The sequence below is a fragment of the Streptomyces sp. NPDC104313 genome, assembly GCF_055583985.1.
In genome coordinates, this window is sequence record NZ_JBVJMW010000002.1 from 57,339 (window position 1) to 115,009 (window position 57,671).

Consider the following 57,671-nt stretch of genomic DNA (forward strand, 5'->3'; position numbering starts at 1 on the left):
GGAGCGCGCCCGGCACCGTGCCCCCCGGGGGGCCGGCCCCCCCCCCCCCCACCCGCGCGGCGCCCCCGCCGACGCCATGGTCCGGCCCCTGCCGATATATCGTGGCCAACGCTTGTGTCCGGGAGCGCGAGAGGGCCGGTATGGACGAGGGTCAGGACCAGTGGCTACGGGTGCCGGTCGGGGTCGGCGCGGCGCGCTGGGCCACGCGGGTGCGATGCCGCCGCGTGCTGCTCGTCGTGCACAACGTCACCTCGGCGACCCGGCTGCTCGACGTCCTGCCGCTGTTCCACGACGACCTCGGTGTACAGCTCCTCGCCACCTGCACGGGGTCCTCGGCCTTCCGGTCGGGTGTCGCGGATCTGCTCGCGGACACGGGGGTGCCGGTGCTCCCGTGGGAACAGGCCCTCGCGACACCGGTGGACCTTGCGATCTCGGCCAGTTTCGGGGGCGAACTCAGCTCGATCCAGGGGCCGTTGGTAATACTTTCACACGGTATCGGCTATACTAAGAGATTGGCCGCACCGACCACCGACCACCGACCACCGACCACCGACCACCGACCACCGAGTCCGGATACGGATACGGATACGGCGGCGGATGCGGCGGCGGATGCGGATGCGGATGCGGCGACCCTGCCCCGGAGCACGCCTCCCCCGGTCTTCGGACTCGCGCCGGACTGGCTGCTCGCGGACGGTGTGCCCCTCGCCGACGCACTGGTCCTCTCCCACCCCGAACAGTTCGACCGGCTGGCCGCAGCCTGCCCTGAGGCGCTGCCCACGGCCGTGCTCGCGGGCGACCCCTGCTTCGACCGGATGCTGGCGGCACGCCCGTACCGCGACCGCTTCCGCAGGGCGCTCGGCGTGGGGCGTGGACAGCTTCTCGTCCTGCTCAACTCCACCTGGAGCCCCCAGTCTCTGCTGGGCGACGGCAACGGAGAAGGAGCCAGTGACGGGGGCGGGGGCGGTGACGACGCACTGCCCGCGCTCCTTCCACGGCTGGCGTCGGAACTTCCCGCCGACGAGTACCGCGTCGCCGCCGTCCTCCACCCGAACATCTGGCACGGGCACGGCCCCGGCCAGATCAGGGCCTGGCTGGACCGGGCCAGCCGTGCGGGCCTGGCGCTGATCGACCCGCTGGAGGACTGGCGTCAGGCGCTTCTCGCGGCCGACCTGGTCATCGGGGACCACGGTTCCGTCACCTACTACGCCGCCGCGCTCGGCACCCCCGTACTCCTCGGAGCCGCACCTCTGGACGGCCTGGATCCCGACGCGCCCATCGCCGACTTCATCCGTACCGCGCCCGGACTCGACTCCCGGGCGCCCCTGCGCGGCCAGGTCGACGCGTTGATCGAGCACCACATCCCGCAGCCGGGTCCGATGCGCTTCACCTCTTCCGTGCCCGGCGAGGCGGCGGTACGGCTGAGGCGCGTCTTCTACGACCTGATGGGCGCCCCCGAGCCGCCGGGCCCCGCCCTGCTCCTGCCGCTACCGCTGCCCGGCCTGGAACCCGCTCTCCGTACGGCTCCCCTGTACGTACTGACGCGCTTGCCCGCAGGGCAGGAGGCCGTCGTGACCCGGTACGCCGATCCCGCACGGGAGCCGGCCGGGGCGGGGGACGCCCATCTGGCCGTTCATGAGGACACCCGTGACCCGGGGCGACTCGGCCTGGCCGACGTCGTCTTCCGGGAGGGCGCCCCGGACGACCCGCGGTTCGGCCCGCCCGGTCGATGGGCCGCCGAGGTGCTGGACCGGCACCCGCACTGCGCACTCGCGGCGTACGTCACCGGACCCGCGTCCTGCGTCGTGCGGACCCGTGACGGGGCCCTGCTCCGGCTGACCGCGGAAGCGGGAGCCGACGCGGACCCGGCGGTGTACGCGTCGGCGGTGCACGCCTGGCTCGCGGCGGGCAGGACGCTGGGCGCCCTGATCGCGGACGGCCTCACCGTCCGTACGGGCAGCGCCGCCCACCAGGTGGTGGTCACGGCCGAGGCGGACGGGCCGGCGGCGGGCGGTACGCGGCAGCGTCCCTCCCCTGCTCCCGCGGACCGGAGCACCGCTCACGCAAGCGGCGCAGATACTCCACGTGCTGGTCGGCGTTCTCCTCGGACAGGATCCTGATCGCCTCGTCGGTCAGCGGCAGCGCCGCGGCGGGCTCCGCACCGGCCAGCAGGATCTCGGCGAGGTCCGTGAGAGCCCGGGCGGTGTTGTACGCCTCGCCGTTCGCCCGGAAGACGGCCAGCGCACGCCGTACATGCTCCTGGGCCTCGTCCAGCCGCCCGAGGCCTCGCAGCGCCCGGCCCCGGTGGCGTTCCAGCAGAGCCCTCGCTCGGGGCACATCCGCCGCGCCTTCGTCGTCGGGCCCGATGCCGTCGAGGACGGTGTACGCCTCGTCGAAGCAGCCGTACGCGTCCGCGAAGCGCCACTGCCGCAGTCGCAGGAGCCCGAGGAACTCGATGGCGGAAGCCAGACCGCGGGTGTGCCCCGCCGCCCGCTCGTCGCGTGCGGCTGCCGCCGCTTCCGCACCGGCCTCGTCACCGAGCTGCAACTCACCCAACGTGTGGGCAAGTTGTGCGTGAAGAGCACCTGCGGTCCGGCTGCCGGGGACCTGAGCGTCGGCGACCGCCGTCCCGATCCGCAGGGCCGCCAGCACCATCTCGTGGTGGCCCGCTTTCAGCTGGAGCGGCCACAGGGCACGGCAGAGCGTCAGTACCGTGTCCGGCCTGCCGAACTCCTCGGCGGTCGCGACGGCTTCGACGAGGTTGGGCAGCTCGGCGGCGAGACGCGCCACGGCCTCACCGCGCCCGGCGTAGGCGCCGTCCGGGGCGGCTGCCAGGGCATCCGGCACCCGCCAGCTCTCCGGGAGGGCGGCCCGCGCGGCCGTCACCGACAGCCACAGATAGTGCTCCACCGCGCGGGTCGTGGCAGCCGAGCAGCCGGCGATGCCCTCCTGGCGGAATGCCGCTTCCTCGGCGTGGGCGCGTACGGACGGCCGGTATCGGTAGCGCCCGTGGTCCGTGTGCTCCAGCAGCAGTGCGTCGGCCAGCCCGCCGAGCAGTTCCTCGGCGGCATCGGCGTCGATGCCCGCGACCCGCGCCGCCGCCTCCGCGTCGAAGGCGGGCCAGTGCCGCAGTCCCATCAGGCGGTACAGCCGGGCCGCGTCCGGCCGCAACAGCCGGTAGGCGTCCTCCGCGGCCGTGCGCACCGGGTCGCTTTCGCTCATGGTGGGGCCTCCCGTCGGTTCGTGATGGGGCGGTGGGGGTGGCGGGGCAGCGGTGAGCGGCCCGGGGTCGAGGAGCCGGGGTGCGGCGGCGCGCAGGGCGTACGGCGATCCGCCGCAGCGTGCCAGCACGGCGGGGAGCGCAGCCCGGGCGGAACGCATGGCCTGCTTGCCCACGATCTTGGTGAGCAGGCGCGCCGCGTCCCGGTCGCCGAGGGGCCCCACGGGCACCGGGAACGCGTCGAGACCGGAGAACGGTCGCCGGGCCACGACCAGGGTGAGAACGGAGGGTGCGGAGGTGAGCAGCGGGGCGATCTGCGCGGCGGACCGGGCATGGTCGAGGACGAGGAGCAGTTTGCGGTCCGCGACGATACGGCGGAAGGTGTCGATGCGCTCCGCTTCGGAGGGCGGGATCCGCTCGTCGCGCAGCCCGAGTCGGTGCAGCAGTTCCCGCAGGGCGCTGCCCGCGGTGTGGGCGCTGACCTCGCCCCGGCGGCCGAGGTCCACGTAGAGCTGCCCGTCCGGGAACAGGTTCTCCGCCCGCCAGCCCCAGTGCAGGGCGAGGGCGCTGGTGCCCATGGAGTCGTCCCCGTACAGCAGGGCGACCCGGGGGCGTCCGTCCGCCTTGCGGCCCGCCTCGCGGTCGAGCAGCCTCATCGCCCCCTTCCGGTCCGTGAAGAAGCGTACGGAAGCGGGCAGCCGGGGTCGCCCGACCGTCGATCCCCCGGTCTGCACCGTGCGGGCGAACTCGGTCCAGGTACGCGCGAGTTCGGGGTCGCTGCGCACACTGTCGTGGATGATCCGTGCCACGGCGTCCCGGTCCTCGGGCCGGGTCGGCGCGGCGACCTCGCGGCCGGCCATCCGTCGCACCAGCCCGCCGGCGGTTTCCCAGGCCCACTTGCCGGCCTCGCTCGCCACGCCCGCCCCGACGGCGCCGAGGACCGCCGTGATGGCGGCCATCGATATGGGATCCAGCATGCGGTGCGTCCCCTGTTCCCGCCGGTCCGCCCGGTGCGCCCCTCCCGGGCACCGCCACGACCGATCGCAAACGTCAACGTTATCCGCTGGATCCGCGCGCTGACGGGCTGCCAGGAGAACGGGGAGACCGTCCGGCACCTTCCGGGGGCGGTCAGAGATGCTGATGCGGGAACGAACGAAACACACCGAAGGAGTACTCGTGAAAGATCAGCAGCCGTTCACGCTCATCCCGGGAGCTGCCGGCTCACCGGTCCTCCTCCATGTCCCGCACGGGTCCCGCCGCATCCCGCGACAGGTGCGCGAAGGAATCACGTTGGACGATGCCGCCCTGGAGCGCGAGCTCGACCACATCACCGACACCCACACCGTCGAACTGGCCGCCACAGCGGCGGCGATCGCCCCGTCCACCCCGTGGCGCTTCGTCAACAACCTCTCCCGGCTGGTCGTCGACCCCGAGCGCTTTCCGGACGAGCGGGAGGAGATGGTCGCCGTCGGCATGGGCGCCGTCTACACCCGCACCACCCACCGCGGTCCGCTCCGCCCGCCGGAGACGGACCCCGGTCCCCTGCTGGAGGCGTACTTCCACCCCTACGCCGCCGCGATGACCGCGGCGGTCGAGGCGCGCATCGCCGCCGCGGGCCGCGCGGTGATCGTCGATATCCACTCGTACCCGACCGTGCCCCTCCCCTACGAACTCCACGGCACCGGCCCCCGCCCGCCCGTCTGCCTGGGCACCGACCCGTTCCACACCCCGCCGGAGCTCCTCGCGGCGGCGGAGGCGGCGTTCGGGGGCCGAGTCGGTCACGGCGGCATCGGGCGCGACACCCCGTTCGCGGGTACGTACGTCCCTCTCCGGCACTACGGAACGGACCGCCGGGTCACCGCGCTGATGATCGAGATCCGCCGTGACACGTACATGAGCGAGCCGGGCGGTCCCGCGGGGCCGGGGCTCGACCTGCTGGCCGGGGCGCTGGCGGAGGTCCTCGGGGCGGTGTGACCGGCAGCACGGACAGCCGATCAGTCACCGTACGGCAGCCGCACCGCTACCCGCTCTCCACCACCCGCGCCCATCGCGGCGGCCGGGGAGGAACGTAGTCGGGGTCTCCTCGCCCCAAGAGCCGCGCCGGTGTTCCCTCGGGAACAGGCCGATGACCGTACGGCACGCCGGTCGCGTGGCCGGCCTCGCGGCGGGCGGTCGCAGTCTCGATCATCGAGGCCGGCACGGCGAAATCGAGCACGCGCGGCCAGAAGGTCTGAGAGAGCGGGATGGACGGGTGGGAATCCCGGTTCGCGGTCGAAGCGAGCATCAGCAATCACCTTGCGCGGACGGGTCCCCCGTTCTGCTCATGGAGTGATTCATCGCGGGAAGGCCAGGTCGATCACGCGGGGGCCGGGCGGGATCGACATGCCCGCGTCGCAGATCAGGACGGTGTCGCCGTGGCCGAGTTCGGCGATCGCGCCCGTCAGGTGGCGGTTGAGGATGCCCGACCTCTTCACAGCGCGTCGACCTCCTCGAGCGTCGGGAACGACTCCTGCGCCCCTCTCGCCGTGACCGCCGCCGCGCCCACTCTGACCGCGAAGGCCGCCGCCTCCCGCAGGTCCTCGCCACGGCCGAGCCGCCAGGCCAGGGCCGCCGTGAACGCGTCTCCGGCGCCGGTCGTGTCAAGGGCCCGGACCTTCGGGCTGACCAGATGGTCCAGGGATTCCGTACGGCTGTCCGCCACCAGGGCCCCGGCCGCGCCCAGGGTGATCACGACCGAGCGCGGACCCAGCGCGAGCAGGGCGTGGGCCCAGTCGGGCGGGGACTCCCCCGCCCCGTCGCCGAGGATGTACCGCGCCTCGTGTTCGTTGACCACCAGCGGATCGCAGGCGGCGAGCACCTCCGCGGAGAGCGGGGCGGGCGGGGACGGGTTGAGGACGAGCCGGGCGTCCGCCCCCCGGCCGCGTACCGTCTCGGCCACCGTGTCGAGCGGGATCTCCAGTTGTACGGAGATCACCCGGGCGGCGGCCAGCAGCGGGGCCGCCGCCCGGACGTCCTCGGGGGTGAGGCGTGCGTTGGCTCCCGGGGAGACCACGATGCTGTTGTCGCCCGAGGGGTCGACGGTGATCAGGGCGATGCCCGTGGGGGCCCCGCCCACCAGGACGCCGTCCGTGTCCACGCCCGCCGCGCGCTGGGTCTCCAGCAGGAGGCGTCCGTGGTCGTCGTCGCCGACCCGGGCGAGGAGGGCGGTCCTGGCGCCGAGGCGGGCGGCGGCCAGCGACTGGTTGGCGCCCTTGCCGCCGGGGTGGACGGCGAGGTCGGAGCCGAGGACCGTCTCGCCGGGCGCGGGGCGGCGTTCGACGCCGATCACCAGGTCGGCGTTGGCCGACCCGACGACCAGCAGGTCGTACCGGTCGTCGGGGGCGTTGTCGTGCATGTGCTCGCTTCCTGCTTTCGTCGGTCCGGGATCATCAGGCAGGTTCAGGAGCCGGGCTCAGGAGAAGTCGGCGACGTTCTCCCGGGTCACCACCTTGACCGGCACCTTCACCGTGCTCTCGACCTTCTCGTCCTTCGCGGCCTTCACCGCGTTCCGCACCGCGATCTTCCCCAGTTCGGCGGGCTGCTGGGCCACCGACGCGTAGAGCGTGCCGGCCTCGACCGCCGTCAGGCCGTCCGGGGTTCCGTCGAAGCCGACGACCGAGACGGACTTCCCGGCCTTGCCACCGAGTGCCTTGGCCGCCCCGAGCGCCATCTCGTCGTTCTCGGCGAAGACGCCGGTGACGCCGGGGTGCGACTGAAGGAGGTTGGTCATGACGTCGAGGCCCTTGGTGCGGTCGAAGTCCGCGGGCTGCTTGGCGACCACCTTGATGTCCGGGTGCGCCTTGAGACCCTCGGCGAAACCCGCCCCGCGCTCCCGGCTGGCGGAGGTGCCCGCCGTTCCCTGGAGGATGACGACGCTGCCCCTGCCGCCGAGCTTGTCGGCCAGCGCGTCGGCGGCGAGCTTGCCGCCCGCCACGTTGTCCGAGGCGACCAGCGTCGCGGTCTCCGCCCTGTTGACGCCCCGGTCGGCGGCGATCACGGGGATATCCGCCTTGTTGGCGGTGCGGACCCCCGGTCCGACGGCGTCCGAGTCCACCGGGTTGACGATGATCGAGGAGACGCCGGAACTGGTGAAGTTCTGGAGCTGGTTGGCCTGTTGGGAGGCGTCGTTCTGGGCGTCGGTGACGGTGAGGTCGATGCCCGCCCTCTCCGCCTCCGCCTGTGCACCCTCCTTCATCTGCACGAAGAAGGGGTTGTTGAGCGTGGAGAGGGACATGCCTACCTTCGTCGTGCCGCCGGAGGAGCCGGAGTTGAAGTAGGAGACCGCGCCGACGACGAGGGCGACGCAGAGTGCCGCGCCGGCCGGCTTGATCGCTCCCATGCGGCCGGCCCCCGGTGCGCCGGGTGCGGTGCCCGCGGAGGAGGCCGCTCGTCCCGAACCGGCCTTGCGACGCAGCGTGTCCAGCAGGACGGCGAGCGCGATGACGACGCCGATGACGACCTGCTGCCAGAACGCCGACACGGAGAGGAGGTTGAGGCCGTTGCGGAGGACGGCGAGGATGAGCGCGCCGATCAGGGTGCCGGACGCCTTGCCGACTCCGCCGGCCAGGCTGGCCCCGCCGATGACGACCGCGGCGATGGCGTCGAGTTCGTACCCCTGGGCGGCCTGGGGCTGGGCGGAGACGAGGCGCGAGGCAAGGACGATGCCCGCGACGGCGGCGAAGAGGCCGGACAGCGCGTAGATGACGACCTTCTGGCGCTTGACGCGGAGCCCGGAGAGCCGGGCCGCCTCCTCGTTGCCGCCGATCGCGTACATCGAGCGGCCGATGAAGGTGCGGCCCAGGATCAGCGCGGTGATCAGGCCCATCGCGATCATCACGAGGACCGGTACGGGGAGCCACCCCCCGAGCGTGTCGCCGAGCACCGAGACGGAGTCGGGGAAGGCGATCGGGCTGCCCTGCGAGATGACGAGGGAGAGGCCCCGGGCGATCGAGAGCATCGCCAACGTCGCGATGAACGGAGGGAGTTTGCCGTAGGAGACGAGCGCGCCGTTCACGAAACCGCAGGCGATTCCCGTGACGATCGCGAGCACCACGGCGAGGACCACCGGCACTCCGGCCGACGTCGCCGACCAGGCGAGGACCGTCGCGGACAGGGCCGCCACCGAACCGACGGACAGGTCGATGCCCGCCGAGACGATGACGAAGGTGACGCCGAACGCGAGGATGGCGGTGACGGCCGCCTGGACGCCGACGTTCAGCAGGTTCTGGGTGGTCAGGAAGTCGCCGGAGAGCAGCGACATCGCCACCACCAGCACGACCAGTGCGCTCAGCGCGCCGTTGTCGAGCAGGACGCGGCGTATCACGGAGACTCCGCCCCCTCCCACGTCACTCCTGTCTGTCTCAGTGGCCACGGGGGCCCTCCTCTTCCTTCTTCGGCGCGGGCTTCGGCGCGGGCTTCGGCGCCGGCTTCGGCACTGGCTGTTCGGTGGGCGTCGGTACGTCGGCGGGGGCGGCGCCGTGGACGGCGGCCGGCGCGCCGACCGCGAGGGCCATCACCGCGTCCTGGGTGGCTTCGCCCGCGGGGAGTTCCCCGGCGATCCGGCCCTGGGCCATGACGAGCACCCGGTCGCTCATGCCGAGTACCTCCGGCAGATCGCTGGAGATCATCAGGACGGCGTGCCCGGAGGCGGTCAGCTCATTGACGAGCTGGTAGATCTCGACCTTGGCGCCGACGTCGATGCCCCGGGTGGGTTCGTCGAGGATGAGCACCCGGGTCTCGGCCAGCAGCCATTTGCCGATGACGACCTTCTGCTGGTTGCCGCCGGAGAGGGTGCGCACATGCTGGCCGAGGCCGGACATGCGGACGCCGAGCTGCTTCGCGATGCGGGCGGCGGCCGTGCGCTGCCCCTTGAGGTCCACGAGCCCGGAGCGGGTCGCGGAACGCAGGGTGACCAGGCCCAGGTTCTCCTGCACGGAGGCGTCGAGGACCAGGCCCTGACCCTTGCGGTCCTCCGGTACGAGGCCGATCCCGGCGCCCATCGCGGCGGGCACATCGTGCCGGACCAGGCGCTCGCCGCGTACGTAAACGGTGCCCGCGTCATACGGGTCGGCCCCGAAGACGGCGCGCGCCACCTCCGTACGCCCGGCGCCGACCAGACCGGCGAGACCGACGACCTCGCCGGCGTGCACGTCGAAGCTGATGTCGTGGAAGACGCCGTCGCGGGTGAGTCCGCGCACCGACAGCAACGCGGCACCGGCGCCCGGACGTTCACGCGGATACTGCTGCTCGATGCTGCGGCCCACCATGAGCCGGACGAGTTCGTCCTCGGGGGTCGACGCCGGGACCTGGCCGATACTGCGGCCGTCGCGGAGGACGGTGACGCGGTCGCCCAGGGCGGCGATCTCCTGAAGGTGGTGGGTGATGAAGATGATCCCGACGCCGTCCCCGCGCAGTTGGCGGACGATCGCGAAGAGCTTGTCGACCTCCTCGGAGGTGAGCACGGCGGTCGGCTCGTCCATGATCAGGACACCGGCATCCAGGCTGAGCGCCTTGGCGATCTCCACCATCTGCAGCCGGGCGATACCCAGTTCACGGACCTTGGCGTCGGGCGGCACGTCGACTCCGACCCGGCGCAGCAGCTCCGCCGCGTCCTCGCGCATCCGACGGTGGTCGACGAGCCCGTAGCGGCGCGGCTGGCGGCCCAGGAAGATGTTCTCGGCGACGGTGAGATCGGGTACGAGGTTGAACTCCTGGTGGATGGTGGCGATCCCGAGCCGCTCGGCGTCCCGCGCGCCGTCGATGCGCACCTCACGCCCCTCGGCCAGAACGCGGCCGCGGTCGGGACGGTAGGCGCCGGAGAGCATCTTGATGAGCGTGCTCTTGCCCGCACCGTTCTCGCCGAGCAGAACATGCACTTCGCCTCTACGGAGGTCGAAGTCGACGTTGTCGAGCACCACCACACCGGGGAAGGTCTTGCGCAGCCCCTCGATGCGCAGCAACTCCTCCGGAGCGGTCGCCAGTTGATTCTCCGGTACGATCACCGGTCGCTCCTCTGGTTCGATGCGGCCCCGCCGCACGAGCGGCGTACGACGAGACGGGCGGGCAGGGTGACGGACCGCGGGTTCCGCTCTTCGATCCTGTCGACCAGCGCGCGCACGGCGGCCCGCGCCAGGTCGGCGGTCGGCTGGGCGATGGCGGTGATCGGCGGGTCCGTGTGGACGAACCACGGGATGTCGTCGAAGGCGGCGAGCGCGATGTCGTCGGGAACGCGCAGCCCTCGGGCCCGGATCGCGTCGAGCGCGCCGAGGGCCATCAGGTTGTCCGCGGCGAACACGACCTCGGGCGGCTCGGCCAGGGCGAGGAAGAGCTCGGTGGCCCGGCGACCGCTGGTCGCCTGGAAGTCGCCCCGGCCGATATAGGCGTCGGGCAGAGCGAGCCCGAGCTCGCGCATCGCGTCCCGGAAGGCCTCGACGCGCTCGTTGCCGGTGGTGGTGGCGGCGGGCCCGGCGATGATGGCGAGCCGACGGTGACCGAGGCCGTACAGATGCGCGACGAGATCCTTGACCGCACCCGTACCGTCGGCGCGGACGACGGGGACATCGATGCCGGGGATCCAGCGGTCGACGAAGACCATCGGGGTGCCGCTCAGAGCGACCTCCCGCATCAGCGGGGAGCCCCCGTCGGCGGGCGAGACGAGGAGCCCGTCGATCCTGCGGTCGATGAGCGTGCGGATGTGGTGGTCCTGGAGCTCGGGCCGCTCGTCGGCGTTGCCGATGATCACGCTGTAGCCGAGCGCTCGGGCCTCCTCCTCGACGAAGCGGGCCAGCTCGGTGAAGTACGGGTTGAGCACATCGCTGATGACCAGGCCGAGGGTGCGGGTCTGCGCGGTGCGCAGCGAGCGGGCCACCGCGTTGGGCCGGTAGCCGAGCGCCTCGACGGCGGCGAGGACGCGGGTGCGCGCCTCTTCGCTCACGGACGGATGACTGTTCAGCACGCGTGACACCGTGGCGACGGACACACCCGCCCCGGCCGCGACATCCTTGATGCCCGCCATGTCCGGACCACCTCCTTGTGGTTTCCGTACACCTCGAAACCTGGGGCCGACCAGTGGTGGATCAGCGGCACGGCACCGTGGAATCGATTACACGGATGATGGGAATCGATTACATGGCCAAAAACAAGCCCCCCTCCCGCGTCCGAGACCGGATCGTGACGGGAGGGGGACGGGGGTGGGGGGACGGGGGGACGGGGGTGGGGGGGGGACTGGGGGACGGGGGGACGGGGGTGGGGGCGCGGTGCGGATCGGAGGGGAACCGCCAGATCCTCACCGCGCCCCGGCACCTGCGCCCGCACGGTCAGCGGACCTGCTGGACCGTAGCGCCGTCCTGGTCCGCGCCGCAGCGATCGGGGCCGGCGTTCGCCACTACGGCACGGGTTGCTGCTGGGTGACGCAGTGGATGCCGCCGCCTCCCGTGCCGAGGCGGTCGATGTTGAGCTGCTCGATGGCGCGGCCGGGGTAGAGGCGGGCCAGTGCGGCCTTCGCCGCCGTATCCGCGCGGGTGTCACCGAAGTGGGCGCAGATCACGGCGTCGTTGCACAGGTAGTAGTTGGCGTACGAGGCGAGGAAATCCGGGTGGGTGGAGCGGATCCTGTCGTAGTCCGGGCCCTGGAGCCGCGTCACGTCCATGGGCCGGCCGGCGGAGGTCGTCGACTCGGTGAGGACGCGGTGCTGCTGTCGGGCGTCCTTGGCGTAGGCGTCGTTGTCCGCCGCGAGTGGCATCTGGACGAGGGCTCTGCCCGGGGCGAGGAAGCGTGAGGTGGCGTCGACGTGGTCATCGGTGATGTCCTGCCCGTAAACGCCGTCGAACCAGATGACCTTGGACGCGCCGTATGCCTCGCACATCCCGGCCGTCAGCGCCCCCTCGGACATACCGGGGTTGCGGTTGCGGTTGAGCAGGCTGCTGCGGGTCGCCATGAGGGTTCCCGCGCCGTCCTGTTCGATGGCGCCGCCCTCGCCGACGAATTCGGCGTAGGTGAAGGGCACTCCGGTGTACGAGGCGATCCGTCCGGCGACCAGCGCGTCCTTGCCGTGGGCCTGTTTCCCGCCCCAGCCGTTGAAGTTGAGGCCGACCGCGTCGAGCCCGCCGGCTCCGTCGGTGCGGAACACCGGGCCGGTGTCCCGCATCCAGCAGTCGTCGACCGGGATGGAGCTGATGACCGTGACCGACGTGCCGCACAGGGAGCGTGCCCTGGCCGCGCCCGCCGGGTTCGCGCACATGATGACCGGCTCGTGACGGGCGACGGTGCGGGCGATCAGCGCGATGTCCGCCTGGATGCCGGCGAGTGTTCCTCCGCTCCAGATCGCGGTGCTGTCGGGCCAGGCCATCCAGGTCCGGGTGTGGCGGACGTCCTCGACGGGGACGCGGTAGGCGCCGGCGGCGGGCCGCCGGACGGGCGCGGCGCCCGCGCTGCCCGGGACGGCGGCCAGGGCAGCGCCGGCGGCGGCCAGCCCGGCGGCCGCCAGGAATCGGCGCCTGTTCGGGCCGGACGTCGCCCTTGTGCGGGGGATGTTGTCGCTCATGTGATGCCTCCTGTTGTCTGTCCGCGAAGGGGTACGGGCACTGCGGGGAGGGCTCGGTGACGCGGGGTCACAGAGCCCGTCGGGCGGCGGCGATCCGCTCCGGGTCCCAGCCGGGGTGCGGCACGGAGTCCAGGAGCAGTCGTGTGTAGGGGTGCCGGGGCGCGGCCAGGACGTCGGTGGTGGCGCCGGCCTCGATGATCCGGCCGTGGCGCATGACGATGACGTCGTCGGTGACGCGGCGGACGACGCCGAGGTCGTGGGTGATGAAGAGGTAGCCGACGGACGTCTGTTCGCGGATGTCGCAGAGCAGGTTGAGGATCTGTGCCTGGACGGATACGTCGAGGGCGGCGACCGCCTCGTCCAGGACCAGGACGGCCGGTTCGACGGCGAGGGCGCGGGCGATCGCGACGCGCTGGCGCTGGCCGCCGGACAGTTGTCCGGGCCTCGCGTCGGCGGCCCGGGTGGCGAGGCCCACCTGGTCGAGGAGTTCGCGCACCCGGTGCGGATGGTCGCGGTCGGGGAAGTGCAGGCGCAGGGTCTCGTGCAGGACCGATGCGACGGAGGTCCTCGGGTCGAGGGAGAGGTAGGGGTCCTGGAAGACCATCTGCACCTCGCGGGCGCGGGCGAGACGGCGGGCACGTCCGCGCACCCTGGTCGACCGGTCCTTGCCGCCCACGGCGACCTTGCCGGAGTCGGCCTGTTCGAGACCCACGACGATCCGGGCGGTGGTGGTCTTCCCGGATCCGGACTCGCCCACGATGCCGAGGGATCCGCCTCTCGGCAGGGTGAAGGACACTCCGTCCACGGCGTGCAGGGCTCCGTAGGCGCGCGTCAGGTCCACGGCCTGGAGGACGTGTTCAGGCATCGGCGGCGGTTCCCCTTCCGAGACGGTCGCTGTGGTGGCAGGCGGCCCGCCGGCCGGGCCGGCCCGGGACCGGGCGGGATTCCGGATCGCGCTGGTCGCAGACCTCCGTGGCCAGCGGGCAGCGTGGGGCGAAGGGGCAGCCGGTCAGCTCGGTGCGCAGGTCGGGGGGCTGGCCGGCGATGGCGGGGAGCCGTCCGGACGGCGCGTCGAGGCGGGGTGTGGAGGCGAGCAGTGCCGCGGTGTAGGGATGGCGGGGGTGGGCGAACAGGTCGTGTGCGGGACCGCACTCCACGATGCGCCCGGCGTACATGACGTAGACGCGGTCGCTGAGTGCGGCGGCCAGGTCGAGGTCGTGTGTCACGAACAGCAGCCCTGTGCCGAATCGCTTCTGGAGCCGGCCGAGGAGGGCGACGACCTCGGCCTGGGTGGTGACGTCGAGGGCGGTGGTCGGCTCGTCCGCGAGCAGCAGGGAGGGGTCGCCCATGAGGGCGGCGGCGATCATGACGCGTTGGAGCATGCCGCCGGAGACCTGGCTCGGATACGTGCCGGGGACGGAGTCGTCGACGCCCACCGCCCGGAGGAGTTCGGTCGCGCGGGCGGTCGCGTCGGCCCTGTTCATCGCCTTGGTCAGGACGACGCCTTCGATGAGGAAGTCGCCGATGGGGCGCAGCGGATTGATGGCCGCTCTCGGGTCCTGGAAGATCATCGCGGTGGTGCGGGTGCGCAGGGCGCGTACCCGCTCGGCGCTCATGGTGAGGACGTCGTCGCCCGCGACGGCGACCGTGCCCTCGGTGAGCGCCCCGGGCGGGAGCAGACGCAGGGCGCTGCGCGAGGTGAGGGTCTTCCCGGAGCCCGACTCGCCGACGAGTGCGACGGTTTCGCCCGCGGCGACGGTCAGGTCGACGCCGTCGAGAACGGGCCGCGCGGTGTCGGGGAGCGTGATCCGCAGCCCTTGGATGTCGAGTACGTACGTCGTTGTCATGGGGTCCTCCTGGCGACGTGGTCGGCCCAGCGCTCGCCGACCACGTTGAAGGCGACGACGGTCAGCACGATCAGGAGGCACGGCAGGACCGCGGACAGGGGGTAGCCGTGCTGGATGGCCGTCTGGCCGTCGAAGACCATGCGGCCCCAGTCGGGGGTGAGCGGAGGAACACCGAGTCCGAGGAAGGAGAGACCGGCCAGGTCCATCAGCGCGTAGCCGAAGTTGATGGTGGCCTGGGCGAGGACGATCGGGGCGATGTTGGGAAGGATGTGGCGTACGCAGATGGAGAGCGGTGAGTGGCCCTGCACCTGGTAGGCGCTGACGTAGGGGCGTGTCCGTTCGGCCAGGACGAGGGACCGGGTGAGCCGGCTCACGTAGGGGAGGTAGGCCACCGCGAGGGCGATGACGGGGGCGAGCAGGCCCTCCCCGTGGACGGAGATGACGAGGATCGCCAGCAGCATGCCGGGGAACGCGAAGACGAGCTCCGTGCTGCGGGAGAGCAGGGAGTCGAGCCAGCCGCCCCGCCAGGCCGCGGCCGTGCCGACGGCGACGCCGAGCAGGGTGGAGAAGGCGACGACGCCGAGGGGGCCCAGCAGGGAGGCGCGGGCTCCGAGAAGGAGCCGGGAGAGGGTGTCCCGGCCGGCGGCGTCGGCACCCAGGGGGTGGTCCGCGGTGGTGCCGGCGAGAGTGCGGGCGAGGTCGACCGCGTTCGGGTCGTAGGGGGCCAGCCAGGGGGCGAGCAGCGCGGCGAGGACGACGAGGGCGACGAAGCCCAGGCAGAGCGTGTGGAAGGGCGCCCTGGCCGAACGAGCCCTGATCCGGGAGAGACCGGGTCTGCGGGTGAGGACGGCGTTCATGCGGCGGACCCCCTCGTGCCGAGGGTGATGCGTGGGTCGACCAGCGGGAGCAGCAGGTCGACGAGGAGGTTCACCGCCATGAACAGGGCGACGATGATCAGGGAGATGGCCTGCACGGTCGGGAAGTCCTTGGTGCTGGTGGCGAGTTCGAGGAGCTGGCCGATTCCTCCGACGCTGAACGCGGTCTCCACGAGGATCGTGCAGACGAGCAGAGTGGAGACGATCAGGCCGCCGGTGGTCAGCACGGTACCCAGGGCGTTGCGCATCACGTGTCGGCGGATCACCTGCCGCTCGGGCACGCCGCGGCTGCGGGCGACGGTGACGTGTTCGCGGCCGAGGGCTTCGAGCATGGCGGAACGGGTGACCCGGGCGAGCATGCCGATCAGGTACAGGGCGAGAGCGACGGCCGGGAGGGTGAGATGCCAGAGGGTGTCGAGGAGGCCGTCGCCGGATCCGCTGCTGGGGAACCAGCCGAGCTTGACGGCGAACAGCCCTTGCAGCAGGACGGCCGCGACGAACGAGGGCGTGCCCACGGCGATCGTGGTGCTGATCAGTACGGCCGTGTCGGTGGCGCCGCCGCGTACGGCCGCGATCCGGCCGAGGAACAGCCCGACGGCGACGACCACGGTCAGCGCCATGGCGATCAGCAGCAGGGTGGTGGGCAGGCGGTCCGCGAGGAGGCCGGCGACGTCCGTGCGGTAGGTGAGGGAGCGCCCGAAGTCGCCCTGCGCCATGTCGCCGAGCCAGCGCAGGTAGCGGACGGCGAAGGGGGCGTCCAGGTGGTACTGGGCGTTGATCGCGGCGACGGCTTCGGGAGAGGCGGACCGGCCGGTGAGCAGGAAGCTCGCCGGGGATCCGGGGGCCAGGTACATGGCGCCGAACACGACGAACGAGGCGATGAGCAGGGTGGCGGCCATCTCCGCCACGCGCCGCGCGGCGAATCTCAGCAGGTTCATGGAGCGGTCCCCACGTCGGCGGCCCACGGGTAGTACATGTACGCGATGGTGGTGGGGGCGCCGGTGATCCTCCTGTTGAGGAACACGGAGGTCGGCCACTCGGCGACCGGGATCCACAGCAGTTGGCCGGCGGCGTGCCGCTGGAGCCCCGCCACGATCCCGGCGCGCCGCCCGGGGTTGTATTCCGCGGTGGCCTGTTCGACACCTTCGTCGTAGCCCTTGTCGCTGTATCCGGCGAAGTTGAGGTAGGCGCCGGTCTTGAAGTTGGCCAGCAGGTCCAGCGGGTCGGTGATGGAGTTGTAGTAGGTGAGCGGGAACATGTCGATGCCCTCGCGCGCGCCGGGGTCGGTGAACAGGGCGGTGAAGGCGTTGGGGGAAATCGACTTGAGCCGGATGTCGAGCCCGATCCGGGTGCCCGCCGCCTGGACCGCGGTGGCCAGGAGGGAGACGTCCTGGCCGATGGAGCTGGTCGCCACGGTGAGCTCCGCGCCGGTGGCGCCGGCCTCCTGGATCAGCGCTTCGGCCTGCGCGAAGTCCCGTTCCGTCGGCGGCAGGCCGTCGAAGGCCGCCTTCCGTGTGGCGTCCGGTGTGCCGGCCCAGGCGGCGCGCGTGGTGAGCGATCCGGTGGTACTGCCCGCGTTCCCCAGCCCGGCCTTCACGAACCCGGTCCGGTCCAGCGCGAGCGAGAGTGCGCGGCGTACGCGGAGGTCGCCGAGCGGCCCTTTCAGGTTGGTGATGCTGACGTTGACCGTGCTGAGGCCCTCGCCGAAGTAGAGGGTGCCCACGCCGCTCTGCCGGAGGCGGGCGTAACTCTCGGTGGGAATCAGATAGCCGCCATCGACCTCACCGCTGAGCAGGGCGTTGGTCCGGGCTGACGGGTCGGTGAGGAAGCGGAAGACAACCTTGGCGGACTTCGCCCCGGTGCCGCGGTAGCCGTCGAACCTCTCCAGTTCGATGGACCGGCCCTTGTGCCAGGCGCGCAGCTGATACGGCCCGGTGCAGGCGAGGCCCCCGGTGGTTCCGTAGTCCCGCCCCGCTTTCTCGACGCCCGCCCGGGAGGCGACGGCGCCGGCGGCGGTCGCCATGTACTGCGGGAACTGGGAGTCGGGCCGCTTCAGCTTCACCGTGACCTGGAGCGGACCGGTCCTGGTCACGGCGGTGACGTTCTGGAACATCTGGGCCCAGGCCGCGGCGTTGTCCGGGTCACGCTGCCGTTCGAGGCTGAAGACCACGTCGTCGGCCGACATCGTGCGGCCGTCGTGGAAGCGGACGCCATCACGGAGGTCGTAGACCCAGGTGGTCGGGTCGGGGTTCGTGGCCCTGCGGGCCAGGCCCGGTTCGACGGTGAGGCCCGGGGTCCAGCGCATCAGGCTCTCGCAGACGTTGGACAGGATCGTGTTCTGCGGGTAGTCGAAGGCGACGGTGTAGTCCAGCGTCGGCGGCTCCGCGTACACGGCCCAGGAGAACGAGTCGATCTCTCCGGTGGCCCGGGGGGTACCGGACGACAGGGCAAGGGGGCGGCCGAAGGAATCCGCTCCGCCGTTCGGCGGTCCGGCGCAGGCCGCCAGCACCGCGAGGCCGGCCAGTGCGCCCGTCATCGCGGTGTACCGGCCGCACGGGTGGCGTCCGCCGGTGCCGGGCCGGGGTGGCTTGGTCATCGTGGCTCTCTTTCCTGCGGCACGGCGGGCGGGCGGGGCGCCGCTCCGGCCGGATGGTGGGCGGGGTGCCCGTCCGGCGGCCGGGTGGTGGGCGGGTTCATGCCGTGCGGGGCGCGGTGGGGATCTGCTGGGTGACGCAGTGGACGCCGCCGCCGCCGTACGCGATCGCCGGCGCCCGTACGCCGACGACCTTGCGGCCGGGATAGGCGGTGGCGATGGTCGCCAGGGCGGTCTCGTCCTGCGGCGCGCCGGCCACGGGGACGACCACGCCGCCGTTGGCGACGTAGAAGTTCAGGTACGACACCTCGACCTCGCCACCGGCGATGCCGGTGAAGGAGGTCTGCGGAATGTCGATGATCTCCAGCTGCCGTCCCCGGGCATCGCTCGTGGCCTCCAGCACGGCCCGGTTGGCGCGCATGCGGGCGTGGTCGGGGTGCGCGGGGTCCTCGGGGAGCGAGACGAGGACCGTGCCGGGGGCGGCGAAGGCGCAGACGCCGTCGACATGGCCGTCGGTCTCGGTGTCGAGCAGTCCTCCGTACGGAAGCCAGATCACTTTGGTGACGCCGAGCCGGGCCTTCAGCTCGGCCTCGATGTCCTCCCGGCGCATACCGGGGTTCCGGTTCGGGTGGAGCAGGCACTGCTCCGTGGTGATCAGCGTTCCTTCGCCGTCCACGGTGATCGCCCCGCCTTCGAGGATCATGTCGGAGTGGATGCGCTCGACCGCCAGGTGGTCGAGCAGCAGGCCGCTGATGCGGTCGTCGGAGTCGAAGGGCGCGTGCTTCCCTCCCCAGGCGTTGAACCGGAAGTCGACGCCCGCGCGGCGGCCGCTTCCGTCGAGGACGAAGAGCGGGGCGCTGTCACGGAACCACGAGTCGTCGAGGGGCAGTTCGATGACGTTGACGTCGTCACCGCACCAGGTACGGGCGTCCTCGCCGCTGCCGGGGGGAGCGACCATGGTGACGGGCTCGAACGCGGCGATAGCCCGGGCGACATCGGCGTACTCGCCCTTCGCCGGGGTGAGGACCTCGCCCCACAGGTCGGCGCGGGTGGGCCAGGCCATCAGGCACCCCTCGTGCTCGGACCACTCGGCGGGCATGCGGAACGAAGAGGCCATGACGGAACTCATTTCTGTCGTGCTCAATATGGGGATACCAACTGAATCTTCAGTCAGTTTCTGGAATATGCCTGAGCGTGTCCGAGGCGTGCCTGAGGCGTGCCTGAGACGTGCCTGAGACGTGCCTGAGACGTGCCTGAGGCGTGCCTGAGACGTGGGTGTGCCTGTTGGGAAGGGCTGGTCAGAGGAAGTAGAGGCGGTTGAGGGAGACACTCCGGGCCGGTTCCGAGCGCAGGGGCTGCCCGTCCAGGCTGACCAGGCCGTCGCGCGCGTCGACCTGGACATCCCCCGTACGGCTGTTGGCGATCATGGCCGCGGGCCCGATGCCGCGGGTGCCGCGCACCGCCACCCGCCGACGACGCGTCACCAACGGATCGCGCGGCCCGCCGAACGCTGCCGATTCGGCGGCCGCACGGCTCACGAAGGCGACCGAGAGATCCGCCGGCGTGGCCCCGTGCGCGCCGAACAGCGGCCCGAGTACGAGAGGTTCGCAGGCGTCGGTGGCGGCGTTGGGGTCGCCGGTGACTCCGTAGGCGGGAAAGCCGTTCTTCAGCACCAGTTGCGGCTTCGCGCCGAAGAACGCCGGGCGCCAGAGCACGAGGTCGGCCATCTTGCCGACCTCGATGGAGCCGATCTCGTGGGCGAGCCCGTGGGCGATGGCCGGATTGATGGTCAGCTTGGCGACGTAACGGAGCACCCGGGCGTTGTCGTCGTGCGGACCGTCGCCCTCCATGGGGCCCAGCTCGGCCTTCATCTTGCCCGCCATGGCGAAGGTACGCCGGACGGTCTCACCGGCGCGGCCCATGCCCTGCGCGTCGGAGGAGGTGATGGCGATGGCGCCGAGGTCGTGCAGGACGTCCTCCGCGCCCATGGTCCCGGCCCGGATCCGGTCACGGGCCAGGGCCGCGTCCCCGGGCAGGTCCGTCTTCAGCCCGTGGACGGAGACGATCATGCCGTAGTGCTCGTCGATCGCGTCCCGCCCGAACGGCAGCGTCGGGTTGGTGGAGGAGCCGATGACGTTCGGCACGCCCGCCATCTTGAGCACGTTCGGGACGTGGCCGCCGCCGCAGCCCTCGATGTGGAAGGCATGGATCGTCCGGCCGTCCAGGACGCTCAGGGTGTCCTCGACGCTGAGGCACTCGTTGAGACCGTCGCTGTGCAGGGCGACCTGGACGTCGTGCTCGTCGGCGACGCGCAGGGCGGTGTCCAGGGCCCGGGTGTGGGCGCCCATGTCCTCGTGGACCTTGAAGCCGCAGGCCCCGCCCTCGGCCAGCGCCTCCACCAGCGGGGCGGGGTCGGAGGACGAACCCCGCGCCAGAAAGCCGATGTTGACGGGCCAGGCGTCGAAGGCGTTGAAGGCGTGCCCCAGCGCCCAGGGGGAGTTGACCCCGACACCCCAGGCCGGGCCGATCTCCTGGCCGATGATCGTCGTCACGCCGGACGACAGGGACGCCTCCATGATCCGCGGCGAGAGCAGATGAACGTGGGTGTCGACGGCACCGGCGGTGGCGATCAGCCCCTCCCCCGGGACGATCGTCGTGCCGGTGCCGACGACGATGTCCACGCCGTCGAGCGTGTCCGGGTTCCCGGCGCGGCCGATCGCGTGGATGCGGCCGCGGCGGATACCGATGGATACCTTGCGGATGCCTTGCACGGCATCGATGACCAGCACGTTGCTGATCACCACGTCGCAGGTCTCGGCCACGGAGGCCGCTTTGAGATGCAGGCCGTCGCGCGCGGTCTTCCCGAATCCGGCGAGGAACTCGTCCCCCGGCTTCTGACTGTCGGACTCGACGCGCACCACGAGCCCGGAGTCACCGAGTCGCACCCGGTCACCGGCCCGGGGGCCGTGCACGGCCGCGTACTCGTGTGGATCGATGTGACGGCTGCCGGGCGCGCAGTGGTCGCTGTGCCGGGAGGGTCTGCTCATCGGGTCACCTCCGACTCTCCATGAAGCGGGCGCGCACCGAGGTAGCCGCGGTCAAAGGCTCGGCGCAGCGCCTCTTCCTTGGCGCCGGGGGCGTCGAGGAAGCCGTCGACGAGGCCGGCGAAGCCCATGACCGTCCGCGCCCCGCCGATCGGGACGAGGCCGATCTCGGCCGTGCACCCCGGGTCGAACCGGGTCGAGGAGCCGGCCGGGGCGGCCGCCCGCATGCCGTAGGCGGCGGCCCGGTCGAAGCTCAGCCGTGGGTTCGCCTCGAAGAAGTGGAAGTGGGACGTCACACTGATCGGCACCGGAGCGGTGTTGCGCACGGTGAGCAGCAGGACCGGCTCGGATCCGGCGTCGGCCGGGCCGGGCAGCACGGCCCCGGGAGCCAGGTCGCCCGGGCGGCCCCCACCGAAGGGGTCGCTGATGACGGCGAGCCGGGAGCCGTCCTCGAAGACGGCCTCGACCTGGATGTCGGTGACCACGTCCGCGACCCCGGGCAGAAGATCGTCGGGGGTCAGGACGGACCGGCCGCGCTCGATCGCCACGGCCAGCCGATGCCCGTCACGGGCCGCCTCGCACACCGTGTCCGCGATCAGCGCGGTCGCCTCGGGGACGTTGAGGCGGAGCCCCCGTGCTCGGCGGGCGCGGGCCAGTTCCGCCGCGGTGAACAGCAACAACCGGTCCCGCTCCGTGGGCGTCAGCGGCATGACTGCCTCTGACGGGCCGCATGGGCGCGCACTCGGATCACAGCTATCAGCAGCACGCTCTTCCTCCGAAATTTCGTTCGAGACCCAAACCGCACACCGGGCCCCCAGGGGAACCGCACCGGGCGGACCGCACCCCCGCCGACGACGGAGGCCGCCGCGCTTCCAGCGGTTCGAGGCGGCGGTCACGTGAGTCGAGCGAGGAGCCCCACCCATCGGGCTCGCAGTGGCATCACTGTGGCACTGGCTGAAAATTCAGTCAAGAGTCGCGGTACGGAGAAAACCCGGTACGCAGAAAACCGGTACGGAGAGAACCCGGCGGGGAGGAAGACCACGGGAAGGAGCGAGTCGCTACCGCGGTTCCAGGCCGGACAGCTCCGCCTCGATGCCACCCTCCATGAGGGTCCTCGCATGGTCGATACCGAGCCCACCACTGAGCCAGCGCATGCTCAGACCCTCCAGCAACGCCGTGAGTCTCTCGGCCGAGGCCGCGAGCTTCGCGGCCGGAGCCATGGGTCTCACCTGGCCCAGCAGGGAAGCCACCTCTTGCACCCACACCAGCGTCGCCCGGGCGAGATCCTCACGCAGAGCCGAATCGAAGACGGCACTCGCCCGCAGCTCTCCCCACGCCGCGCTGTTCTCCCGGACCTCCGCGGTGTCCTGCAGTTCCAGCAGCAGAATCTGTTCGAGCTCCTCGCGCGGAGCCAGGGGCGGCGCGTCCGGCCCGCGGAGCGTTGTGTAGCGCTCCGCCCGGTCGTTGATGAACTCCAGCGTGTGACGGAGGATCCCGGTGCGGTCCTTGAAGTGGTAGTAGATCAATCCGGTGGACACGCCCGCTTCGGCCGCGAGTTCCTCCACGCGCAGGCCGCGGACACCGCGCCGGGCGATCACCCGTGCGGCCGCTTCGAGAATCCGGGTATTGCGGGACGCCATGACGACCAACCTACCGGTCCGGCCAGCTCCGCCCACACCCGGCAGCCGTCCCGCCCCAGGGGCGCCCGGCCCCGGACGGCCGGGTCATCCCGCCCAGGCGCGGCGGCCCAGCACCGCGACAGACCCGCCCTCCGCCTTTGTGCGGACGAGCCGGGCGAGCCGGAGCACACCTGGCCGGTCAGACGATCGCACACTTGACTAAAATTTCAGTCAATGCGCCATCGGTACCGACCGGCGCCCCGGAAGGACACCCTCATGAGAAGGAGCACGCGGTGAGCGACCGCAGAACGGCCATTCTCGAAGCAGCGGCCACCGTCATCGCACGCCATGGCGTGCGGGGACTGCGGGTGGAGGAACTGGCGACGGAGGCGGGCGTGTCCAAGGCCCTGATCTACTACCACTTCGAGGACCGCACCGGCCTGCTCCGGCGGACCCTGGCCTTCGTCAGCAACCGTGCCGAGCGCTACACCACCGAGCAGCCGGTCGCCGACACGGCGGCCGGCCCGATACGCCGGCTGGAGGAAGCGCTCCTGCTGGAGCTCCAGGACCTCCCCCACGTACGCGAGAACAGCACCGCCTGGGGTGAGCTCCGCGCGAGCGCCGTGTTCGACCCCGGGCTGCGGGGCGAACTCGCCCTGGCGAGCGTGATCTGGGTCCGGGAGGTGGCCGACCAGCTGGGCGAGGTCCGGCCGACGGCGCCCGAATCCGCGCTCACCGCCGGAGCCGAGCGGCTGACCGCCCTGCTCGAAGGCCTCAGCGCCCGGTGGCTCAGCGGCATCCTCGCCCTGGCGGACGCCCGCGCCGCGATGCGCGAGGCGATCGGCGTGGAGGTGACCCACCTCGCCCGGAGCGTCGACCCATCGGCACACGACCCGCGACAGGCCGACGGCCCCGATCGAATTTGACTGACTTTTCAGTCAATGCCACAGTGCCGTCAGTACCGAACCGGCGCTCGCGCCGAGGCTGCGGACCGCCGCGCCGTACCCCGCGCACCCGGATAGCCTTTGAACGTCCACGATCGGAGCCCATCGTGTCTCACCGTCCCCCCACCCGCCGTACGGCCCTTCGCACCCTTGCCGGACTCGGCGCACTCGCGTTCGGGGCTGCGGCCTGCGGCCCTGACGAATCCGCCTCCGGGGTTGTCGGCACCGGCTCCGACCGCGCGTCCGAGGGCGAACGCCGTTTCGGTGCGGAGTGGGACAGCCACGCGCGCACCTTCATGTCCTGGCCTGCCCTGGAATCGGTATGGGCGGAGGACCTCCCGTACGTCCGCGAGGACATCGCCCGCATCGCCCGCGCCATCGCGGAGTACGAGTACGTCGTCATGATGGCCAGGCCCGACCAGCGGAAGGCCGCCCAGCGGGCCTGCGGCTCGCAGGTCGAGGTCATCCCTCTCGCGGTGGACGACATGTGGGCCCGCGACACGGTCCCGGTGTTCGTCGAGGAAGGGGGCAAAGTCATCGGCGTCGACTTCAACTTCAACGGCTGGGGCAACAAGCAGGAACACGCGAACGACGCCCGGGTCGGCCGCACCCTCCTGTCGAAGTACGGGATTCCGCGGGTCGAGGCCCCTCTCGTCTCCGAAGGCGGCTCCTTCGAGACCGACGGCGAGGGCACCCTGCTGATCACCGAGAGCTCGATCGTCAACGAGAACCGCAACCCGGGCCTGAGCCGGGACGACATCGAGGCCGACCTCATCGAGACCCTGGGGGTCGACAAGGTGGTGTGGTTCAAAGGAGTACGCGGCCAGGACATCACCGACGCCCACGTGGACAGCCTCGTCCGCTTCACAGCCCCGGGAGTGGTACTCCTGGATCAGGCCTCCCCCGGTACGCCCCCGGACTCCTGGTCGGGCGCCGCCGACCAGGCCAGGGCAGTGCTGAGCAAGGCGACCGACGCCCGGGGCCGGCGCTTCGACGTGATCGACCTGCCCCAGCCCGACCTCGACAGGATCACCGGCGAGGGCGACGACTTCGTGTCGACGTACGCCAACTTCTATGTGGCCAACGACTCGGTCTTCATGCCCAGGTTCGGCGACCGCAAGGCCGACGACCGAGCCCGGGGCATCCTCCAGGAGCAGTTCCCCGAGCGCGACATCGTGCCGGTCGTGATCGACACCATCGCCTCCGGAGGCGGCGGCATCCACTGCGCCACACACGATCAGCCCGGCAAGCCGGTCGACTGACCCGCCCACCGCACGGAACGGTTGCCCCTGGCCACCGCCGCCGACCCCAAACGGCTCACACCGACGCATCCGGCCCTCCGCGAACCCGCGGAGGGCCGGATCACGTCCACCAACCCCTGTTGGTCATGCGTTGGTCACGTGACCAGCCCTCCCCCGAGGCGTCCGTCCCTGGTCAGGCTTCCCGGACGACGCCGTGGGTTACGTCCAGGCTGCATGGGCGTAGCCGTGACCACGTACCAGGGGGGCCGGGGCGGTCGGGACCTGTTTATGCAAGAACACGCATAGTCACGTTCACGCATAGACGCGTAGTACCACCCCCCTCCACGGTCGTCGGGCAGGCGGCCCAACAGGGCCGGAGCAAGGGGGTTCGGTATGTCCGAACGTTCGGAGCTCACCCGGCTCACGGACAACGGCGAGTGCCGTGGCCCGTGGCTGGTACCCCGACCTTGCGCCCCACCTCGTCGCCCGCGCGGAAGCCCTCACCGGAGTGCGCCCGCCTTGTAGGTACCGCAGATTCACGAGCGTTTCCACGTAATCATGAGCACCGAACGAGCATTTCCGCGTGATCATGGGCAACGGCAACGGCAACGGTCAGTTGTTGACGATCTTCATGTTTGGGCGTCCGGGCCGCACCCCCCGCCCGGCGTGGCGCGGGGCCTTGTGCTGGAGCGAGTGTGCGGCCGGTCTTGGCGCACAACGGTCTCCCGCTAGAGCAGGGCGCCGCCGGAAACCTCGATGCGCTGGGCGGTGACCCAGCGCAGTCCGTCGGAGGCGAGCGTGGCGATGGCGTCGCCGATCTCGGCGGGCTCGCCGACGCGGCCCAGAGCGGTCTGCGCCGCCAGCCCCGCTCGCATGCCGCTGTCATCGCGCATGGCACCGCCGTTGAAGTCGGTGGCGGTCGGCCCCGGGGCGATGGAGTTGACCCGGATGCCGCGCGGGCCCAGTTCCAGGGCCAGGGTGCGGCTGAGTGCTTCGACGGCGGCCTTGGACGCCGAGTAGACAGCGGTGGCCGGGCTGGTGTGGCGGGTCAGGGAGCTGGAGACGTTAATAACGCTGGCGGGGTCGGCGATCAGCGGCAACAGTGCCTGGATGAGGAAGAACGTCCCACGGACGTTGGTGTCCATCATCGCGTCGAAGTCCGCGACACCGACCTGCTCCAGGGGGCTGAAGATCCCCACACCGGCGTTGTTGACCAGGATGTCCAGCCGCGTGGCGCCCCAGAGCTGCAGGTGCTCGCCGAGCTCAGACGCGAAGGCCGGGAACGAGGCGACATCGGCGATGTCCAGACGCAGCGCGAGGGCATCGGACCCGGCCGCCCGCACCGCCTCGACCGTCTCCCGCGCCCCGACCTCATCACCCCGGTAGGTGACGATGACCTTGATGCCCCGCTGCGCCAGGGCCAGCGCCGTGCTGCGGCCCAGCCCCCGGTTGGCACCGGTCACCAGCGCGATCTTCTTGCTGTCCATGCAACTGCTCCTCGGGTGGGAAGGGGGAAACGCCGCAGGCTCACTGCCCGACGCGGGAGGCGAGTCGATCGACTCGCCTCTTTCACCGTAGGTCCATCCCCAGAGGCGAGTCAAGTGACTCGCCTCGCAGTGGCGGGCATACTGGCTCCATGACAGAAGGACTCTCCGACCACCACCGACGGCTGGCCCAGCAGAAGCGGGAGGCGATCACCTCGTCCGCCACCGCCCTGTTCCTCGACCACGGCTACGCAGGGACGTCACTGGCCCGGATCGCCGAGGCGGCCGGGGTGTCGAAGTCCACGCTGTTCAAGCAGTTCCCCACGAAGGCGGCCCTGTTCGAGGCCATCGTGAGCGAGTCATGGAAGCAGGGGTCCGGTCACGCACCGGCCCCGCCCCCGGCCGGCGACCTGCGTGCGGGCCTGATGGCCATCGGCCGCCGCTACGCAAAGCTGGTCGGCCGGCCCGGGATGACGGCCCTGTTCAGGATCGTCATCGCCGAACTGCCACGCCTGCCCGAACTGGGCAGGATGCAGTTCCAGCTGGGCAAGCTGCCCTACTTCGACTCCGTACGGCTCTACCTGCAAGCCGAGCACGAGGCCGGCACCGCGCGCGTGCCCGACGCGGAGAGCGCCGCCAACCAGTTCCTCGGCATGATCGCCAACTTCGTCCTGTGGCCCCGGATGCTGCTCACCGACTGGAACCCGGCCGCCGACGAGACCGACCACGCCGTCGACGAGGCCGTGGAGACGATGCTCGCCCGCTACGCCACCGGTCACCAGAAGTAGCCGCCCCCGCTCGCGCCCCCGACGCTTCGCACGGACGGGAGCGCGAGCCGCACCGTGCGGTCAGCGCCGGGTGGGGCACGCGTCGTTGACGTCGACGGGCGCGCCGCCAGGCTTGTCGCCGCCGGGAGGTGGGCGGGCCCGGTACGGGCACTCGCGTAAGGACGGAGCGCACCGACTGGCCGCTTCCGGAGCGGGCCGTCTCGGCCTGTCATCCCCGGTCCGACCTGGGGAATCTCTCGGCTGTTGGTCACGTGGTCGGTCACACCACAGCCTGGAGAAGCAAAAAAACTGATCAACAGGGGTCTTAGCTGGCTGGTCCGGTCTGGTTGGCTGGTTGGCTGGTCCTGACTGGTGGCCAACCGACACAATCCTCTGGCCTGCATTGATGAGCCCCGCCGGAAGCGGTCGTTCCTGTATCCAACAAGATCAGTTCCCAGGATATCTGTCGTCAGTCAATGGCGTATGGGTTGCCACTGGTCAGCGCGTTGTGCGGGTCAGACAAGACGGTGGCGGCCGAGGCGGGCGGTGCCGACCTTGACGGCGTCCAGGGCTGTGGCGCGTACGCAGCGATCCGTGGTGATTCCCGACCACGTCAGATGTCCTCGACCCGTCGGACGCACAGCCGGCCCGTGAGGGCGGCGCCTTCGCCACCTGGCGGAAGAGCGTCTCCACCGCGCCAGGGGCGGCCGCCGGCCCTCACCACCGCCGCCATCGCGGCACCTGCTCGTCACGGCCCAAACGGCGTTCACGGGTCGAAGGGCGACGGAAAACGTTCGGCAAGCGCCTCACCGTCTCCAGCACCTCAAGGAAATGCTTCTCGCGCACGGCAGCGGAGCAGATCCACACCAACTTTCGTTTAACGCTCATCAATTTGAAAATCCAAGCCCGCACCAAATGCGCGAATTCGACCGAAACCTCTCAAGAGCGAGTTGCCAAAAGGCGGGTCATGCGCGGTAGGGTTACGGCATGATCACGGCGCACTCACCTATCGGTGTTCTGCGGACTCGAATTCTCTCGGGTCCGCTGTGCGCGCTTTGGTCTCTTCTTCTCGCGGTCGGTCTCCTCTCTACCCACGGAGCACTTCCCGAGGGCCACTCGGCCACAGCCGTGAACGTCGCGAGCGTCACGGCGGCCGCCTCATCCGGGTCGCCTCATCCGGACAGCCACGTACTCCCCTCGGAGCAGTGCAGCCCGGATCAGGTCGAGCACGAGGCCGTTCGGCAGAGCCCCTGCCCGGACCGACACGCGACACCCGCCCCACTCGCACAGGCGCAGCCGACGGTCACCGCCGACAGCGCCCCGAGAAGCACAGCGGGGCACACGCCAACAAAAGCGACACACATTCTTCAGGTGTAGACCTCCACTCCTCACTGACGATCGACAGTCCGATGGCGCCGCACGCCACACGGAAAAGTCGCCAGAATTCGTCATGGCCGGAATTCGCCACCCGTCATCTTCAGTCCGGATCGCCGGGAATGAAGACTCCGCATGGAGAAAACGTGTCGATTCGAGAACGCGCAATTCCTGGTGTCGCCAGAACGCCCGCACTGCGCTCCGCCCTCGCCTGTCTCCTCTTTCTCTTCACCGTCGTCGCGATTGTCTGCTTCTACCATTCCCATGCAGAGGGCCACACCCACGGTGGAACGTCCTCGGCCTCCCAGCACGCAGAGATTGACCTCACGTCCGCCCACAGTTCCGGGGAAGGTCATTCGGCCGAGTCATGCGTTCCCTCCGCGCCGAGCACCAGGGCGGAAGCGGCCTCGCCATCGCTACCCGCTGCGGTGGCCCTGACGTCCATCGGTGACTCCGGCGCCGCGCACCCGACGGCCGGCCCCGCGCCACCCACCGCTCCGGCAGACATACGGGGCGGACGCGCCACCCTCGCCGGCATCTGCTGCTGGCGGATCTAGAACTCCCTCGTGCGACCGGCACCAGCCGGCCGCCGCCGAACTGTCGTCGCCGGGCCTCCCGGACACGACAGCTCGGCGAGATGCGCGCACGACACCGCCATCTACGAATGAGAGCCGATGATGACTACCCATCCCACAGACACGACCGTCGCCGCCCGCTCCGCCCTTGCCGGGCTGGTCGGCAACACGCCCCTCCTCCGCGTGACCGAGCCCTTCGCTTCCGACGGGCGCGGCTTCTGGGCCAAGCTGGAGGGCTTCAACCCCGGCGGCATCAAGGACCGGCCCGGCCTGCACATGGTCGAGCGCGCCCGATCCCGCGGCGACCTCAAACCCGACGCGAGGATCATCGAGTCCACGAGCGGCACTCTCGGCCTCGGCCTGGCGCTGGCCGGCATGGTGTACGGGCACCCCGTCACCCTGGTCACCGACCCGGGCCTGGAGATGTCCATGACCCGCCTCCTGGCCGCGTACGGCGCCCAGGTCAACGTGGTCTCGGAACCCCACCCCACGGGCGGCTGGCAGGAGGCCCGCCGCGAGCGCGTGAGGCAGCTGATGACCCAGCACCCCGACTCCTGGTGCCCGGACCAGTACAACAACCCCGACAACACCACCGCGTACACCCCGCTCGCCCTCGAACTGGCCTCCGCGCTCTCCCACATCGACATCCTCGTGTGCAGCGTCGGCACCGGCGGCCACTCCGCCGGCGTCGGCCGGGTCCTTCGCCAGCTGTACCCGGAGCTGCGGGTCGTCGGTGTGGACACCATCGGCTCGACGATCTTCGGCCAGCCCGCCAGGCCGCGGCTGATGCGCGGTCTCGGCTCCAGCATCTACCCGCGCAACGTGGCCTACGAGAACTTCAGCGAGGTGCACTGGGTCGCCCCCGGCGAGGCCGTCCGGACCTGCCGCCAGCTCGCCTCATCGCACTACGCGACCGGGGGGTGGAGCGTGGGTGCCGTCACCCTGGTCGCCGGCTGGCTCGCCCGTACGCTCCCGGCAGACACCCGTATCGCCGCCGTCTTCCCGGACGGGCCGCAGCGCTACCTCAGCACCATCTATGACGACGACTACTGCGCCGCCCACGGACTGCTCGACGGACCGCCCCCGCTCGAACCGGAGGTGATCGGCGCCGTGGACGAGAAGGAGGTCACCCACTGGACCCGGTGCACCACCGTGGTCGACCCCCTCACGCTCGGCGGCGCGTCCAGGAAGCCGACGGGCGAGCCGAAGGACGATCAGCGGTGAAGAACACCCTCACACAGGTCCGCTCCTACCCGCGGCCCGTCCAACTGTTGATGGTGAACCAGTTCACCATCAACCTGGGCTTCTACATGCTCATGCCCTACCTCGCCGCACACCTCTCCGGGACGCTCGGGCTCGCCGGCTGGGTAGTCGGACTCGTCCTCGGCGTACGCAACTTCAGCCAGCAGGGCATGTTCCTCGTAGGCGGCACCCTCGCCGACCGACTCGGCTACAAGCCGCTCATCGTCGCCGGCTGCGTGCTGCGCACCCTCGGCTTCGCCACCCTCGGCCTCGTGGACTCGCTGCCCGCCCTGCTGGCCGCGTCCGCGGCGACCGGCCTTGCCGGAGCCCTGTTCAACCCCGCCGTACGCGCCTACCTCGCCGCGGACTCCGGAGAACGCCGGGTGGAGGCCTTCGCCCTGTTCAACGTCTTCTACCAATCCGGCATCCTGCTCGGCCCGCTGGTCGGCATGGCGCTGACCGGAGTCGACTTCCGTGTCACCTGCCTCGTCGCGGCGGGCATCTTCGCGGTGCTGAGCATCGTGCAGATCCGCAGCCTGCCACAGAGAAGGGGCACCGGTGCCGATGGCAAGAAGGCGGAACGCCGGGAGGGCGTTCTCACCCAGTGGCGGGGGATCCTGCGGAACCGGCCGTTCCTGCTGTTCTCCCTCGCCATGATCGGCTCGTACGTTCTGACGTTCCAGGTGTATCTGGCGCTGCCGCTCGAGGTCCGTCGCCTCGGCGGTGACGGAACATTCGGCACCGGAGCGGTGGCCGCCCTCTTCGCCGCCTCCGGGCTGAGCACGATCCTCTTCCAGACGAAGATCACGGCCTGGTGCAAGGCCAGGATGGAGCCGGGCCGAGCCCTCGCCCGGGGCCTCCTTGCCATGGGCTGCGCCTTCGTACCGCTGCTCGTCGCGTCGGCGATTCCGGTGCCCGACCGCGGTCTCGGCCTCTGGGCCCTCGCATCGCTCCCGCCGATCCTCGCCGCGCTCCTGCTCGGCGTCGGCACGATGATTGCCTACCCGTTCGAGATGGACACCATCGTCCGTCTCTCCGGCAACCACCTCGTCGCCACTCACTACGGGCTGTACAACACCATCTGCGGCGTCGGAATCACCGTGGGGAACCTGCTTACCGGTGCAGCGCTGGACGCCGCCCGCACGGCGGGCGTGTCCGCCATCCCCTGGCTCACGCTCCTCGCGCTCGGGCTCGCCTGCGCCGCGGCGCTTCACTGCCTGCACCGTACGGGCCGCCTCGCCGAACCCGCGGGGGAAGCACGCCCCGCACCCGCGACAGTCTGACTACCGGCCTCCGCACCGGGGGCGGGCGCCACACGGCGCCCGCCCCCCCCTTCCCCCTGCCATGCCCTGACCACGGAGCACGACGTGACCCCCACTCCCCCTGCGCCGCCAGCCGGACCACGCCTATGGCCGTTCCGGGCCGTGCGCTACAACGAAGCTCTCGCCGGCGACCTGAGCGGCGTGATCTGCCGACCGTACGACGACATGAAGGCCGCTCACGCACGAGCGCTGCGCCAATATCCCCACCACCTCGCCCGCCTTCTGTACTCATCGCAACCTCACCCCGCCGCAGACCAGTTGGCACGGTGGCTTCGGCGCGGAGTCCTCGTACGGGACCCGCTGCCCGCCCTGTACGTCTACGAACAACACGTCGGCCCTCAGATTCTCCAGCGGGGGTCATCGGCGAACTGGAGCTCGGCGCTCCGGGATCGGCCCTGCTTCTGCCTCACGAGGACGTACAACCGCACGTCGCCGGGCAACGAGCCGCGCACATGGCCGGGCCGCACGCCCAGCTCGAGCCTCCGCTGCTCGCCCACCGGGCTCCGGATTCCCCGGCGAACGCCGTCGTCGCCGGCATCGGCTCTACCTGCACGGACTGTCCTCGGGGGACTTCGTGCCCGCGCTGGAGCAGTTCCTCGGCTCAGCGGCCGGCCTGTCGCCGGCCACCATGACCCGGCTGACGAAGCAGTGGAGCGACGACCACACCGCCTTCCAGCAGCGCGACCTCGCCAAGTCCGACTACGTGTACGTGTGGGCCGACGGGGTGCCCCCCAAGATCCGGCTCGGGCAGACACACTCCTGCGTCCTGGTGCTGATGGGTGTGCGCCTGGACGGCACCAAGGAGCTGATCGCGCTGGCCGAGGGTCTGGGCGAGTCCACCGAGTCGTGGGCCGACCTGCTGCGCGACTGCCGCCGCCGCGGCATGCGCGATCCCGAGTTGGTCGTCGGCGACGGCGCGATGGGCCTGTTGCAGGCCCTCGCAGAGGTGTTCCCCGCAGCCCGCCACCAGCGGTGCTGGGTCCACAAGGCCCGCAATGTCATGAACGCCCTGCCGAAGTCCGCACAGCCGGGCGCAACGAAAGCGATGCAGGAGATCTACAACGCCGAGGACCGCACTCACGCCGAGAAGGCGATCGAGGCGTTTGCGAGGACCTACGGCGCGAAGTGGCCCAAGGGCCGTCACGAAGATCACCGACGACGCAGAGGAGCTCCTGGCGTTCTACGACTTCCCGGCCGAGCACTGGGTCCACCTGCGGACCACGAACCCCATTGAGTCGACCCTCTCCACGGTCAAGCTCCGCACCAAGGTCACGCGCGGTGCCGGCAGCCCGGCCGCAGCCCTCGCGATGGTGTTCAAGCTCGTCGAAGCCGCCCAGGCCCGCTGGCGCGCGGTCACCGGAGCCCACCTCGTCGCCCTGGTCCGAGCCGGCGCCACGTTCGAAAACGGCGTCCTCGTCGAACGCTCCGAGTCCCACGCGGCGTGATCCACCACGACCGGTCCATAAGATCTGCCTGACCTGCCAGACCTCTCCTCGATGGACGGGTGACCGATCATGGGTGAACCGCACCCGCTCCTGACGTTCTTCCTCGACGCGGCCGACGGCCGGTTTCCGCCCGTCGACGGCCGGGTGACCGTCCTGCCACCCCTGCCCGCAGGGCTTCAGTGCTCGGTCGCCTTCACCGGCCACGCAGTCGTCGCCACCGCACTGACAGACCAGGCCGTCCACGACCAGAAGCCGGACGGCTTCGGCGCGTCACTTTCCCCGGACTTCTTGCGCCACCTCGCCGGCCCCAACGGTTGGATCGGCGTCACCGACGCCACGCTCACCGCCCGCGGCACTGGCGGCTCACCGCGCCTGCAGCCGCTCGCCGACGCAGACGATCACCCGCGCGTGCGCCACGCCCGGGAACTGCGGAGCAACGTCACGATTCATGGTGACGAACGCGGCCTCATCACCCTGGCCGACGGCCTGGCAGGCCGACGAGAGTTGAGCATCGAACTCCACCACTCCCACAACGACAGCCACGGCCACGGACGGTCCCTGCTCACCGACGCCCTCTCGCTGGTCCCCGAAGGCGAACCGGTCTTCGCCGCCGTCTCACCAGGCAACGCCCGCTCCCTGCGCGCCTTTCTCGCCTGCGGATTCACCCCCATCGGCAGCGAGGTAGTACTCCGCCCCGAGCGGGAGTAACCAACCCCCGCCCTTCGGTGAGACAACACTCGATCCACAACTATTGACTATTGCTCGTCATGTTCCGGCCCGGCAACGCCCAGGGCCAAAGGGCTGACCAAAGGCACATCGCACGGTTGGGCCGATTGGCCCCGCCCGTTCATCCAGAAGCTGAGAACCTTGCGCGCACCCGGCACAGGTATGCCGGCTTCCGGATGATCAAGGGCAGTCAGGTCTGCCTCTCCGCGGATCGTGACACCACCAGCCCATTGGATCTCCCCGGCCTCCCGCCGTATCTACGGCACCCCTGGCCGAGAAGGAACTGATCATGCGCACACTTGCAGCCAGCACCGGCCGCGTCATCGCTCTCACACTCGGCACCGTGACGTCGATGGCCGTGCTCTCCGGTACTTCCGCGGCCGCGGATCTGAACGCCCCCTACGCCCGGGCCGCTGCGAAGGTGGCCACGGACGGCACGCTCCTGGAGGGGAAGAACGCGGCCCGGTAGCCGATCTCGGGTTCCGGTGCGGCCAGCACGACGAAGCCACTGTCCATCGCCTCCAGGCGTTCGGTGTTGTTGCGGACAACGACGAGAGGCTTCTTGAGCACGGTGCACTCCTCCCCTACGCCGCCGGAGTCGGAGACCAGCGTGCGTGCTCCGTGCGCCAGCGCGAGGAAGGTGGCGTGGTAGACCGGCTCGGCCACACACGGTTCGGCCAGTTGCCGGCCCAGTCCGTACTGCCGTGCTCGCGCACCGGTCCGGGGCGGCCCGCAGGTACGCGGCGGCGCCCCTGGACGAGTGGGCAGTGCACGTGGGCGAGGACCCGATGATCCCGCGGTTGATCTCCTCCGGCATGGTCCGGTCGTGCGAGTGGAGGCCCGTCTCCGAGTGGAGCATTTCGATCCCCAGGTGGTGAGCCGCCTGCCCGGCGGACGCGGCCGCCTGCCGAAGGCCCCGCCCGACAATGCGTCGTCATGATGCTGTCCCGCGTGCACCACCCGTGCGTCGTCCCCGAGCCCGCGGATCACCCCGGCCAGCTTCACCACATCGGGCCGGGTGTCCAGCACCACGGCCGCACCGGTTCCTCTAAACGTCTACGGACACCGTTCCGGTTCGACCGGCGGCCGCACGGCCGAGCTCACGACCACCCGAGGTGGAAACACGCCGAGGGCGGCGAAGCAGCACGGCTCAGCCGGGCGGCACGTGCGAACCGCCTGGTTGAGCCGCCAGGTTTCACCTGGGCGTACGAACGGACACACGGTGGCTGGGCGGCGGTGCCCCGTCTGGACCCCGTGAAGACCGGGCAGCGAGCGGAAGGCGTGGAGCACGAGGAGGACCACCGGAATGCGGGACTGCTCGGCGTGCCGGAGACGGGGGCCGTGACACCCGGTCATGTACGGGTGCCGTCCCTATCGAGGGATACGAGCTGATGCGCATGCGTCGGCAGATGCCTACGGTGACTGGACCGCGACACTCCGAAATCCCCGCGGGTAAGGAGAACTGCTGTGCCCGAGAACTCGGACGCCAAGCCGGCCCAGCCGACGATCGCCGCCGCCAACCAGGCCGTGCGCGACACCTACCCCTTCGATGACCGCCGCGACTTCGACCACGCCTCCCGCGGCTTCCTGGGCACCGCGCAGGAGACCGTGCTCACCGGGAGAGACGGCGCCACCGTGTGGGACCTGGATGCCTACACCTTCCTCCAGGAGGAGGAAGCTCCCGACACCGCGAATCCCAGCCTGTGGCGGCAGGGCCGACTGGCGGCCACACACGGCCTGTTCGAAGTCGTCGAAGGCATCTACCAGGTCCGCGGTTTCGACCTGTCCAACATGACGATCGTCGAGGGCACCAGCGGGATCCTGGTCATCGACCCACTGCTGGCCACCGAGACCGCCGCGGCCGCACTGGCGCTGTACCGCGCCCACCGCGGCGACCGGACCATCACCGGCATGCTCTACACCCACAGTCACGCCGACCACTTCGGCGGCGTCAAGGGCATCCTCTCCCAGGAAGAAGTCGACGCGGGCGTCCCCGTGTACGCGCCGGCGGGCTTCATGGAGCACGCGGCCGGCGAGAACGTCTACGCCGGCACCGCGATGAACCGCCGCGCCGCCTACATGTACGGCGCAGCCCTGCCCAAGGGCGGGCGCGGCCAGATCGGCGCGGGACTCGGCCAGACCATCTCCACCGGCACCGTCAGCCTCATCCCGCCCACGGTGGACATCACCGAAACCCACCAGGAAGAGACCGTCGACGGCATCCGGATGGTCTTCCAGATCACTCCGGGCACCGAGGCCCCCGCCGAAATGAACATCCACTTCCCGGACCGCCGGGCCCTGTGCATGGCCGAGAACGCCACCCACAACCTGCACAACCTGCTCACCCTGCGCGGCGCGCAGGTACGCGACCCCCACGGGTGGGCCGCCTACCTCACCGAAGCCGTCGATCTGTTCTCCGAGGACACCGACGTCGCCTTCGCCTCCCACCACTGGCCCACCTGGGGCCGCCAGGAGGTCCTCACCTACCTGTCCGAGCAGCGCGACATGTACTCCTACCTGCACGACCAGACACTGCGCCTGATGAACCAGGGCCTGACAGCGCCGGAGATCGCCGAGGCGATGCGGATGCCTCCCGCGCTGGAAAGGGCCTGGCACACCCACGGCTACTACGGCTCGGTCAGCCACAACACCAAAGCCGTCTACCAGCGCTACCTGGGCTGGTTCGACGGCAACCCCGCCCACCTGTGGCAGCACCCCCCGGTCCCGGCCGCCCAGCGCTACGTGGACTACATGGGCGGCGCGGCAGCCGTCCTGCGGCGCGCCCAGGAGTCCTTCGCACAGGGCGACTACCGGTGGGTGGCCGAAGTCGTGGGCCACGTCGTCTTCGCCGACCCCGGCAACACCCGGGCCCGCACCCTGCAGGCCGACGCACTCGAACAGCTCGGCTACGGCAGCGAGAACGGCACCTGGCGCGACTTCTACCTCACCGGAAGCCTGGAACTGCGCCACGGCTCCATCGGCACCCCGACAGCCACCACCTCCGTCGACATGATCGCTTCCCTCACCCTGGAGCAGCTCTTCGACTCCTGGGCCATCCAGATCGACGGACCCGACAGCTGGGAAACGGACCTGACCGTGCGCTGGCGGATCACCGGTCCCGAACACCCCGGCACCGTCACCATGCGCCTCCACAACGGCGTGCTGACCCACATCGCGGGCACCGGCCCGGCCGCGAACGCCTCCACCCCCGATGTGGAGATCTCCCTGCCCGAACAGCACCTGCGCTCCGTCCTGCTGGGCGTCCTGCCGCCCGAGGAGCTGCCCAACACCGAAGGCGTTCAGGTCGCCGGCGACCTGAACGCCCTCACCCGGATCATGGGCTACTTCACCCCGGGCGACCCCGACTTCGCCATCGTCACCCCGTAGAGCCGCCGGCGCCCGCTGTCCCGAAAGGATGGCCCTCGGCACCGCCCGGCGGCGCAGTTCTCTCCGGTCCGCCTTCCCTGCATGCATCAGCGCCGCGGAAAGCGGAGGAAGACGACACGCCCTGCCTCACATCACACCGCGCCCCTTGTCCACCACGGCCGCGCAGTGAGGTCCGCGCACATCAGCAGGTGACGATCAGCCTGGTGACCAACCACCGCAAACTCGCCGGCTGGCTCGACACCCCGCAGACAGGCGGCCTCCCCGCCCGCCGTCGCCCCTCCAACCGCCACACACTCAAGAACCCCCACGACTGGACCCCCAAGGGCTACCTCCCCGGCAGCACCCCCGAAGCCTGATCCATCCCACCCCCACACCCCGCCTGAACAGCACAAACACAGCTGGCCCTCTGCGAACCCGCAGAGGGCCAGATCACGTTCAACACAACAACAAAGCCGGTCAAAGCGACAAAGTGTCACTTTGACCGGCTTCATTTGCTCGGTTGACCCTGGTGTCCGAGGGGGGACTTGAACCCCCACGCCCGATAAAGGGCACTAGCACCTCAAGCTAGCGCGTCTGCCATTCCGCCACCCGGACAAGGTGTCTGTCGTTCGCGGCGTGTTCCCCGCGGCGACATGGAAAACAATACCAGGGGTTCGGCGCGCCCTTCACCCGCATATCCGGTGGTCAGTGCGGTGCGGCGTGCCGGTGGGACCTCTGCCTCCCCGGTCCGCGGAGGTCCCGGGGCTACCTTCTCGTCCATGAGTGATCGCGGATACCGCCGGCCCCGTCCGCTGTCCCCTCTGCGCGAGCACCTGCGCGACACGTTCTGGTTCGCACCGACCATGGGGTTCGTCTGCGTGTTCGTGCTGTGGTGGATCTCCACCGAGCTGGACGACGCGATCGTCTCGCTGCTCCAGCGGGAGGAGGCGTACGACGAGCTCGGCGGGCTGATCGCGTTCTCCCAGGACACGAAGATGATCGTCACCACGATCAGCTCGGCGATGATGACCTTCATCGGGGTCGTGTTCAGCATCTCGCTGGTCGCGGTGCAGATGGCCAGCGGACAGCTGACGCCCCGGGTGGTGCGGATCTTCGTCAGGAGCCGGATCAGCAAGCTCACGCTGACGGTGTTCCTGGCGACGTTCCTCCTGTCGCTGCTGGTGCTCTCCTCGTACGAGAGCGAGAACGACCCGCGCCGGGTGGTCTCGGTCCCGTTGGTGCAGAGCCTGCTCATCCTGGTGCTGCTCGGGCTGAGTCTGCTGCTCTTCGTCGTCTACGTGAGCGCGACCCTGCGGCTGATGCAGGTGGGGCCGGTCGTCGACAGGATCGCGCGCGACTCCTTCCGGATGCTGGGCCGGATGCCGAGGGGGCCTCGGGGCGAGGACGAGCCGGGGCCGGTGACCGCGCGGGTGCTGCACGAGGGGCGGGCCGGGGTGCTGCGGGACGTGAGCACCACGCGGCTGGTCCGGGCCGCGCGGCGGTCGGACGTCGTGCTGCGGGTCATTCCCCGCATCGGGGACTTCGTCGTACCGGTGACGCCGATGCTCGCGGTCCATGGCGGGGCCGTCCCGCCTCGGCACCGGTTGCGGTACGCGGTCTCCGTATCGGTGGAGCGGACCCTGCACCAGGATCTGGCGTTCGGACTGCGTCAGCTCGCGGACATCGCGCTGCGGGCCCTGTCGACGTCCGTGAACGATCCGACCACCGCCGTGCAGTGCCTGGACCGGATCGTGCAGTTCCTCGCGGCCGTGGCGCGCCTGCCGCTCGGCCCCGTCCACCACCGGGACCGGGCCGGGCGGGTGCGCCTGGTGCAGGACGGTCCGGAGTGGGACGACCTGGTCGACCTCGCCTTCGAGGAGATCCGGTGGTGTGTCGCCGGCAGTCCCCAGGTGACGCGCCGCCTCATGGCGGGACTGGACGACCTGCTGCTGCTCGTCCCCGAGGACCGGAAGAAATCGCTGGTCAGGCATCGTGCGCTGCTCGTCCAGACCGTGGAGCGCACGGTGGCGGTGGCCGCCGACCGGGAGTTCGCCCTGCTGCCGGACCGGCAGGGCATCGGGTAGGGGCCGGCCGCGGCGTGGGAGGGCGCTGCGGCCCGGCCGGCCGGAGATTCTCCGGCCGGCCGGGCTTGACCCATCAGTCGCCGCAGCGGCCCTCGCGCAGGGAGTGCAGGTGCTCGCTCGACTTGCGGGCGAAAGCGAGCGACTCGACCGGGTTGTCGTGCTCGGTCTGCCAGTGGTGGTAGCTGCGGCTCCGGTGGGTCCGGCCCGTGACCTTGGACAGGAACGTCTTGTAGTCGATGTCCCCGTCGCCGACGTCCGACATGCGGTAGCCGTCGCGCGTCGTGTCGTCACGGACGCCGTCCTTGACGTGGAACAGCGGGTAGCGGTCCGGGTGCTTCAGGACGTACTTCAGCGGGTCGAGCGGGGCCGGGCTGCCGTCCGCGCGCTTACTGAAGCGGAACTGGGCACAGAACGCCCAGTAGATGTCCATCTCCAGGTAGACGAGGTCCGGGTCGGTCTCTTCGAGCAGCACGTCGTAGAGGCGTACGCGCGGCTTGTCGGTCGCGAAGGAGAACTCCTCGGCGTGGTTGTGCTGGTAGAACTTCATACCGCGCTTGCGGGCGGCCGCACCGTACGTGTTGAAGTCCTCGGCCGCCCGCTTCCAGCCGTCGACCGTGGAACCGTAGCGGAAGGGGCCCGAGGCAGTGCCGATGTGCTTGAGGCCGAGGGCCTGGGCGTCGTCCAGGACCTTCTCCAGGTTCTGGGCGAAAGTGTAGGCGCCGGGGTTGTTGTTGTCGTAGTAGCCGACGTGGCTGCCGATCGGGTTGAGGCCGTGGTCGCGGGTCAGCCGCTTGAGCTGGGCCAGGGTGATGGCGCCGGCCGAGCCCTGGGTGTAGCCCGCGAACTCGATCTCGTCGTACCCGTACTTCTCCAGTTCGGTGAAGACGGGGCCGAAGCCGAGCGTGGAGACCTGGTCGCGGAGGCTGTAGAGCTGGATGCCGAGGCGGCCGGGGGGCAGGACCGGCTTGCCCTTGCCGTGTCCGTGCCCGTGCCCGTGGTCATGCCCGTTGCCGTGTCCCTGGCCTCGGTCGCGGCTGTCGGCCTGGGCGCTCGCCGTGCCGATGATGGTGGCGGCGGTGGCTCCGGCGGCGACACCGAGGATGTTGCGGCGGCTCAGTCTGCGGGCGAGTTCGGTGTCCTTGGGGGTGCGGCTCATGTGCGGGTGTCTCCCTTGGTGACCTGACGGGGTGAGTGGTGCGGTGCCGGGCGCCTGACGGGGAATGTCAGTGCAGCCCGGCAAGCTGGAGGAGCAGGGACTTCACTTCGGTGGCCCTGACCCGGTCGGGGAACGCGTGGGGGGTGGAGCAGAGGATGAGCGGACCTTCGTCGTCGCTCTCGGGGAGGCGGCCGTGGCTGCCGCGAACAGGTGAGGGGTCCAGGGGGACGACCGCCATGCGGTAGCGCATGCCGAGCTTCTTGCGGGCGACCGCCGTAACCGCCTTGACCCGGACGTAGGGGTCCTGGGGGTCCATGAAGAGCTCGACGGGGTCGTAGCCGGGCTTGCGGTGGATCTCGACGAGCTGGGCGAAGTCGGGGGCGCGGGCGTCGTCGAGCCAGTAGTAGTACGTGAACCAGGCGTCCTTCTCCGCGACGGCGACCAGTTCGCCGGAGCGGGGGTGGTCCAGGTGATGCGCCTTCTTGCCCTCGTCGTCGAGGAGTTGCTCGATGCCCGGCAGGTCCGCGAGGGCCGCCCGGGTCGCCTCCAGGTCCTCGGGGCGGCGTACGTAGATGTGGGCGAGCTGGTGGTCGGCGACGGCGAAGGCCCGGGAGGTCATCGGGTCCAGGTATTCCATGCCGTCCTGGGTGTGGACCTCCAGCAGGCCCGCCCGGCGCAGGGCACGGTTGATGTCAACGGGGCGGTCGACGCGGGTGATGCCGTATTCGGAGAGCGCGACGACGGTACGTCCCTCGGCGCGGGCGTCGGCCAGCAGCGGGGCGATCGCCCGGTCCAGGTCGGCGGCGGCCCGGTGGGAGCGGGGGTCGTCGGGGCCGTAGCGCTGGAGGTCGTAGTCGAGGTGCGGCAGGTAGCAGAGGGCGAGGTCGGGGGTGCGGGTGGCGATGATGTGCCGGGTGGCGTCGATGATCCACTGGGAGGAGGAGAGGTCGGCGCCGGGCCCCCAGAAGTGGAAGAGGGGGAACGTGCCCAGTTTGTCGGTGAGTTCGTCGTGCAGGGCGGGGGGCCTGGTGTAGCAGTCGGGTTCCTTGCGGCCGTCGGCGTAGTAGACGGGGCGTGGAGTGATCGTCCAGTCGGTGTCGGCGCCCATGGCGTACCACCAGCAGATGTTGGCGACGCTGTAGCCGGGGTGGGCGCGGCGGGCCGCGTCCCACAGCTTGTCGCCCTCGACGAGCCCGTTGTGCTGACGCCACAGCAGGACGTCGCCGAGCTCGCGGAAGTACCAGCCGTTGGCGACGATGCCGTGCTCAGCGGGCATCGTGCCGGTGAGGAAGGTCGACTGGGCGGCGCAGGTGACGGCCGGCAGGACGGTCGAGAGCGGCGCCTTCGCGCCCTGCTCCCCCATGGCCCGGAGGTTCGGCATATGAGCCAGGAGTTGCGGGGTGAGGCCGACGACGTCGAGGACCAGGAGGGGGGTGGGGCCGGGGGCGGCTTCGTCGGTCATGGCAGTTCCTTGAGGCCGAGGTCGACCAGGAGGTCGCGGGCGAGGGTGAGTTCGGCGGCGATGCCGTCGGCGAGCTGGGGGCGGGTGCGGGGACGCAGTTCGGCGGGCAGCGCCTGCCAGGTGTACGTCTCCACCTCCAGGTGCCGGGTCAGGGGCACGGGTCCGCCGACGAGCCGGGCGAGCGTGTCGCGGAGCACGGGCAGCGTCGAGGCCAGCGGGGGCGCCGGGGGTGCGTGGAGCGGTACGTGGAAGTGGGCGCGCCAGGGCGTGCTGTCCGGGAGCGCCCGGCCGGTGACGGCTTCGTCCAGGTCGTCGGTGCCGCGCAGTCCGGCGGCGGTGCTGGTGCGGGTCTGGTGCAGGAAGCGGGGTTCGGCGAACGCGGCGAGCGCGGTGCGGACCTCGGGCAGGTGGGGGTGCTCGGCGTGCAGGGCGGCGGAGAGCTGGGACTTGACCACGCGGATGCCGGCGGCGGCCAGTGCGTCGAGTGCGGTGCCGGGGTCCTCGAAGGAGGTGGCGAGGTGGCAGGTGTCGACGCAGATCCCGATCCGGTCGTGGGACACGTCGGTGAGCGGGGCGATGGCGTCGGCGGTGGTCTCGACCGTGCAGCCCGGTTCCGGTTCGAGGCCGACGCTGATGGACTTGCCGGTCAGTTCGGCCAGTGCGTCGAGGCGCTGGGCGAGCGTGGTGAGGGCGGCGCGCGCGGTGCGGGCCGCCTCGGGGTCGCCGTCGTAGGGGGTGCGCCAGGCGAGCGGCAGGGTGGAGATGGTGCCTTCGGTGGCGTCGTCCGGGAGGAGTGCGGCCAGGAGACGGGCCAGGTCGGTGGTGTGGGCGAGGCGCTCGGGTTCGGTCCAGTCCGGCCGGTAGACCCGGTACTTGACCTCGTCGGCGCCGAATCCTTCGTAGGGGAAACCGTTGAGGGTGACCACTTCGAGGCCGCGGCTGTCGAGTTCGGCACGCAGTGCGCGGAGTTCGGCGGGGTCGTTGATCAGGGTGCGGGCCGCGTCCCGGGCGAGCCAGAGGCCGATGCCGAGCCGGTCCCGGCCGAGCCGGCGGCGGACGGGTTCGCAGTGGTCGCGGAGCTGGGCGCGGACGCCGTCCAGGGTTTCGGCGGGGTGGACGTTGGTGCAGTAGGCGAGGTGGACCGTCGAGCCGTCCGGGTGCCGGAAGCGCATGGCCGCCTCACTCCCCGCCGCGCAGGATGGAGTTGCCTTCGTGGAGCGGCTGACCGGGGGCCGGGACGTCCAGCTGGAGTCGGCCGCTCAGGCCGTAGAAGGCGACGGGGTTGCGCCACAGGACCTTGTCGACGTCGTCCTCGGTGAAGCCGGCCTTCAGCATGGCGTCGGCGACCTTGCGGGTCTTGAGGGGGTCGCTCTTTCCCCAGTCGGCGGCCGAGTTGACGATCATCTTCTCGGTGCCGTGGTTCTGGAGGATGGTGACCATCCGGTCCTCGTCCATCTTGGTGTCCGGGTAGATGGAGAATCCGGCCCAGCAGCCGCTGTCGGTGGCGGCCTTCACCGTTGTCTCATTGAGGTGATCGAGGAGAACGTGCTCCGGGGGGAGGTTCGATTCGCGGATGACGTCGATGGTGCGGTGGAGACCGGCGAGCTTGTCACGGTGAGGGGTGTGGACGAGGGCCGGCAGCCCGTGGTCTGCGGCGAGCTGGAGCTGGGCCGCCAGTGCGTGGTCCTCGGCCGGGGTCATCGAGTCGTAGCCGATCTCTCCCACCGCGACGACCCCGTCCTTCACGAGATAGCGGGGCAGCGCGTCCAGGACGGGGGTGCAGCGGGGGTCGTTCGCCTCCTTGGGATTGAGGGCGAGCGTGCAGTGGTGGGCGATGCCGTACTGGGAGGCCCGGAAGGGCTCCCAGCCGAGGAGTGCGTCGAAGTAGTCGAAGAAGCTGGCGGGCGAGGTGCGGGGCTGGCCGAGCCAGAAGGAGGGTTCGACGAGCGCGCGGACGCCCGCGTCGTACATCGCCCGGTAGTCGTCGGTGGTGCGGGAGGTCATGTGGATGTGGGGGTCGAAGATGCGCATCAGGACTCCTCCGTGGGGGCGGGGGCTGCGGGAGCCGCGGCCGGCGGGGCCTGGTGGGCGCCCTCTCCGGCAGGGGCGGTGAGGGCGAGGACCGTGCGCAGGTCTTCGGGGACGGTGCGGCCGGCGGCGGTGCGTTCGGCGGCGAAGTTGTCGAGCATGCGGGCGAGTTCGGTGTCTCCCCGGGCCCGGTCGCTGAGCTGGGCGACGGCCGCGACCGGTACCTCGGTGAACAGGCACTTCAGTACGGCGTGTCGCCAGGCGTGCGGGTCCAGGTGGTCGGCGGCGTAGGGGCCGACCGCTGCGGCGACCAGCCGGGTGTCGTTGGCTCGCAGGGCGTCCTCGACGAGCGGGAGGGCCGTGTCGCCGAGGTCGAGGCGGTGCAGGGTGAGCAGGACGGCGCGTCGTTCGGCGGCGGTGCCCTGTTCGTAGAGCCGGGTGACGGAGGGCAGCGAGGCGTGGGCCTCGACGAGCAGGAGGGAGCGCGCGGAGTCGGCGTGCTCCGGTCCGCAGTGCCGGCCGGCGGCGGCGTAGCGCAGCTCCCACGGCGGGGAGGTGTACGGGCCGGGCGCCTGCCTGCCGGGGGCGTCGTGCGAAGCCGCGTCGTGGGCGGCCTCGGCGAGGGCCTCGTCGAGCCAGGCCCGGGCGGCCCCGCCGAGTTCGGCGTCGAGTTCCTTGCGGGACTTCAGCACGGGGCGGTTCCCTGGGTCGCTGTGCCGCGTGTCATGGCGTCGTGCAGGAAGTCGATCGATGTGCGGGCCAGTTCGGGGCCCGCGTGGGAGTGGCGGGGCAGTTCGACGACGGTGAGGCCCCGGTAGTCCGAGGCGGCGAGGGCGGCGAGCACGGGCGGGAAGTCGATCTCCCCTTCGCCGAACGGGAGGTGTTCATGGACGCCGCGCCGCATGTCCTCGATCTGGACGTGCCGGAGCCAGGGGGCGGACTCCTTGACGCACTCCAGGGGGGTTGCCTCTTCCAGACACTGGCAGTGGCCGATGTCGAGGGTGAGGCCGAGCGGTCCCGGGTCGCCGAGCAGGGTGCGCAGGTGGTGGAAGTCGGCGAGGGTGGCGAGGAGGTGACCGGGTTCGGGTTCGATGGCGAGAGGTATACCGGACCGGTCGGCGGCTTCGAGTACGGGGGTGATCGCTTCGGTGAGCCGTTTCCACGCGGTGTCCGCCGAGGCGCCGGGCGGGGTGATGCCGCTGAAGCAGTGGACGGCGTGCGCGCCGAGTTCGGCGGCGACGTCGACGGCACGGACCAGCAGCGCGGTGCGGGCCGCCCGGGCGTCGGGGTCCGGGTCGAGGAGGGAGGGGCCGTGCTTGCGGCGCGGGTCGAGGACATAGCGGGCGCCGGTCTCCACGGTGACCCGGAGTCCGAGGGAGGTGAGCCGGCGCCGGACCTGGCGGGTGCGTTCGGCGAGGTCCGGGGCCATGGGGTCCAGGTGCATGTGGTCGAGGGTCAGGCCGACGCCCTCGTAGCCGAGGTCGGCGAGCAGACCGAGGGCGTCGTCGAGGCGCAGATCGGTGAGCCCGTTGGTGCCGTATCCGAGGTGGAGGGTCATGTGAGGCTCACCTTCCGGGAGAGGCCGCGGGCGAGGGGAACGAGCCCCATGACGGCGAGAGCGGTGACGGGCGCCCCGGCACGGGCGGCGAGCGCGGCCTGGAGCGGGATCATGGCCCGGATGCCCCCGCCGACCGCCCGCTGGGTCAGGGGCGGGGACGGGTTGAGTGCGGCGTGCAGGAGGGGTGGCCCGGCGGTACGGAGGTAGGCGCCGGTGAGCATGATCACCAGGAGGCGGGTGGGGTCGGTGGCCCACCCCGGGAGACCCCGGCCGAGGGCGAGCACGGGCTGCGGGGTCGCTCCGGCGCCGACGCCGGCCCACCCGGTAGGGCTCGCGTCCCGCGGCCCTGCCCCGCCGTGGGCCGTGGTCGCACCGGGGCGGTCCGGGGCCTGTTCCCAGGACCGCCCCAGTACCCCTGCCGCGAGTGCCGTCGTCGTGGCGAGCACCGCGAGCGGGGTGCCGGTGGAACCGCCCTGCGCCTCGTGGCGCGATACGGCGGTGACGCCGTAGGTGTGGGCCCCGAGCACCAGGGCAGCGGGCAGGGCGGGCAGAGACGCGGTCAGCCCGCCGCGCGAGCCTGCCGCGGCCGCCGCTGCGCCAACGTTGTCGGGTCGGCCTCCCCCACCCGGCATGCCGGACCCCGTCACCGGTGACGGGGCCGTCGCCGTAGCTGTCGCGCCCAGCAACAGGTCCAGCGAGCGGGCCGCCGCCATGGCCGCGGGGCCCGCCTTCGTGTGCTTCAGGTGCAGGTCGTAGGCCCAGACCGTGGCGGCCAGGCCCGTGGCGACGGTCAGCGCGGGGCGGCCGGCCCGGGCCGCCAGGGCGAGGCCCGCCGCGGTCAGTACCCCGGCCGCGCCCAGGGCCGCCGCGGGGCTGATGCGACCCGAGGGAATCGGGCGGTGCGGCCGGTCCACGGCGTCCTCGTCACGGTCGGCCCAGTCGTTGAGGGCCATCCCGGCCTCGTACAGACACAAGGACGCGCCCACCGCCAGGGCGGTGCCCCGGCCGGGCCTGCGGCCCACCGCCGCCGCCCCCGCCAGGGCGTCCCCGGGCACGGAGAACAGGGCGGAGACCCGCAGCAGTTCCGCCCAGGCCCGCAGGCGCTCCCGGGGCGAGTCCCGGTCGGGAGTCCGGTCGGGCCTGCCCGGGCCGGCGTCCGCACCCCGTTCCCCGTTCCGGCCCGTGGGGGAGGACTCGGGCCTGTCCGGTGCGGGCGCAGTCCCACCAGCACCGGACAGACGATCATCGGTCACGGCGGTCGTTCCCACGCCGTGTACACCGCTGTGCCGCCCGGCCGGGAGCACCGACAGGGCAGAGGCGAGAGCGGCCGGGAGGGCGTTCCGTCGCCACCTCACGCCTGGGCCCGCAGCCGCTCGGCGAAGGTGAGCAACGTGGCGTACTGCTCGGCGAGTGCCGCCGAGGTGCCGCCGTCCGGGTCCTTGAAGTAGAAGCCCAGCTCGGGCAGGGGCCCACTGATCCCGGCCTCGTGGGCGCGCGCGAGCAGCCGTGCCAGGTCCAGGACCAGTGGGGCCGCGAGGGCCGAGTCACAGCCCTGCCAGATGGTCTGGAGGATCATGCGGGAGCCGAGGAAACCGTCGAAGGCGATGTGGTCCCAGGCGGTCTTCCAGTCCCCCATCGCGGGCACGTCGTCGATGTGCACCTCGCCCTCGGGGGCGGTGCCGAAGGTGTCGGCGAGGACCCGTTCCTTGCCGGCGTTCTTGGCGGCCGCGGCCGCCGGATCGGCCAGCGCCGCTCCGTCGCCGCCGCCCAGCAGGTTCGACCCGGACCACGCCCGAACGGCGAGGGCCCGCTGGAGGAACATCGGGGCGAGCACGGAACGGAGCAGCGTCTGGCCGGTCTTGCCGTCGCGTCCGGCGTGGGGAAGTCCGCTGGAGGCGACGGTGTCGGTGAGCGCGGGGCTGCGCAGGCCGGTGGACGGGGTGAAGTTGGCGTAGGAGCAGCCGGCCCGCAGCGCGGCGGCCGCGTAGAGCGAGCTGGCGGGCAGCCGGGGGGCCTCGGGTGCCGGCGCGGGTTCGGTGGAGGCGACGTTCACGACGACGGTGCGGGCCAGGTCGTGGCGGCGGGCGAAGTCGGTGAGGTCGGCGGCGAACGCCGCGATGAGCTCCTGGTCGGTGCGGGTGTCTCCGGGGAGCGGTCCGCCGGGGCGGATCTCCGCGTCGGCGGCGTCGAGTTCGGCGCGTACGGCTGAGGGCAGTCCGTGCGGGAGTACGCCGCCGTCGGCCAGCGCCTCGGCCCGCTTGCCCAGCGGGCAGTCGAGGGTGTCGTGGCCGCCGAAGACCAGGCTGGTCAGGGCGGGCAGGCCGCTGTCGGCGAAGGGGGGCGTCTCGGTGACCATGCCGGTCGGCGGGTGCAGGCCCGCGGCGATGGCGGCGCAGCCCGCGGTGGCGGTGGTCGCCACGGAGCCGCGTGCTCCGATGAACCAGACGCCGGTGCGGCCACCGGCTCCCGCGAGGCCGGTGGCCTGCGAGGTACTCGGGGCGTCGATGCGGCCTGGGGCGTCGGTTCGGCCTTCACGATCGGCGCGTGTGGTCACGGGCTGCCTCCCTGGGGGATGTCGGGGTGGTGGACGACGGGCGGGGGAAGGTGTGTGTGCTTCCCCCGCCCGTCGTCGGCAGAGGCTGCCGCCCTACTTCGAGGGCAGCTCCTTCAGTTGGATGTTGCGGAAGGACACCTGGTCATCGGCTCCGTGGTTCTGGAGGCCGATGTAGCCGTCCTTCAGACTGCGGGCCGGGTCGGTGTTGGTGAAGTCGTTGATCTTCGCTCCGTTGAGGAAGATCTGCAGACGTTCGCCCTGGATCCTGATCTCGTAGCTGTTCCACTGTCCCGGCGGCCGCAGGACGCGGTCGCGGGCCTTGATGTTGGCGGATTTGAAGGTGTAGACGGCGCCGGTGGTGCGGTCGGCCGCGTCGGTGGCGTCGATCTGGATCTCGTACCCGTTGTTGACCGCCGACCACGGGTCGTCGGACTCCGGGAATCCCACGAATACACCGGAGTTGTCGTCGCCGGACATCTTCCAGTCGAGCTTCAGCGAGTACGACTTCAGCTCCTTGGCCTGGTAGGTGAGCAGGCCCATGCCGCCCTCGGAGTGCAGGGCGCCGTCGCTGACGGAGAACTTCCCCGGGCCCGCCTGCTTCCAGCCTTCCAGTGTCTTGCCGTTGAAGATGGGCCGGTAGTCGGTGTCGGGCTTGCAGTCGGCCTTGACCTGGCCGGTGGCGTAGCGCAGACCGCCCAGTACGTGGCTGCGGAAGGCCGGCTCGGCGTAGGACTCCTTGGTGTGGCCGAGGCCGGTGTAGAAGGAGCGGCCGCCCTCGTAGGTCTGGCACCAGGAGATCGGGTGATCGCCCTTCATGTTCCCGCCGGTGTAGGTGGTCTCGTCGAGTGTGGCGAGGACCTTGGCCTTGTCCCGGGGGTTGGTGCCGTAGTTGTACCACTCGTCGGTGCGCTGCCACTCGTCGTCGAGATGGGCGGTGGCGGGGTGGTCGTGGTCCTCGACGCGGATGGTGGCGGGCTGGATCTGCGGGTGGGAGTCGAAGTAGGCGCCGACGAGGCCGCCGTAGAACTCCCAGTCGTACTCGGTGTCGGCGGCGGCGTGGATGCCGACGTAACCGCCGCCGGTGGCGACGTAGTTCTCGAACGCCTTCTGCTGCTCGGCGTTGAGCACGTCACCGGTGGTGGAGAGGAAAGCGACGGCGTCGTAGCGGGCCAGGTTGCTGGTGGTGAACTGGGCGGCGGACTCCGTGGAGTCGACCGTGATGTTGGTGTCCTTGCCGATCTCCTTCAATGTCGCGATGCCCGTGGGGATCGAGTCGTGGCGGAAGCCCGCGGTCTTGGAGAAGACCAGGACGCGCTTGGCGGTCTTGTCAACGGGGGTGTTGGACAGTTCGAAGTCGTCGACGTCGTAGAGCGCTCCGTCGCCTCCCTTGAAGACCAGGAAGAGTTCCGTCTGCTTCTTGGGCGCACCGCGCAGCGGGATGTCGATGTCCTGGAAGGTGTCCCAGCCGCCGGTCACCGGGACGGGTCCGGAGCCGAGGATCTTGCCGGTGGGCGATCCGGTGCGCACTTCCAGGAAACCGCCGGATCCGGCCGAGGAGACGCGGGCGGTCAGCTTGGTGGTGTTGCCGAGGACGTAGGTGTCGAACGAGATCCAGTCGTCGTTGTGGATGTCGCCGACGGTCTTGCCGCCGTGCGCACTCGCCTTGTCGAAGGCGGCGACGCCGGAGGAGTCGTCGAAGTGCTCGGCCTGGCGGTGCTTGGGCTGGAGCCGGGAGGCGTCCTTGCCGGTCAGTCTGGCCTGGCCACCACCGCCGTTGTCGGTGTAGGACGCCGAAATGCCGCCGTAGATGTTGGCGTTGGGGTCGTGGCCGCCTTCCATGGCGGTCTTGATGGTGCCCTCGCAGCCGTGCTCGGTGGTGATGTCGTGGCCGTGGCTGTCGTGGCCCAGGGTGAACTTGACCTCGACCTTGGTGCAGTCGATGGTCCCGTCCTCCGGGTCGCTGACGTTCACCTTGAACGGCACGGCGTCACCGAACTCGAAGAGCTGCCCGTCCTTGGGGAGCAGCAGTTCCACGGTCGGAGCGGTGTTGCCGACGGTCACGTGGACGCTGGCGGAGCCGGTGCGGCCGGCCGGGTCCTCGGCGGTGAGGGTGGCGGTGTAGGTGCCGTTCTTCTTGTACGTGTACGTCGGGTTGGCGGCGGTGGAGGTGCCGCCGTCCCCGAAGTCCCAGGCGTAGGTGAGCGGGTCGCCGTCGCCGTCGGCCGTGCCGGCCGAGGAGAACTTCACCTTCAGGGGTGCGGTGCCGGAGGTCTTGTTCGCCGAGGCCTCGGCGATGGGCGAGCGGCCTCCGGTGGCGTTCTCGATGCGGTAGAGCGCGGAGTTCTCGTCGCCGCCGAACCAGGCGAGGCCGTAGTCGAGGACGTACAGCGCACCGTCCGGGCCGAAGGCCATGTCCATGATCTGTGTGCCGGACCACGGCACGTCGTTGATGGACTGGACAGCGCCGCCGGCGTCCTGCTCGATGCGCTTGATCCACTTGCGGCCGAACTCGCCGGCGAAGAAGTCGCCGTCGTAGGCCTCGGGGAACTTCACCGGGGAGTCCAGGGCCGCGTCGTACCGGTAGACGGGTCCGCCCATCGGGGACTCGGATCCGGTGCCGAACTCGGGCACCGAGCCGCCGTCGTAGGGGATCCACGCTGCCTCGGCCGGCGGCAGGTCGACGAGCCCGGTGTTGTGCGGGGACTCGTTCTTCGGGGCGGCGCAGTCGAAGGCCGCGCCGGAGGCCTTGGTGGCGAAGTCGTAGTCGACGTAGGGCTCGTTGTCGCCGACGCAGAAGGGCCAGCCGAAGTTGGCGGCCTTCGTCACCCGGGCGAACTCGACCTTGCCGGACGGCCCGCGCTTGGGGTCGGCCGCGCCCGCGTCGGGACCGTAGTCGCCGACGTACACGGTGCCGGTGGCCTGGTCGACGGAGAAGCGGAAGGGGTTACGGAAGCCCATCGCGTAGATCTCGGGGCGCGTCTTGTCCGTCCCGGGTGCGAAGAGGTTCCCCTCCGGGACGGTGTACGAGCCGTCCTCGGCGACCTTGACGCGCAGGATCTTGCCGCGCAGGTCGTTGGTGTTGCCCGAGGTGCGGCGGGCGTCGAACGCCGGGTTGCGGCCGGGGCGTTCGTCGATCGGGGTGAAGCCGTCGGAGGCGAAGGGGTTGGTGTCGTCGCCGGTGGAGAGGTAGAGGTTGCCCTCGGCGTCGAAGTCGATGTCACCGCCGACGTGACAGCACGTGCCGCGCGAGGCCGCGACGTCCAGGACCTTCTTCTCGCTGGCGTTGTCGAGGGTGCCGTCCTCGTTGAGGACGAAGCGGGAGAGCCGGTTGACGCCCTCGAACTTCGCGAAGTCGGCGGCGGTCCCGGTCTCGGGGGCGTCGCCCGCAGGGGTGTCCAACGGGGGTGCGTAGAAGAGGTAGATGGCCCGGTTCTCGGCGAAACCGGGGTCGACGCCGACGCCTTGGAGGCCTTCCTCGTCGTGCGTGTACACGGGGAGGGTGCCGGAGATCCGGGTGTTGCCCGCACTGTCGGTGATCCGCAGTTCGCCGCCGCGCGAGGTGTGCAGCACTCTGCGGTCGGGGAGGACGGCGAGCGACATGGGCTCGCCGGTCTCCGCTGCGCCCTTGGCGAGGGTGACCTGCTGGAAGTCCTCGGCCACGGGTTCCTCGTGCCCGGGGTGACCCGGGTGGGCGGTGGCCCCGGGCGCGGAGCCGAGGGTCAGGGTCGCGGCGGCGAGAAGGCCGCCGGTGAACAGCGCGAGCGATTTACGGACGCGGGTCCGGGCCAGGAGCCGCTTTCTGGTTCTGTGCACGTAGGTCCTCCGGAGAGTGCCGGTTGTACGGGCGGGTGTGGCTGCCGTGCCGCGCGGGGACTGCCGCGCGTGCGTCACCGGAGACGGGAGCGACTCCGGTGACGCGAGTCATGTCGTGTACACGTGGTGGACGGTAGACCTGTTCGTCCTCGACGGAAAGCCCTTGTGCAACAGGTATGCCGAACTTCTGCTTCCGCCAGGACAAAGGAGCTTTTGGGCAGCCCGAGGCAGCCCCGGGGGAGGACCTGTCGTACGGCTCATGCCCCGGGGCTTGATCGTCCGCGCTACTCGCCGCTGCCGAAGGCCGCGTCGAAGGAGGCCGACGGCGGGTCGAAGTCGAACCGTTTGAGGCTGGCGAGCGCTTCCGGGGCGCCGGTCAGCCGGTCCATGCCGGCGTCCTCCCACTCCACGGAGACCGGACCCTCGTAGCCGATGGACCGGAGCATCCGGAAGACGTCCTCCCAGGGCACATCACCGTGACCTGCGGAGACGAAGTCCCAGCCGCGCCGGGGGTCACCCCAGGGCAGATGCGAGCCGAGGCGGCCGTTGCGGCCGTCGAGGCGCTTGCGGGCCTCCTTGCAGTCCACGTGGTAGATCCGGTCGCGGAAGTCGTAGAGGAAGCCGACCGGGTCGAGGTCCTGCCAGACGAAGTGGCTCGGGTCGAAGTTCAGCCCGAACGCGGGCCGGTGGTCCACCGCTTCCAGCGCGCGTTGGGTGGTCCAGTAGTCGTACGCGATCTCGCTCGGGTGCACCTCGTGGGCGAAGCGCACCCCCTCGGCGTCGAAGACGTCCAGGATCGGGTTCCAGCGCTGGGCGAAGTCCTCGTAGCCCCGCTCGATCATGTGCGGCGGGACGGGCGGGAACATCGCGACGAGGTGCCAGATCGAGGAGCCGGTGAACCCGATGACCGTGTCCACCCCGAAGGCGGCGGCGGCCCGGGCGGTGTCCGCGATCTCGGCGGCGGCCCGCTGCCGTACGCCTTCGGGCTCGCCGTCCCCCCAGATGCGGGCGGGCAGGATGCCCTGGTGGCGTTCGTCGATCGGGTGGTCGCAGACGGCCTGGCCCACCAGGTGGTTGGAGATCGCGAAGCACTTCAGCCCGTACTTGTCGAGCAGCTGGTGCCTGGTATCCAGGTATCCGGGGTCGGCCAGCGCTCTGTCGACCTCGAAGTGGTCTCCCCAGCAGGCCAGCTCGAGACCGTCGTAGCCGAAGTCCCGGGCGTGTTTGCAGACCTCCTCCAGCGGGAGGTCGGCCCACTGGCCGGTGAACAGGGTGAAGGGGCGGGGCATGGGCGGCTACCTCCTAGGACGGGGACGAGGACAGGGACGAGGACGGCACCGGGGACGGGACCGGGGTGTGGACGGAGTTCTTGGCGGCGCTCTCCTCCACGGCGGCGAGCACCCGTTGCACCTGGAGACCGTCCGCGAACGAGGGCCGGGGCGCGGTGCCTTCGGCGATCGTGTGAACCACGTCCCGGGCCTGGTGGACGAAGGTGTGCTCGTAGCCGAGGCCGTGGCCCGGGGGCCACCAGGCCTCCAGGTAGGGGTGCTCGGGTTCGGTGACGAGGATGCGGCGGAAGCCCGCGGTGGCGGCGGGCTCGGTGTGATCGTGGAAGGACAGCTCGTTGAGCCGCTCCAGGTCGAACGCGAGCGAGCCCAGCTCCCCGTTGATCTCCAGGCGCAGGGCGTTCTTGCGCCCGGCGGCCATCCGGGTCGCCTCGAAGGAGGCCAGTGCCCCGGAGGCGAGACGGCCGGTGAAGATCGCCGCGTCGTCGACGGTCACCTCGCCCCGCTCCACCGTGTCCGCGCCGCCGGAGAGCCCGGCCGACGCACCGGCGAGCAGCGGCCTCTCGCGTACGAAGGTCTCGGCCACGGCGGAGACGCCGGTGAGCCGCTCGCCCGTCAGGTACTGGGCGAGGTCGACGATGTGAGCGCCGAGGTCCCCGAGCGCGCCGGACCCGGCGTGCTCGCGCTTGAGCCGCCAGGTGAGCGGGGAGGCCGGATCCACCAGCCAGTCCTGGAGGTAGGTGGCGCGCACATGGCGCAGGGGGCCGAGCCGGCCCTCCGCGATGAGCTGCCGGGCGTAGGAGATCGCGGGCACCTTTCGGTAGTTGAAACCCACGATAGCCACCTGTCCGCGGGAGGCGGCCGCTTCGGCGGCGCGGACCATCGCCTCCGCCTCTGCGACGGTGTTGGCGAGCGGCTTCTCGCACAGGACGTGCTTGCCCGCCTCCAGGGCGGCGATGGCGATCTCCGCGTGGCTGTCGCCGGGGGTACAGATGTCGATCAGCTGGACATCGTCCCGGGCGATCAGTGCCCGCCAGTCGGTCTCCGCGGCCGCCCAGCCGTGCCGGGCCGCGGCGGTGTCGACCGCCGCACGGTCGCGTCCGCAGATCGCGGCGAGAACGGGCCGCAGTGGCAGGTCGAAGACGTGTCCCGCGGTGCGCCAGCCCTGCGAGTGGGCGGCGCCCATGAACGCGTATCCGACCATGCCGACCCCGAGCGTCGCCGGCGCCTCCCGCGGCGAAGGTGCTGGGGCCTGCGTTTCCGTCTCTTGACTACGGGCCATGCGGACTTCCTCCTCATCGATGTGCGGTAACGGGCCGGGGGATGCGCTCTGCGCACCCCCCGGAGTCCCGGTCAGTTGAAGCCCGTCGGCAGGTACTGGTCGATGTTGTCCTTCGTCACGACCGCGGAGTACAGGGTCAGGGAGGTCGGGATCTCCATCTCGGAGAGGCCGCTGACCCCCTTGCTCTGGCCCAGTGCCCGCGCCAGGTCGATCGCGGACGCGGCCATCGTCGGCGGGTAGAGGACGGTGGCCTTGATCACCGAGTCATCGGCCTTGATGGCGTCCATCGCGGACTTGGCGCCGGCGCCGCCGACCATGATGAACTCGTCGCGGCCCGCCTGCTGGATGGCGCGGAGCGCGCCGACGCCCTGGTCGTCGTCGTGGTTCCACAGGGCGTCGAACTGCTTCTGCGCCTGGAGGAGTTGCGCCATCTTGGCCTGGCCGGACTCGACGGTGAAGTCGGCCGCCTGGCGGGCCACCAGCTTGATGTTGGAGTAGTTCTTCAGGGCGTCGGCGAAGCCCTGGCTGCGCTGCTTGGTCAGCTCCAGGTTGTCGATCCCGGCGAGCTCGACGACCTTGGCGTTCGGCTTGCCCTTCAGCTGCTCGCCGATGTAGTGCCCGGCGTTGAGACCCATGCCGTAGTTGTCGCCGCCGACCCAGCAGCGGTACGCCTGTGGGGAGGCGAAGATGCGGTCCAGGTTGACGACGGGGATGCCCGCCTTCATGGCCTCCAGGCCGACCTGGGTGAGGGCCTTGCCGTCGGCGGGGAGGACGACGAGGACGTCGACCTTCTTGTTGATGAGGGTCTTGACCTGCCCGATCTGGGCGGCGGTGTCGTTGGAGCCCTCGGTGATCTCCAGCGTGACGTCGGAGTACGTCTGGGCCCGGGACTTGGCGTTCACGTTGATCGCGTTGAGCCAGCCGTGGTCGGCCTGCGGTCCGGCGAAGCCGATGGTGATGGCCTTGCCCGGCTTGTCGTCGGCGGGGGCGCTGTTGCCGGCGGGCTCGGTCTTCTTGGGCTCGTTGCTGGTACAGGCGGTGAGGAGCGCGCCCGCGGAGACGGCGGCGGTTCCGAACAGCAGCCCTCTGCGGCTGGTTTCTGGCATGACGGTCTGACCCTTCATCCGGTGGGTGCGTACGAGGTGCGGGTGCGGGGGGTTCGTTCGGGTGCCGGGGCGGTTCGGGGTGGCCGGGGGCCTCAGGTGTCCCTGCCGCGCATGGTGCGGCGCTGGACGAGGACGGCGGCGACGATGATGGCGCCCTTGGCGATCTGCTGGACATCGCTCTGGAGGTTGTTGAGAGCGAAGATGTTGGTGATCGTGGTGAAGATCAGGACGCCGAGGACGGAGCCGACGATGGTGCCCCGGCCGCCGCTGAGCAGGGTCCCGCCGATGATCGCGGCGGCGATGGCGTCGAGCTCGTACAGGTTGCCGTTGGTGTTCTGGCCGGAGCCCGCGAGCACGATCAGCATGAACGCGGCGATGCCGCAGCACAGCCCGGACAGCAGGTAGAGGTAGAGGCGCTGGCGGCGGACGTCTATCCCGGCGAGCCGGGCGGCCTCCGCGTTGCCGCCGACGGCGACCGTGCGGCGGCCGAAGGTGGTCCGGTTGAGGATCAGCCAGCCGACGACGGTGACCACGGCGAACATGATGACCAGCGGCGGGATGCCGAGGATGTAGGAGTCGGGCAGGCCGAGGTCCAGGACCGGGTCCACGGTGACGATCTGGGTCTTGCCGTCGGTGATCTGGAGGGCGAGTCCGCGCGCCGAGGCCAGCATGGCCAGCGTCGCGATGAACGGGACCATGCCGCCGTACGCGATGAGGACGCCGTTCACCAGTCCGGCGGCGAGTCCGACGATGACGGCGGTGAACGCGATGCCCGCGAAGCCGTACTCCTGGGTGGCCAGGGTCGTCGCCCACACCGAGGCGAGGGCGACCATGGCGCCGACGGAGAGGTCGATGCCCCCGCTGATGATGACGAAGGTCATGCCGACGGTGACGACACCGATGACGGAGGCCTGGGTCAGGATCAGCTGGAGGTTGCCGGTGTCCAGGAAGGCGTCCGGTTCGGTGATGCCGCCGACCAGGATCAGGGCGGCGAGGACGCCGAGCAGGGACAGGATCCGGACGTCGAGCCGCAGACCGAGGGCCGGCATGCCACCGCCCGATTTCGGGGGCGGCGCGTCGGAGGGGCCGGTGAGGGTCCCCTTGTCCGGCCCGTTGTGCTGCGCCGACGGGGCGGGCTGTGTCATGGCGTCGGGCTCCCTTCCATCACGAGGTCGAGTACACGGTGCTCGTCGAGCTCCTGGGCGGGGGCCGTGTGGACCACCTGGCCTTCGCGGAGCACCAGCACCCGGTCGGCGAGGCCCAGGACTTCGGGCACTTCGCTGGAGACGAGCAGAACGGCGAGGCCTTCATCGGCCAGCCGGCGGATCACGGCGTAGAGCTCGGCGCGCGCGCCGACGTCGACGCCACGGGTGGGTTCGTCCAGCAGCAGGACCCGGCAGCCGCGCAGCAGCCAACGGGCGAGGACGGCTTTCTGCTGGTTGCCGCCGGAGAGGGTGCGGACGGCGGCGTCCGGGTTGTCGGGCCGCATCTGCAGCTCACGGGTGGCGCTCTGCGCGGCCCTCCGCTCCCCGCTCCGGTCGATCCAGCCGATCCGGGCGAAGCGCGAGAGGGAGGAGACCGAGACGTTACGGGTGACCGACTCGGTCATCAGCAGGGCCTGCGCCTTGCGTTCCTCGGGCGCCAGGCCGATGCCGGCGGCGACGGCGGCGCGGACGCTGCCGGGGCGGAGCCGCTTGCCGGCGACGGTGACGGTCCCGGTGGACGCCTTGCGAGCTCCGTAGATGGTCTCCAGGATCTCCGAGCGTCCCGAGCCGACGAGCCCGGCGAGGCCGACGATCTCGCCGGGCCGCAACTCCAGGTCGACGGGGGCGAACTCGCCTTTCCGGGAGAGGCCTTGGACCCGGAGCACGGGTTCGACGGTGGCGGCGGCAGGCTCTTGAGGGCGTGGCGGGAAGACATAGGCGACGTCCCGGCCGGTCATCATGGCAACGATGTCGCGGGTGGGCGTGTCGGCGGCGGACAGCCCGACGGCGACGGTCCGGCCGTCCTTGATGACGGTGACCCGGTCGCCGATGCGGCGGATCTCCTCGAGCCGGTGCGAGATGTAGACGACGGCCACC

The 57,671-nt window shown here is 71.0% G+C and carries 41 protein-coding genes, 1 tRNA gene and 6 pseudogenes (1 of these 48 only partly in view); 13 read left to right on the forward strand and 35 right to left on the reverse strand.

Features of this window, described 5'->3' with window-relative positions:
* Positions 1-140 precede the first annotated feature (140 nt).
* Complete coding sequence (locus ACZ60Q_RS04240; protein ID WP_469628157.1) at positions 141-2,117, forward strand: hypothetical protein; 1,977 nt, start codon at positions 141-143, stop codon at positions 2,115-2,117.
* Positions 2,118-2,166: 49 nt separating this feature from the next.
* Here ACZ60Q_RS04240 and ACZ60Q_RS04245 read toward each other — a convergent pair.
* Positions 2,167-4,194, reverse strand: a pseudogene (locus tag ACZ60Q_RS04245) (tetratricopeptide repeat protein); the annotation flags it as partial.
* Between the two features lie 199 nt (positions 4,195-4,393).
* Here ACZ60Q_RS04245 and ACZ60Q_RS04250 point away from each other — a divergent pair.
* A complete protein-coding gene (locus ACZ60Q_RS04250; RefSeq protein WP_469628159.1) occupies positions 4,394-5,191 on the forward strand; it encodes an N-formylglutamate amidohydrolase in 798 nt (265 codons plus the stop codon).
* Positions 5,192-5,237: 46 nt separating this feature from the next.
* Here the strand turns inward: ACZ60Q_RS04250 and ACZ60Q_RS04255 are convergent.
* The 16 genes and pseudogenes from ACZ60Q_RS04255 to ACZ60Q_RS04330 all read right to left on the reverse strand — a co-directional run.
* Positions 5,238-5,374: pseudogene (locus ACZ60Q_RS04255) on the reverse strand (DUF2201 family putative metallopeptidase); the annotation flags it as partial.
* 185 nt (positions 5,375-5,559) lie between these two features.
* Positions 5,560-5,691 (reverse strand): annotated as a pseudogene (locus ACZ60Q_RS04260) (RbsD/FucU domain-containing protein); the annotation flags it as partial.
* Entirely contained in the window at positions 5,688-6,611 is a 924-nt protein-coding gene (locus ACZ60Q_RS04265) for a ribokinase (RefSeq protein WP_469628162.1), read from the reverse strand. The pseudogene ACZ60Q_RS04260 and the gene ACZ60Q_RS04265, both read right to left, overlap by 4 nt.
* A 57-nt stretch (positions 6,612-6,668) precedes the next feature.
* Positions 6,669-8,627 carry an ABC transporter permease/substrate-binding protein gene (locus tag ACZ60Q_RS04270; protein ID WP_469628165.1) on the reverse strand — a complete coding sequence of 653 codons (1,959 nt, stop codon included), beginning with the start codon at positions 8,625-8,627 and terminating at the stop codon, positions 6,669-6,671.
* Positions 8,617-10,257, reverse strand: a complete 1,641-nt coding sequence (locus tag ACZ60Q_RS04275; protein WP_469628168.1) for a sugar ABC transporter ATP-binding protein — start codon at positions 10,255-10,257, stop codon at positions 8,617-8,619. The genes ACZ60Q_RS04270 and ACZ60Q_RS04275 overlap by 11 nt, the downstream gene beginning before the upstream one ends.
* Positions 10,254-11,270 (reverse strand): LacI family DNA-binding transcriptional regulator, encoded by a 1,017-nt coding sequence (locus ACZ60Q_RS04280; protein WP_469628171.1) that lies wholly within the window; start codon positions 11,268-11,270, stop codon positions 10,254-10,256. The genes ACZ60Q_RS04275 and ACZ60Q_RS04280 overlap by 4 nt, the downstream gene beginning before the upstream one ends.
* A 369-nt stretch (positions 11,271-11,639) precedes the next feature.
* Positions 11,640-12,797, reverse strand: coding sequence for an agmatine deiminase family protein (locus ACZ60Q_RS04285; protein ID WP_469628174.1), 1,158 nt, complete (start codon positions 12,795-12,797; stop codon positions 11,640-11,642).
* A gap of 67 nt (positions 12,798-12,864) precedes the next feature.
* Positions 12,865-13,662 carry an ABC transporter ATP-binding protein gene (locus ACZ60Q_RS04290; protein ID WP_469628177.1) on the reverse strand — a complete coding sequence of 266 codons (798 nt, stop codon included), beginning with the start codon at positions 13,660-13,662 and terminating at the stop codon, positions 12,865-12,867.
* Positions 13,655-14,644: an ABC transporter ATP-binding protein gene (locus ACZ60Q_RS04295; RefSeq protein ID WP_469628180.1), complete on the reverse strand. Its 990-nt coding sequence runs from the start codon at positions 14,642-14,644 to the stop codon at positions 13,655-13,657. The genes ACZ60Q_RS04290 and ACZ60Q_RS04295 overlap by 8 nt, the downstream gene beginning before the upstream one ends.
* Positions 14,641-15,501: an ABC transporter permease gene (locus tag ACZ60Q_RS04300; protein WP_469628183.1), complete on the reverse strand. Its 861-nt coding sequence runs from the start codon at positions 15,499-15,501 to the stop codon at positions 14,641-14,643. The genes ACZ60Q_RS04295 and ACZ60Q_RS04300 overlap by 4 nt, the downstream gene beginning before the upstream one ends.
* The gene (locus ACZ60Q_RS04305; protein ID WP_469628186.1) at positions 15,498-16,457 is read right to left on the reverse strand and encodes an ABC transporter permease; all 960 of its coding nucleotides are present in this window, start codon (positions 16,455-16,457) and stop codon (positions 15,498-15,500) included. The genes ACZ60Q_RS04300 and ACZ60Q_RS04305 overlap by 4 nt, the downstream gene beginning before the upstream one ends.
* Positions 16,454-18,115: an ABC transporter substrate-binding protein gene (locus ACZ60Q_RS04310; protein WP_469628189.1), complete on the reverse strand. Its 1,662-nt coding sequence runs from the start codon at positions 18,113-18,115 to the stop codon at positions 16,454-16,456. The genes ACZ60Q_RS04305 and ACZ60Q_RS04310 overlap by 4 nt, the downstream gene beginning before the upstream one ends.
* A gap of 97 nt (positions 18,116-18,212) precedes the next feature.
* Positions 18,213-19,229 carry an agmatine deiminase family protein gene (locus ACZ60Q_RS04315; RefSeq protein ID WP_469628191.1) on the reverse strand — a complete coding sequence of 339 codons (1,017 nt, stop codon included), beginning with the start codon at positions 19,227-19,229 and terminating at the stop codon, positions 18,213-18,215.
* A 181-nt stretch (positions 19,230-19,410) separates the two neighbouring features.
* Entirely contained in the window at positions 19,411-21,159 is a 1,749-nt protein-coding gene (locus ACZ60Q_RS04320; protein WP_469628194.1) for an urease subunit alpha, read from the reverse strand.
* Positions 21,156-21,866 carry an urease subunit gamma gene (gene ureA, locus ACZ60Q_RS04325; protein ID WP_469628197.1) on the reverse strand — a complete coding sequence of 237 codons (711 nt, stop codon included), beginning with the start codon at positions 21,864-21,866 and terminating at the stop codon, positions 21,156-21,158. The genes ACZ60Q_RS04320 and ureA overlap by 4 nt, the downstream gene beginning before the upstream one ends.
* A gap of 348 nt (positions 21,867-22,214) precedes the next feature.
* Positions 22,215-22,796, reverse strand: coding sequence for a TetR/AcrR family transcriptional regulator (locus tag ACZ60Q_RS04330; protein ID WP_469628200.1), 582 nt, complete (start codon positions 22,794-22,796; stop codon positions 22,215-22,217).
* Positions 22,797-23,068: 272 nt separating this feature from the next.
* Here ACZ60Q_RS04330 and ACZ60Q_RS04335 point away from each other — a divergent pair, with 272 nt between their 5' ends.
* Positions 23,069-23,701, forward strand: a complete 633-nt coding sequence (locus ACZ60Q_RS04335) for a TetR/AcrR family transcriptional regulator (protein ID WP_469628202.1) — start codon at positions 23,069-23,071, stop codon at positions 23,699-23,701.
* Positions 23,702-23,826: 125 nt separating this feature from the next.
* Positions 23,827-24,981 carry an agmatine deiminase family protein gene (locus tag ACZ60Q_RS04340; RefSeq protein ID WP_469628205.1) on the forward strand — a complete coding sequence of 385 codons (1,155 nt, stop codon included), beginning with the start codon at positions 23,827-23,829 and terminating at the stop codon, positions 24,979-24,981.
* Between the two features lie 707 nt (positions 24,982-25,688).
* Here ACZ60Q_RS04340 and ACZ60Q_RS04345 read toward each other — a convergent pair.
* Entirely contained in the window at positions 25,689-26,447 is a 759-nt protein-coding gene (locus ACZ60Q_RS04345; RefSeq protein WP_469628208.1) for an SDR family NAD(P)-dependent oxidoreductase, read from the reverse strand.
* 149 nt (positions 26,448-26,596) lie between these two features.
* Here ACZ60Q_RS04345 and ACZ60Q_RS04350 point away from each other — a divergent pair, with 149 nt between their 5' ends.
* The 6 genes and pseudogenes from ACZ60Q_RS04350 (at position 26,597) to ACZ60Q_RS04375 (ending at position 33,877) form a co-directional block, all read left to right on the forward strand.
* Entirely contained in the window at positions 26,597-27,232 is a 636-nt protein-coding gene (locus tag ACZ60Q_RS04350; RefSeq protein WP_469628211.1) for a TetR/AcrR family transcriptional regulator, read from the forward strand.
* A gap of 2,027 nt (positions 27,233-29,259) precedes the next feature.
* Positions 29,260-30,384 (forward strand): PLP-dependent cysteine synthase family protein, encoded by a 1,125-nt coding sequence (locus tag ACZ60Q_RS04355; RefSeq protein ID WP_469628214.1) that lies wholly within the window; start codon positions 29,260-29,262, stop codon positions 30,382-30,384.
* Complete coding sequence (locus ACZ60Q_RS04360) at positions 30,381-31,685, forward strand: MFS transporter (protein WP_469628217.1); 1,305 nt, start codon at positions 30,381-30,383, stop codon at positions 31,683-31,685. The genes ACZ60Q_RS04355 and ACZ60Q_RS04360 overlap by 4 nt, the downstream gene beginning before the upstream one ends.
* 180 nt (positions 31,686-31,865) lie before the next feature.
* A pseudogene (locus ACZ60Q_RS04365) lies at positions 31,866-32,021 on the forward strand (DUF1015 domain-containing protein); the annotation flags it as partial.
* 244 nt (positions 32,022-32,265) lie between these two features.
* Positions 32,266-33,169, forward strand: a pseudogene (locus ACZ60Q_RS04370) (IS256 family transposase); the annotation flags it as partial.
* Between the two features lie 69 nt (positions 33,170-33,238).
* Positions 33,239-33,877: a hypothetical protein gene (locus ACZ60Q_RS04375; RefSeq protein WP_469628220.1), complete on the forward strand. Its 639-nt coding sequence runs from the start codon at positions 33,239-33,241 to the stop codon at positions 33,875-33,877.
* Positions 33,878-34,294: 417 nt separating this feature from the next.
* Here the strand turns inward: ACZ60Q_RS04375 and ACZ60Q_RS04380 are convergent, their stop codons facing one another.
* Positions 34,295-34,663: a UDP-N-acetylglucosamine 2-epimerase gene (locus ACZ60Q_RS04380; protein ID WP_469629502.1), complete on the reverse strand. Its 369-nt coding sequence runs from the start codon at positions 34,661-34,663 to the stop codon at positions 34,295-34,297.
* Positions 34,641-34,823: pseudogene (locus ACZ60Q_RS04385) on the reverse strand (UDP-N-acetylglucosamine 2-epimerase); the annotation flags it as partial. The pseudogene ACZ60Q_RS04385 and the gene ACZ60Q_RS04380, both read right to left, overlap by 23 nt.
* Before the next feature lie 539 nt (positions 34,824-35,362).
* On the opposite strand from ACZ60Q_RS04385, the gene ACZ60Q_RS04390 reads away from it, so the two are divergent.
* Positions 35,363-37,282, forward strand: a complete 1,920-nt coding sequence (locus tag ACZ60Q_RS04390; protein ID WP_469628223.1) for an alkyl/aryl-sulfatase — start codon at positions 35,363-35,365, stop codon at positions 37,280-37,282.
* A 188-nt stretch (positions 37,283-37,470) separates the two neighbouring features.
* Positions 37,471-37,638 (forward strand): hypothetical protein, encoded by a 168-nt coding sequence (locus ACZ60Q_RS04395; RefSeq protein ID WP_469628226.1) that lies wholly within the window; start codon positions 37,471-37,473, stop codon positions 37,636-37,638.
* Positions 37,639-37,788: 150 nt separating this feature from the next.
* Here ACZ60Q_RS04395 and ACZ60Q_RS04400 read toward each other — a convergent pair.
* A tRNA-Leu gene (locus tag ACZ60Q_RS04400) sits at positions 37,789-37,876 on the reverse strand.
* Between the two features lie 164 nt (positions 37,877-38,040).
* Between ACZ60Q_RS04400 and ACZ60Q_RS04405 the strand changes: the two genes are divergently transcribed.
* The gene (locus tag ACZ60Q_RS04405) at positions 38,041-39,345 is read left to right on the forward strand and encodes a DUF2254 domain-containing protein (protein ID WP_469628229.1); all 1,305 of its coding nucleotides are present in this window, start codon (positions 38,041-38,043) and stop codon (positions 39,343-39,345) included.
* Positions 39,346-39,418: 73 nt separating this feature from the next.
* On the opposite strand, the gene ACZ60Q_RS04410 is transcribed toward ACZ60Q_RS04405, so the two are convergent.
* From ACZ60Q_RS04410 to ACZ60Q_RS04475, 14 genes are all read right to left on the reverse strand, one after another.
* Complete coding sequence (locus ACZ60Q_RS04410; protein ID WP_469628231.1) at positions 39,419-40,501, reverse strand: sugar phosphate isomerase/epimerase family protein; 1,083 nt, start codon at positions 40,499-40,501, stop codon at positions 39,419-39,421.
* Positions 40,502-40,568: 67 nt separating this feature from the next.
* Entirely contained in the window at positions 40,569-41,963 is a 1,395-nt protein-coding gene (locus ACZ60Q_RS04415) for an alkaline phosphatase family protein (RefSeq protein ID WP_469628233.1), read from the reverse strand.
* Positions 41,960-43,135, reverse strand: a complete 1,176-nt coding sequence (gene eboE, locus ACZ60Q_RS04420) for a metabolite traffic protein EboE (protein ID WP_469628235.1) — start codon at positions 43,133-43,135, stop codon at positions 41,960-41,962. Before eboE ends, ACZ60Q_RS04415 begins: the two co-directional genes overlap by 4 nt.
* Positions 43,136-43,142: 7 nt before the next feature.
* A complete protein-coding gene (locus ACZ60Q_RS04425; protein WP_469628239.1) occupies positions 43,143-43,994 on the reverse strand; it encodes a TatD family hydrolase in 852 nt (283 codons plus the stop codon).
* Positions 43,994-44,683, reverse strand: a complete 690-nt coding sequence (locus ACZ60Q_RS04430; RefSeq protein ID WP_469628242.1) for an EboA domain-containing protein — start codon at positions 44,681-44,683, stop codon at positions 43,994-43,996. Before ACZ60Q_RS04430 ends, ACZ60Q_RS04425 begins: the two co-directional genes overlap by 1 nt.
* On the reverse strand, positions 44,677-45,549 hold the full coding sequence (locus tag ACZ60Q_RS04435; RefSeq protein WP_469628245.1) for a sugar phosphate isomerase/epimerase family protein: 873 nt from the start codon (positions 45,547-45,549) through the stop codon (positions 44,677-44,679). Before ACZ60Q_RS04435 ends, ACZ60Q_RS04430 begins: the two co-directional genes overlap by 7 nt.
* A complete protein-coding gene (locus tag ACZ60Q_RS04440; RefSeq protein ID WP_469628248.1) occupies positions 45,546-46,904 on the reverse strand; it encodes an SCO3242 family prenyltransferase in 1,359 nt (452 codons plus the stop codon). Before ACZ60Q_RS04440 ends, ACZ60Q_RS04435 begins: the two co-directional genes overlap by 4 nt.
* On the reverse strand, positions 46,901-48,103 hold the full coding sequence (locus tag ACZ60Q_RS04445; RefSeq protein ID WP_469628252.1) for an inositol-3-phosphate synthase: 1,203 nt from the start codon (positions 48,101-48,103) through the stop codon (positions 46,901-46,903). Before ACZ60Q_RS04445 ends, ACZ60Q_RS04440 begins: the two co-directional genes overlap by 4 nt.
* 93 nt (positions 48,104-48,196) lie before the next feature.
* The gene (locus ACZ60Q_RS04450) at positions 48,197-51,916 is read right to left on the reverse strand and encodes a ThuA domain-containing protein (RefSeq protein ID WP_469628255.1); all 3,720 of its coding nucleotides are present in this window, start codon (positions 51,914-51,916) and stop codon (positions 48,197-48,199) included.
* Positions 51,917-52,200: 284 nt separating this feature from the next.
* On the reverse strand, positions 52,201-53,205 hold the full coding sequence (locus ACZ60Q_RS04455) for a sugar phosphate isomerase/epimerase family protein (protein ID WP_469628257.1): 1,005 nt from the start codon (positions 53,203-53,205) through the stop codon (positions 52,201-52,203).
* 13 nt (positions 53,206-53,218) lie between these two features.
* Positions 53,219-54,484 carry a Gfo/Idh/MocA family protein gene (locus ACZ60Q_RS04460; protein WP_469628260.1) on the reverse strand — a complete coding sequence of 422 codons (1,266 nt, stop codon included), beginning with the start codon at positions 54,482-54,484 and terminating at the stop codon, positions 53,219-53,221.
* Between the two features lie 71 nt (positions 54,485-54,555).
* Positions 54,556-55,590 (reverse strand): substrate-binding domain-containing protein, encoded by a 1,035-nt coding sequence (locus ACZ60Q_RS04465; RefSeq protein WP_469628263.1) that lies wholly within the window; start codon positions 55,588-55,590, stop codon positions 54,556-54,558.
* A 92-nt stretch (positions 55,591-55,682) separates the two neighbouring features.
* Complete coding sequence (locus tag ACZ60Q_RS04470) at positions 55,683-56,735, reverse strand: ABC transporter permease (RefSeq protein WP_469628266.1); 1,053 nt, start codon at positions 56,733-56,735, stop codon at positions 55,683-55,685.
* Positions 56,732-57,671, reverse strand: partial view of a sugar ABC transporter ATP-binding protein gene (locus ACZ60Q_RS04475; RefSeq protein WP_469628269.1) — the 3' portion only. The gene runs 584 nt beyond the window's last position; the window shows 940 of its 1,524 coding nt (coding positions 585-1,524); its start codon lies off the right edge, out of view; it ends in the stop codon at positions 56,732-56,734. Before ACZ60Q_RS04475 ends, ACZ60Q_RS04470 begins: the two co-directional genes overlap by 4 nt.

Bases quoted from the DNA above. Each gene is read 5' to 3' on its own strand.
- ACZ60Q_RS04280 (WP_469628171.1), bottom strand. From the start codon at position 11,270: ATGGCGGGCATCAAGGATGTCGCGGCCGGGGCGGGTGTGTCCGTCGCC.
- ACZ60Q_RS04355 (WP_469628214.1), top strand. From the start codon at position 29,260: ATGATGACTACCCATCCCACAGACACGACCGTCGCCGCCCGCTCCGCC.
- eboE (WP_469628235.1), bottom strand. From the start codon at position 43,135: ATGCGCTTCCGGCACCCGGACGGCTCGACGGTCCACCTCGCCTACTGC.
- ACZ60Q_RS04295 (WP_469628180.1), bottom strand. From the start codon at position 14,644: ATGACAACGACGTACGTACTCGACATCCAAGGGCTGCGGATCACGCTC.
- ACZ60Q_RS04415 (WP_469628233.1), bottom strand. From the start codon at position 41,963: ATGACCGACGAAGCCGCCCCCGGCCCCACCCCCCTCCTGGTCCTCGAC.
- ACZ60Q_RS04240 (WP_469628157.1), top strand. From the start codon at position 141: ATGGACGAGGGTCAGGACCAGTGGCTACGGGTGCCGGTCGGGGTCGGC.
- ACZ60Q_RS04375 (WP_469628220.1), top strand. From the start codon at position 33,239: ATGGGTGAACCGCACCCGCTCCTGACGTTCTTCCTCGACGCGGCCGAC.
- ACZ60Q_RS04315 (WP_469628191.1), bottom strand. From the start codon at position 19,229: ATGGCCTCTTCGTTCCGCATGCCCGCCGAGTGGTCCGAGCACGAGGGG.
- ACZ60Q_RS04300 (WP_469628183.1), bottom strand. From the start codon at position 15,501: ATGAACGCCGTCCTCACCCGCAGACCCGGTCTCTCCCGGATCAGGGCT.
- ACZ60Q_RS04425 (WP_469628239.1), bottom strand. From the start codon at position 43,994: ATGCGCATCTTCGACCCCCACATCCACATGACCTCCCGCACCACCGAC.
- ACZ60Q_RS04460 (WP_469628260.1), bottom strand. From the start codon at position 54,484: ATGGCCCGTAGTCAAGAGACGGAAACGCAGGCCCCAGCACCTTCGCCG.
- ACZ60Q_RS04310 (WP_469628189.1), bottom strand. From the start codon at position 18,115: ATGACCAAGCCACCCCGGCCCGGCACCGGCGGACGCCACCCGTGCGGC.
- ureA (WP_469628197.1), bottom strand. From the start codon at position 21,866: ATGCCGCTGACGCCCACGGAGCGGGACCGGTTGTTGCTGTTCACCGCG.
- ACZ60Q_RS04320 (WP_469628194.1), bottom strand. From the start codon at position 21,159: ATGAGCAGACCCTCCCGGCACAGCGACCACTGCGCGCCCGGCAGCCGT.
- ACZ60Q_RS04455 (WP_469628257.1), bottom strand. From the start codon at position 53,205: ATGCCCCGCCCCTTCACCCTGTTCACCGGCCAGTGGGCCGACCTCCCG.
- ACZ60Q_RS04285 (WP_469628174.1), bottom strand. From the start codon at position 12,797: ATGAGCGACAACATCCCCCGCACAAGGGCGACGTCCGGCCCGAACAGG.
- ACZ60Q_RS04290 (WP_469628177.1), bottom strand. From the start codon at position 13,662: ATGCCTGAACACGTCCTCCAGGCCGTGGACCTGACGCGCGCCTACGGA.
- ACZ60Q_RS04265 (WP_469628162.1), bottom strand. From the start codon at position 6,611: ATGCACGACAACGCCCCCGACGACCGGTACGACCTGCTGGTCGTCGGG.
- ACZ60Q_RS04435 (WP_469628245.1), bottom strand. From the start codon at position 45,549: ATGACCCTCCACCTCGGATACGGCACCAACGGGCTCACCGATCTGCGC.
- ACZ60Q_RS04465 (WP_469628263.1), bottom strand. From the start codon at position 55,590: ATGCCAGAAACCAGCCGCAGAGGGCTGCTGTTCGGAACCGCCGCCGTC.
- ACZ60Q_RS04405 (WP_469628229.1), top strand. From the start codon at position 38,041: ATGAGTGATCGCGGATACCGCCGGCCCCGTCCGCTGTCCCCTCTGCGC.
- ACZ60Q_RS04350 (WP_469628211.1), top strand. From the start codon at position 26,597: ATGACAGAAGGACTCTCCGACCACCACCGACGGCTGGCCCAGCAGAAG.
- ACZ60Q_RS04330 (WP_469628200.1), bottom strand. From the start codon at position 22,796: ATGGCGTCCCGCAATACCCGGATTCTCGAAGCGGCCGCACGGGTGATC.
- ACZ60Q_RS04345 (WP_469628208.1), bottom strand. From the start codon at position 26,447: ATGGACAGCAAGAAGATCGCGCTGGTGACCGGTGCCAACCGGGGGCTG.
- ACZ60Q_RS04410 (WP_469628231.1), bottom strand. From the start codon at position 40,501: ATGAGCCGCACCCCCAAGGACACCGAACTCGCCCGCAGACTGAGCCGC.
- ACZ60Q_RS04305 (WP_469628186.1), bottom strand. From the start codon at position 16,457: ATGAACCTGCTGAGATTCGCCGCGCGGCGCGTGGCGGAGATGGCCGCC.
- ACZ60Q_RS04470 (WP_469628266.1), bottom strand. From the start codon at position 56,735: ATGACACAGCCCGCCCCGTCGGCGCAGCACAACGGGCCGGACAAGGGG.